This window comes from Maritimimonas sp. 2210JD6-3 (genome assembly GCF_056591795.1).
In genome coordinates, this window is sequence record NZ_JBWQOJ010000003.1 from 115,343 (window position 1) to 165,194 (window position 49,852).

Genomic DNA, 49,852 nt, shown 5'->3' on the forward strand with positions numbered 1-49,852 from the left:
ATTACAAAGTACCGAGAATGGGCTTTGTAAACAAAATGGACCGTCAGGGTTCAAACTTTTTAGCCGTATGTCAACAAGTAAAAGATATGTTAGGTTCTAATGCGGTTCCTATTGTATTGAATATTGGTGATGAAGATAATTTTAAAGGAATTGTTGACTTGGTAAAAAACCGTGCTATTGTATGGCATGATGAAACACAAGGAGCTACGTTTGATGTAGTTGAAATTCCTGAAGATTTAAAAGAAGAAGCTGCTGAGTTAAGAGGTAAGTTGATAGAAGAAGTTGCTGCATATGACGAGAACTTACTAGAAAAATATATGGAAGATGAAGACTCTATCACTGAGGATGAAATTCATGCTGCGCTTCGTGCGGCGGTAATGGATATGTCTATTATCCCAATGATTTGTGGATCTGCTTTCAAAAATAAAGGTGTACAATTTTTATTAGATGCAGTATGTCGTTATTTACCTTCTCCTTTAGATAAAGAGGCGATTGTAGGTACTGATCCTGATACTGGTAATGAGATTTCTCGTAAGCCAGACGTTAAGGAACCATTCTCTGCGTTAGCATTTAAAATTGCTACAGATCCTTTTGTAGGTCGCTTAGCATTCTTTAGAGCATATTCAGGTAGGTTAGATGCGGGTTCTTATATTTTGAACAATAGATCGGGTAAAAAAGAACGTATTTCGCGTATTTACCAAATGCACTCAAATAAACAGAATGCAATTGATTATATTGAAGCAGGAGATATAGGTGCTGCTGTAGGATTTAAAGACATTAAGACGGGTGATACCATGTCTGATGAAAAGAATCCTATCATTTTAGAATCAATGGATTTTCCAGATCCGGTAATTGGTATCGCTGTAGAGCCTAAAACGAAGGCAGATGTTGATAAATTAGGTATGGCTTTAGGGAAATTAGCTGAGGAAGATCCAACATTTACGGTAAAAACTGATGAGGCTTCTGGTCAGACTATTATTTCTGGAATGGGTGAGCTTCACTTAGATATTATCGTTGATCGTTTAAAGCGTGAATTTAAAGTTGAGGTGAATCAAGGTCAACCACAAGTTGAGTACAAAGAAGCAATTACTCAAGCTGCTGATCATAGAGAGACTTATAAAAAGCAATCGGGTGGTCGTGGTAAATTTGCGGATATTGTATTTACAATGGAGCCTGCTGAAGAAGGTAAATCTGGTTTAGAATTTATTAATGTTATCAAAGGTGGTAACATTCCTAAAGAATATATTCCTTCTGTAGAAAAAGGATTTAGAACAGCAATGCAAAATGGTCCTTTAGCAGGATTTGAAATGGATTCGATGAAAGTTACCTTAAAAGATGGTTCTTTCCATGCTGTCGATTCAGATTCATTATCATTTGAACTTGCTGCTAAGTTAGGATACAAGGCTGCTGCGAAAGCTGCTCGTGCTGTATTGATGGAGCCAATTATGAAGTTGGAGGTGTTGACACCAGAAGAAAACATGGGTGATATCGTTGGTGACTTAAACAGACGTAGAGGTCAGGTGAATGATATGTCAGATAGAGCAGGTTCTAAAGTTGTGAGAGCTGAAGTACCTTTATCAGAAATGTTTGGTTATGTAACATCGTTACGTACCTTATCGTCTGGTAGAGCAACTTCTACAATGGAGTTTTCCCACTATGCTGAAACACCTGCTAATATTGCAGAAGAAGTAATCAAAAATGTTCAAGGATAAATTATCTACTAAATAGTTTAAACGATGAGTCAAAAAATTAGAATAAAATTAAAGTCTTACGATTATAACTTGGTAGATAAATCTGCTGAGAAAATTGTAAAAACAGTAAAAAGTACAGGTGCTGTTATTAATGGTCCAATTCCATTACCAACACACAAAAAAATATTTACTGTACTACGTTCACCACATGTAAACAAGAAATCTAGAGAGCAATTTCAATTAAGCTCTTACAAGAGATTATTGGATATCTATTCTTCTTCATCAAAAACGATTGATGCGTTGATGAAATTAGAGTTGCCGAGTGGTGTAGAGGTAGAGATTAAGGTTTAATGTCATTCCTGCGGAGGCAGGAATCTCGTGAAAAGAAACGAAAGTTTCAATAGATTCTCGTTTTACGAGAAGTAAACATGTCCCGAGCAGTTGTCAAGGGAAAAACGGTTAGAAAATAAGATTCAGGGATGAATATATTTTCTTCCCTGAATTTTTTTAAATAAGTAAAGTAAGTATAATAATCGATTTGAGTTTAACTCGAATCATAAATTAAATCAAAATGTCTGGGTTAATAGGAAAGAAAATCGGCATGACAAGCATTTTTGACGAGAATGGAAAGAACATTCCATGTACCGTTATAGAGGCTGGTCCGTGTGTCGTTACCCAAGTCAGAACCACAGCGGTTGATGGGTATGATGCTCTTCAACTAGGTTTCGATGACAAAAAGGCAAAAAGCTCTAATAAAGCTTTAGATGGTCACTTTAAAAAAGCAGGTGCATCAGCCAAGAAAAAAGTCGTTGAGTTTCAAGGTTTTGATGAGGAGTACAAGTTAGGTGATTCAATAACAGTTGAACACTTTGAAGAAGGTGAATTTGTTGATGTGGCTGGTACATCTAAAGGTAAAGGTTTCCAAGGTGTTGTAAAACGTCATGGGTTTGCTGGTGTTGGTCAAGCAACACATGGTCAACATAACCGTTTAAGAGCTCCTGGTTCTATTGGTGCTGCATCGTATCCTGCAAGAGTATTTAAGGGTATGAAAATGGCAGGTAGAATGGGTGGTGAGAAAGTAAAAGTTCAAAATTTAAGAGTATTAAAAGTGGTTCCAGAAAAGAATCTTTTAGTTGTAAAAGGCGCTATTCCTGGTCATAAAAACTCTTATGTAATCATTCAGAAATAATGAAGGTAGCTGTAGTAGATATCAACGGGAAAAAAACTGGAAGAAACGTTGAGCTTTCAGATGCTATTTTTGCAATCGAACCTAATAAACATGCTGTTTATTTAGACGTAAAACAATACTTGGCAAATCAACGTCAAGGAACACATAAAGCAAAAGAAAGAGCAGAAATTACGGGAAGTACTCGTAAGATTAAAAAGCAAAAAGGAACTGGTACAGCTCGTGCGGGTAGTATCAAGTCTGGTGTGTTTAGAGGTGGTGGACGTATTTTTGGTCCTAGACCAAGAAATTATGGTTTTAAATTGAATAAAAATTTAAAACGATTAGCGCGTCAATCAGCACTCTCTATTAAAGCTAAAGAAGAGAATATCGTTGTTGTTGAGGACTTTAATTTTGATACTCCTAAGACTAAAAATTTCATTAATGTTTTGAAAGCTTTAGAGTTGGAAAACAAAAAATCTTTGTTTGTGTTGGATGGGTCAAATAAAAACGTATATTTGTCATCGCGCAATTTAAAAAGATCTAACGTTGTAACTGCTTCAAAATTAAACACTTACAATGTTTTAAATGCAAATAAAATTGTATTGTCTGAAGCTTGTGTAGAAGAAGTAGAATCTAATTTTAGCAAATAATAGCAACATGAGAGTTTTAGTAAAACCTATTATTACAGAAAAAGCAACCGATGCCAGTGAGTTATTTAATCGCTATGGTTTCGTGGTTGACATGAAAGCTAATAAGATAGAAATTAAAGAAGCTGTTGAACAAGCTTATGGAGTTTCGGTTAACAAAGTAAGAACGATGAACTATCCTGTAAAGCGTACTACTAAGTACACTAAAAAAGGATTAGTTTCTGGTATGAAAGGAGCTTACAAAAAAGCAATCGTTGAGTTAGCTGAAGGAGATAATATAGATTTTTATAGCAATATCTAAGAAGAAAAAAAGATGTCATTAAGAAAATTAAAACCAATAACCCCCGGGCAGCGTTTTAGAGTAGTAAATGATTTTGACACCGTTACTACTGATAAGCCGGAGAAAAGTTTACTTGCTCCGAAGAAAAGGTCTGGTGGTAGAAATAGTCAAGGTAGAATGACCATGCGCTACTTAGGTGGTGGGCATAAAAAGAAATACCGTATTATCGATTTTAAAAGAGATAAAACGGGTATTCCAGCTACTGTAAAGACTATTGAGTATGATCCTAACAGAACTGCATTTATCGCTTTATTGAATTATGCGGATGGAGAAAAAAGATATGTAATTGCTCAAGGCGGATTGAAGGTAGGTCAAACAGTAGTTTCTGGGGAGAAAGTTGCTCCAGAAGTTGGTAATGCTATGCCTTTAAGTGATATACCTTTAGGTACTGTAATTTCTTGTATAGAATTACGCCCAGGACAAGGTGCTGTGATGGCGCGTTCTGCGGGTTCTTTTGCTCAGTTAATGGCAAGAGATGGTAAGTATGCAACAGTAAAGTTGCCTTCTGGTGAAACGAGATTAATTTTAGTTACTTGTAAAGCTACTATAGGTGTGGTTTCGAATTCAGATCATCAGCTATTAGTATCTGGTAAAGCAGGTAGAAACAGATGGTTGGGTAGAAGACCGCGTACAAGACCAGTAGTGATGAACCCAGTAGATCATCCAATGGGTGGTGGTGAAGGTAAATCTTCAGGTGGTCATCCACGTTCTAGAAATGGTATACCTGCAAAGGGATACAAAACACGTTCTAAGACGAAAGCAAGTAATAAATATATTATAGAACGTAGAAAAAAATAAGAAACTATGGCACGTTCATTAAAAAAAGGACCTTATGTTTTCCATAAACTGGAAAAGAAAGTACAAGTAAATGTTGAGTCTAACAAAAAATCTGTAATCAAGACATGGTCAAGAGCCAGTATGATTACTCCAGATTTTGTTGGTCAAACTATCGGTGTTCATAACGGGCGTCAATTTGTACCAGTATATGTTACAGAAAACATGGTAGGTCATAAGTTAGGAGAATTTTCACCAACACGTTCGTTTAGAGGACATGCAGGTGCAAAAAATAAAGGTAAAAAATAGTAGGAATCATGGGAGTTCGTAAAAAATTAAGAGCTGAGCAACGTAAAGAAGCACGCAAGAATCAATTCTTAGCGAAGCTTAACGGTTGCCCTACGTCACCGAGAAAAATGCGTTTAGTTGCAGATCAAATTAGAGGTGTTGAAATTGAGAAAGCATTAGCGATCTTAAAGTTCAGCCCTAAAGAAGCAGCGCGCAATTTAGAAAAGCTTACATTATCAGCTATAAATAACTGGCAGCAAAAAAATGAAGATGCAGATATTGAAGATGCAGGTTTATTTGTTAAAGAAATTTATGTTGATAGTGCAAGTATGTTAAAAAGATTAAGACCAGCACCGCAAGGTAGAGCGCATAGAATTCGTAAGCGTTCAAACCACGTAACAATGGTTTTAGGAACTAAAAATCAAAGCAATTCGTAAAATAGTATGGGACAGAAAACTAATCCAATAGGAAATCGTTTAGGCATCATCAGAGGATGGGAATCTAACTGGTATGGAGGAAAGAACTATGGCGATAAAATTGCTGAAGATGATAAAATAAGAAAGTACGTACGTGCTAGATTACAAAAAGCAAGTGTTTCTAGAGTAATTATTGAGCGCACTCTAAAGCTTATAACCGTTACTATCACTACTGCTAGACCGGGTATTATTATTGGTAAAGGTGGTCAAGAGGTAGATAAGTTAAAAGAAGAGCTTAAAAAAATTACTGGAAAAGAAGTACAGATTAATATTTTTGAAATTAAGCGTCCTGAACTAGACGCCTTTTTAGTGGCATCTTCTATTGCTCGTCAAATTGAAAATAGAATTTCTTACAGACGCGCAATAAAGATGGCTATTGCTGCTGCAATGCGTATGAACGCTGAAGGTATTAAAGTTCAAATTTCTGGTCGTTTGAATGGTGCTGAAATGGCACGTTCAGAAGGGTATAAAGAAGGTAGAATCCCTCTATCTACTTTTAGAGCTGATATTGATTATGCACTTGTTGAATCTCATACTACTTATGGCCGTATTGGTGTAAAAGTATGGATTATGAAAGGTGAGGTATATGGTAAAAGAGAATTGTCTCCGTTAGTTGGTTTATCTAAGAAACAAGGTGGTAAATCATCAGGCAATAAAGGAGGAAGAAGACCTCAAAGAAGAAAATAGATTTTTTAAAAATTTAGAAGATGTTACAACCAAAAAGAGTTAAATATCGTAAGGTTCAGAAGGGTAAGGGTAATATGAAAGGTAACTCTCAAAGAGGACACCTACTTTCTAACGGAATGTTTGGTATCAAATCTCTTGAGCAAGATTTAATTACTTCTCGCCAGATAGAAGCCGCTCGTATTGCTGCAACTCGTTATATGAAAAGACAAGGTTCGTTATGGATTAAAATTTTTCCAGACAAGCCTATTACCAAAAAGCCATTAGAAGTACGTATGGGTAAAGGTAAAGGTGCTCCAGAATATTTCGTAGCTGTTGTTAAGCCAGGTAGAATTATGTTTGAAGTTGGTGGTGTGCCAATGGACGTAGCTAAAGAGGCATTACGTTTAGCAGCACAAAAATTACCTGTGAAAACTAAGTTTATAGTTGCAAGAGATTTTGATCACAACGCTTAAAAAGTAAGAAGATGAAACAATCAGAAATTAAAGAATTATCTGTAGCTGAGTTAGAAGAAAAGTTAGGCGCTTTGAAAAAAAACTATACTGATCTTAAAATGGCACATACGATTTCGCCTTTAGAATCTCCAATTCAATTGAGAGAATTAAGAAGAACAGTTGCAAGAATTGCTACAGAATTAACAAAAAGAGAATTACAATAACTGTAATCCGCGATTTACAAGATGGAAAAAAGAAATCTTAGAAAAGAACGTATAGGTGTAGTTGCCAGTAACAGAATGGATAAGTCTATTGTTGTTAGTGATACAACAAGAGTAAAACACCCAATGTATGGAAAGTTCGTATTGAGAACAAAGAAATATGTTGCACACGACGAGAAAAATGACTGCAATATTGGTGATACTGTTAGAATAATGGAAACACGTCCGTTAAGTAAAACCAAACGTTGGAGATTAGTAGAAATCTTAGAAAGAGCTAAATAATTATGTTACAACAAGAATCAAGATTAAAAGTAGCAGATAACACAGGGGCAAAAGAAGTTCTTGTGATCCGTGTACTTGGTGGAACAAAAAAACGGTACGCTTCAATTGGTGATAAAATTGTAGTTACTGTAAAAGATGCAACACCTAACGGAACTGTAAAAAAAGGACAAGTATCTAGAGCTGTTGTAGTACGTACAAAGAAAGAAATACGTCGTAAAGATGGCTCTTATATAAGATTTGATGATAACGCATGTGTATTATTAAATCCTACCGAAGAAATGCGCGGTACGCGTGTTTTTGGTCCTGTAGCGAGAGAACTTCGTGAAAAACAATTCATGAAAATTGTATCATTAGCACCAGAAGTGCTTTAATTTTTAATAAGATGACAAAGCTAAAGATTAAAACAGGAGATACAGTAAAGGTTATCGCTGGAGATAATAAAGGACAACAAGGTAAAATTGTGAAGATTCTTAAAGATAAGAATAGAGCAGTTGTAGAAGGAGTAAATATGGTGTCTAAACACACGAAACCTAGTGCTCAAAATCCGCAAGGAGGAATTTCTAAATTTGAAGCACCTATACATATTTCTAATTTGGCATTAGTTGAAGGTGGTAACACTACTAGAGTTGGATTTAGAATGGAAGATGGTAAAAAAGTTAGGTTTTCTAAAAAAACAGATAAAGCTATTTAGTTATGGGATACGTGCCAAGACTTAAAGAAGAGTACAATAGCAGAATAAAAGCTGCTTTAACTGAGGAATTCGGTTACAAAAATATAATGCAAGTACCTAAGCTAGAGAAAATAGTTATCAGTAAAGGAGTAGGTGCTGCAGTTGCAGATAAAAAGTTAATCGATTACGCTGTTGATGAATTAACAAAAATAACTGGTCAGAAAGCAGTTTCTACACTATCTAAAAAAGATGTTGCTTCTTTTAAATTACGTAAAGGAATGCCAATAGGTGCAAAAGTTACGTTACGTGGCGAAAGAATGTATGAGTTCTTAGATAGATTAGTAACAGCTTCATTACCACGTGTAAGAGATTTTAGAGGAATCAAAGCTACTGGTTTTGACGGTAGAGGTAATTATAACTTAGGAGTTACAGAACAGATTATTTTCCCTGAGATCGACATTGACAAAGTAAATAAAATCAACGGTATGGATATTACTTTTGTTACTTCGGCGAATACCGATAAAGAAGCAAAATCATTATTACACGAATTAGGTTTACCATTTAAAAAGAATTAAGAGATGGCTAAAGAATCAATGAAGGCTCGCGAGAGAAAAAGAGCAAAATTAGTTGCAAAATATGCTGAAAAACGTAAAGCTTTAAAAGAAGCTGGTGATTATGAAGCATTGCAAAAATTACCAAAAAATGCATCTCCAGTTCGTATGCACAATCGTTGTAAATTAACAGGAAGACCTAAAGGTTATATGCGTCAATTTGGTATTTCACGTGTAACATTTCGTGAAATGGCAAATCAGGGATTAATCCCTGGTGTTAAAAAGGCGAGTTGGTAAGAATTTATGAATTGGTTTCAGGTTTAGTAATCACGGTTTTTTCCGTAGGTAAATAGAGATTGCTAAAAACCAAAACCGCAAATTATTATATATGTATACAGATCCTATCGCAGATTATCTAACTAGAATTAGAAATGCTGCAAGCGCAGGACATAGAGTGGTTGAAATACCAGCTTCTAATTTAAAGAAAGAAATGACTAAGATCTTATTCGATCAAGGCTATATCTTAAGTTATAAGTTTGAAGAGAATAAGGTACAAGACGCTATTAAAATTGCTTTGAAGTACGATAAAGTAACAAAGCAACCTGTAATGAGAAAAATTGAACGTGTAAGTAAGCCAGGTTTACGTAAGTACGTTAGTTCTTCTGAAATGCCAAGAGTATTAAATGGTCTTGGTGTTGCTATTGTTTCTACATCAAAAGGTGTGATGACAAATAAAAAGGCACGTCAGGAAAACGTGGGTGGTGAAGTTTTATGTTACGTTTATTAAAAAGTAGAAAGAGATGTCAAGAATAGGAAATGCTCCAATTTCAATTCCAGAAGGTGTTACAATCGATGTTAAAGATGGTATTTTAACAGCTAAAGGAAAATTAGGAGAATTATCTCAAGAGATAAAAGATATTAACATAAAAAATGAAGATGGCACGTTAACTTTAGAGCGCCCATCAGAAAGTAAAGATCATAAAGCGAAGCACGGTTTATATAGATCTTTGATTTTTAACATGATTGAAGGCGTTTCAAAAGGTTGGACTAAAGAGTTAGAATTAGTTGGTGTAGGTTACAGAGCGAGCAATCAGGGTCAAAAGTTAGATTTGGCTTTAGGTTTCTCTCATAACATCGTATTAGATTTAGCTCCAGAAGTAAAAGTAGAAACGATTTCAGAAAAAGGTAAAAACCCTATAGTTAAACTTACTTCTTACGATAAGCAATTGGTAGGACAAGTAGCGGCTAAGATCCGTTCATTCCGTAAGCCAGAACCTTACAAAGGAAAAGGAATTAGGTTTGTAGGAGAACAAATTAGAAGAAAAGCAGGTAAATCTGCATAATAACTAGATATTATGGCATTATCAAAGCTTGAAAGAAGACAAAGAATAAAACACAGAATTAGAAAAGTTGTGTCTGGTACAGAAGCGAGACCAAGATTATCTGTGTTTAGAAGTAATAAAGGAATCGATGCGCAATTAATCGATGATGTAAACGGTAAAACATTGTTAGCTGTTTCTTCAAGAGAAAAAGGAATCGATACGAAAGGAACAAAAATAGAAGTTGCTGCTAACGTAGGTAAAGCATTAGCTGAAAAAGCTACTAAAGCAGGTATTGAAACCGTTGCTTTTGATAGAAACGGATATTTATATCATGGTAGAGTGAAGGCATTAGCCGACGGGGCAAGAGAAGCAGGTTTAAAATTTTAATCAAAGATTATGTATCAAAAATACGGAAACGTTGAAAGAGTAAAGCCTAGTGGTTTAGAATTAAAAGATCACTTAGTAGGCGTACAAAGAGTTACAAAAGTTACAAAAGGAGGTAGAGCATTTGGTTTTTCTGCTATTGTTGTAGTTGGTAACGAAAATGGCGTAGTAGGTCATGGTCTTGGTAAATCTAAAGATGTTGCTTCTGCTATCGCAAAAGCAATTGAAGATGCAAAAAAGAACTTAATAAGAATTCCTATTATTAACCAAACATTACCACATGAGCAAAAAGGTAAATTTGGTGGTGCTAAAGTATTCTTAAAGCCTGCATCAAGTGGTACCGGAGTTATTGCTGGTGGTGCGGTACGTGCGGTATTAGAATCTGTAGGTGTACATGATGTATTATCAAAATCTCAAGGATCTTCAAACCCTCATAATGTTGTAAAAGCGACTTTTGATGCTTTATTACAATTACGTGATGCGAATACAATAGCAAAACAGAGAGGAATTTCTTTAGAGAAAGTATTTAACGGATAAATAGAGCGATTACGATGAAAAAAATTAAAGTAAAACAAACTCGCAGCCAAATAAATCGTCCTCAAGATCAAAAGAGAACGTTGGTAGCTCTAGGTTTACGCAAGTTAAATCAAGTAGTAGAGCATGACGCTACACCTGCAATTGTAGGAATGGTAAATAAAGTTAAACATTTAGTTTCTGTAGAAGAAGCTTAATATTATAAAGTTATGGAATTAAATAACTTACAACCTGCAAAAGGTTCGGTTAAAACCCAAGGTAAGAGAATTGGTCGAGGTCAAGGATCTGGAAAAGGTGGTACCGCCACTAGAGGTCACAAAGGTGCTAAATCTCGTTCTGGTTATTCTAAGAAAATAGGTTTTGAAGGCGGTCAAATGCCATTACAGCGCCGTGTGCCTAAGTTTGGTTTTACAAACATAAATCGTAAGGAGTATGTTGGAATCAACTTAGATAAATTACAAGAAATGGTAGATAATGGTAGAATTAAAGATACTGTTACTTTAGATGTTCTTATAGAAAATAGATTAGCTGGTAAAAATGACCTAGTAAAAATATTAGGTAGAGGAGAGTTAAAAGCTAAATTAAATATTACAGTTCACAAATTCACTGCTACTGCTAAAACTGCAATAGAGAAAGCAGGTGGTGAAGCTATTGCACTTTAATACTTTTAAATAGTAAATGAAAAATTTTATAAGTACCATACAAGATATTTGGAGAATAGAAGAACTTCGAAATAAGATCATTCTTACACTAGGTTTAATGGTAGTGTATCGCTTAGCGGCACAAGTACCATTACCAGGTATAGATCCTACGCAACTTTCAGGTCTTCAAAATAATACTCAAGATAACAATATCTTAGGTTTACTAAATGCTTTTACAGGAGGTGCTTTTGCACAGGCTTCTATTATGGCGTTGGGTATTATGCCTTATATCTCGGCTTCAATTGTAGTACAGTTAATGGGAATTGCAGTTCCTTATTTACAAAAACTACAAAAAGAAGGAGCCAGTGGTCAGAAAAAAATAACGCAAATCACACGTTGGTTAACGGTTGGAATTTTGTTAATACAAGCACCAACCTATATTATTAGTTTACCATCATTGGGTATTCCTGAAAGTGCTTTTTTATTAGGTAATGGTCCAATGTTCTGGATTTCATCAGTCTTATTGCTTACTACAGGTAGTATATTTGCTATGTGGTTAGGTGAGCGTATTACTGATAAAGGTATTGGTAATGGTATCTCATTGTTAATTATGATTGGTATTATTGCGACGTTTCCTTCAATGTTCATGCAAGAACTTACTTCTAGAATTACTGCCGGTACAGGTGGAGTATTAATGGTATTTATTGAAGTTATCGTTTGGTTGGTAGTTATTTTAGCATGTGTATTCTTAGTTACCGCTGTTCGTAGAATAGCTGTACAATATGCAAGAAGAACAGTAGCTGGTAATGCAGGAAATATTGCAGGCGCAAGACAGTATATACCTTTAAAAGTAAATGCTGCAGGTGTTATGCCAATTATTTTTGCACAGGCATTGATGTTTGTACCTAGTTTACTAGCGCAATCTGGAAATGATACCTTAAAAGCAATAGGAACTGAATTTACAGATATGTTTGGTTTATGGTATAATGTATTGTTTGCTGTACTAATTATTATTTTTAGTTATTTCTATACAGCTATTACAGTACCTACCAATAAAATGGCAGATGATTTAAAGCGTAGTGGTGGTTTTTTACCAGGTATTCGTCCTGGTAAAGAGACGGCAGATTATTTAGATACTATTTTATCACGTATAACATTACCCGGATCTATATTCTTAGCATTATTAGCCATTTTACCGGCAATTATTGTGAAGGCAGGTGTACAACCAGGTTGGGCAATGTTCTATGGCGGAACGTCATTGTTGATTATGGTTGGAGTTGCAATCGATACCATTCAACAGATAAATTCATACTTATTAAATCGTCATTATGATGGTTTAATGAAAACAGGAACCAAAAGAAAATCAGTAGCATAACTATGGCAAAGCAACAAGCAATAGAGCAAGACGGAACTATTAGTGAAGCATTATCAAATGCTATGTTTCGTGTAGAACTAGAAAACGGTCATATAGTTACTGCACATATCTCAGGTAAAATGCGTATGCATTATATTAAATTATTACCTGGTGATAAGGTAAAATTAGAAATGAGTCCTTACGATTTAACGAAGGCTCGCATAACCTATAGATACTAACGATTTTTAATCGACAAAAAAGAAAACGATGAAAGTTAGAGCATCAGTAAAAAAGAGAAGTGCCGACTGCAAAATAGTACGCAGAAAAGGCAGATTATATGTAATCAACAAAAAGAATCCTAGATTTAAACAAAGACAAGGATAAAGTAGATGTTAGTAATTAGACGCTAGTAGTTAGACAGAGAAAAATTAAATTTTTTCAAGCAAAAAATAACACTAACCACTAATAACTAACCACTAATAACTAAGAATATGGCAAGAATAGCAGGAATTGACATACCTAAACAAAAAAGAGGAGTAATTTCATTAACATACATCTACGGTGTTGGTAGAAGTAGAGCGAAAGAGATTTTAGCAAATGCTAAAGTTGATGAAAGTACTAAAGTTCAAGATTGGTCTGATGATGAGATCGGAAGAATTCGTGAGCAAGTAGGTTCTTATACAATTGAAGGTGAATTACGTTCTGAAACACAATTAAACATTAAGCGATTAATGGATATTGGTTGTTACAGAGGTATCCGTCATAGAGTAGGTTTACCATTAAGAGGGCAACGTACTAAGAACAACTCAAGAACAAGAAAAGGTAAAAGAAAAACGGTTGCTAATAAGAAAAAAGCAACTAAATAATTAATAAGACATTAGTCAATTAGTGTTTAGCAGTTAGATGAATCTGTTTGAAATAGCAATGTTTAGGATTCTAACAACTAAAAACTAACAACTAGAAACTATAAAATATGGCAAAGTCAAGTTCAAAAAAACGTAAAGTTATAGTTGATGCGATCGGTGAGGCACACATTACGGCTTCATTTAACAACATCATTATTTCTTTAACAAACAAAAAAGGAGATGTAATTTCTTGGTCATCTGCAGGTAAACAAGGGTTTAGAGGTTCTAAAAAGAATACACCTTATGCCGCACAAATGGCTGCAGAAGATTGTGCCGCTGTTGCTTTAGAAGCAGGTTTACGTAAAGTAAAAGTGTATGTAAAAGGGCCAGGTAATGGTAGAGAATCTGCAATTCGAACCATTCATAATGCAGGTATTGAAGTAACTGAGATTATCGATGTAACTCCAATTCCACATAATGGATGTCGTCCTCCAAAAAGAAGAAGAGTATAATTTTATGCTGAACTTGTTTCAGTATCTCATTAACTTAGACGAGATGATACTGTTTAACAAATCAGCTTTTTATTTAATAATTAAAAAGAGAAAGGATACAGATTATCGAAGGAGGAAGCCTTAATTCATAATCCCTTTCATAAATCAATAGAAATGGCAAGATATACAGGACCAAAAACTAAAATTGCTCGTAAATTTGGCGAAGCAATTTTCGGAGATGATAAGTCTTTTGAGAAAAGAAATTATCCTCCAGGACAGCATGGAAATAACAAGCGTAGAGGAAAAAAATCTGAATATGCTGTTCAGCTTCAAGAAAAGCAAAAAGCGAAATATACGTACGGTATTTTAGAGCGTCAATTCAGAAACTTATTTGAAAAAGCATCTCGTAGTAAAGGCATTACAGGTGAAATCTTATTACAATTATGTGAGTCTCGTTTAGATAATGTGGTTTATAGAATGGGTATTTCTCCATCTAGAAGAGGAGCTCGTCAGTTAGTATCTCACCGTCACATTACTGTAAATGGTGAACTTGTTAACATACCTTCTTATCAATTGAAAGCAGGAGATGTGATAGGTGTAAGAGAAAAATCAAAATCGTTGACTGCAATTGAAAGTTCTTTAGCAAATAGCAGCAATGTTTATGAATGGTTGAATTGGAATGGTGATAAAAAGGAAGGAACTTTTGTTACCGTACCAGAAAGAATTCAGATACCAGAAAACATTAATGAACAGTTCATTGTAGAATTGTACTCTAAATAATAAATTAATCATATTGGTATTTAGCCAAAGGGTTTATTTGTACTTCTTCATACTTATAAACCGCGCAACTAAATAGCAATCAAAACGAAGAAAAAATATGGCAATTTTAAATTTTCAAAAACCAGATAAAGTAATCATGATCGAATCTACTGATTTTGAAGGTAGATTTGAATTCAGACCTTTAGAACCAGGTTATGGTTTAACAGTAGGTAATGCTTTACGTAGAGTATTATTATCTTCATTAGAAGGGTATGCGATTACTTCAATAAGAATAGAAGGTGTAGAGCATGAGTTTTCTACAATCAAAGGTGTCGTAGAAGACGTTACTGAAATTATCTTAAATTTAAAACAAGTACGTTTTAAACAACAAATAGAAGAGTCAGATAATGAGACTGTTGCAATATCTATTAATAGTCAAGAGCAAGTTACCGCAGGTGATTTCCAAAATTTTATTTCAGGTTTCCAAGTTTTAAATCCAGAATTAGTGATTTGTAATATGGAAAAATCTGTGAAGATAGATATGGAACTTACCATTGAGAAAGGTAGAGGGTTTGTTTTATCTGAAGATAATAAAAAAGCAAATGCACCTTTAGGAACTATTTTCACAGATGCTATTTACACACCAATAAAGAATGTAAAATATGCTGTTGAAAATTATCGTGTTGAGCAAAAAACTGACTACGAAAAGTTAATTTTTGACATCATTACTGATGGTTCTATAAACCCAAAAGATGCCTTAACGGAAGCCGCTAAAATATTAATTCACCACTTCATGTTATTCTCTGATGAGCGTATTACCCTTGAAGCTGATGAAATAGCACAAACAGAGTCTTATGATGAAGAATCACTTCACATGCGACAATTGTTAAAAACAAGATTGATCGATATGGATCTTTCTGTTAGAGCATTAAACTGTTTAAAAGCAGCAGAAGTTGATACTTTAGGTGACCTAGTATCATTTAATAAAAATGACTTAATGAAGTTTAGAAACTTTGGTAAAAAATCATTAACTGAATTAGATGAGTTAGTAGCTAACAAAGGATTGACTTTCGGAATGGATTTAAGTAAGTATAAATTAGATAAAGAATAATTAGAAACAAGATACAAGACAAAAGGAAAAACGACTACTAATTTAAGAGTCTAAAATCTAATGTCTAGCGTCTAATATCTATAAAAAGATGAGACACGGAAAGAAATTTAATCATTTAAGTAGAAAAACTGCACATAGAAAAGCGATGTTGGCCAATATGGCGTGTTCTTTAATAGAACATAAACGTATTAATACTACTGTTGCTAAAGCAAAAGCGGTACGTCAGTTTGTTGAGCCTTTAATTACAAAATCTAAAGAGGATACTACACATAATCGTAGAATCGTATTTAGTTATTTGAGACAAAAAGAGGCAGTTACTGAGTTGTTCAGAGAAGTTGCAACTAAAGTAGCAGATAGACCAGGTGGCTATGTGCGTATTATTAAACTAGGAAATAGATTAGGTGATAATGCAGATATGGCCTTGGTTGAATTAGTAGATTATAACGAACTTTATAATCCTAAAGGGAAGAAGAAAAAATCTACACGTAGAAGAAGAGGTGGTAAGAAAACTGAAACAGCTGTTGCAACTCCTCCAGTAGAGACAAAAGCTTCACAAGAAGAAGAATAAATGTTGATAAAACAATAAATAAAAAGGATAAACTTGATTTTAGTTTATCCTTTTTTTTATACTATTTTTGAAAAATACTTTTTTAAAATGCAGTACAAACCAAGAAAAAAAGCAATCATCTTATTAGCTGATGGAACTATTTTCGAAGGAAAGTCTATCGGAATAGAGGGTACCACTACCGGAGAAATATGTTTTAATACAGGTATGACAGGATACCAAGAAATTTTTACTGATCCATCTTATTTTGGTCAGATCATGGTGGCAACAAATGCACATATTGGCAATTATGGTGTTAAAGATGAAGAAATTGAGTCTAACGGAATTAAAATTTCAGGTTTAATTGTTCGTAATTTTAGCTTCACACATTCTCGACCTAATGCTGATGGATCTTTAGAAGCATGGTTTGAAAAACACCAACTTGTTGCGGTTTCAGATGTAGATACACGTGCTTTAGTAAGTTATATTCGTGAAAATGGTGCTATGAATGCTATTATATCAACAGAGATAGAAGATATAGAAAAGCTACAAGACCAACTGTCAAAAGTGCCTAGTATGAACGGCTTAGAGCTGGCATCTAAAGTATCAACGAAAGAATCTTACTTTTTTGGTGAAGAAAATGCGTCAGTAAAAATTGCAGCTTTAGACTTGGGGATAAAGAGAAACATACTTCGTAATCTCGCAAAAAGAGATGCCTATATAAAAGTGTTTCCTTACAACACGTCTTTTAAAGAAATGAAAGCTTGGAATCCTGATGGGTATTTTTTATCAAATGGCCCTGGAGACCCAGAACCTTTAGAAAACGCTCAAGCCGTTGCTAGAGAGATTATAGAAAAAGATTTACCCGTGTTTGGCATTTGTTTAGGGCATCAAGTTATTGCCTTGTCGCAAGGTATTTCTACCTATAAAATGCATAATGGTCATCGAGGTATCAATCATCCTGTAAAGAATCTAATTACTGGTAAAGGTGAAATTACTTCGCAAAATCATGGTTTTGCAATTAATAGAGAAGAAACAGAGGCAAATACTGATGTAGAGATTACACATGTGCATTTAAATGATGATACAGTGGCTGGTATTCGTATAAAAAATAAAAATTGTTTTTCTGTACAGTATCATCCTGAAGCAAGCCCTGGACCACATGATGCTGAATATCTATTCGATCAGTTTATAGAAAATGTTAAGAAGACTAAGGCTATAACTATTTAAGATTATTTCTTTTTTGTTCTATTTTAGAATTTCCATTAAACTATAGGTTATAACACTTCGTCTATACTTAATGGTATTTTATCGATACCATTATAGCAGAACTTAGATTTTACATAGTTTTACATCGTGATATAATCACACTTTTTCTTTTTCATAGCAATTTTCCCACTCTATTGAGTGGGTTTTTTTATATCTTACAATAATTGAAATCGTTTTCGCAATTTAGAAGTATTGAAACGAAAAATAACTGAGACATTTTGTAGTTTAGCAAATAGAAAAATAGCTTAATTTCTATTAACGAAAAAATCAATATATGAGCATAATTATTGACATTCACGCAAGACAGATTTTCGATTCTAGAGGAAATCCTACGGTAGAAGTAGATGTAACTACAGAAAATGGTGTTTTGGGACGTGCTGCTGTTCCCTCGGGAGCATCTACTGGTGAACACGAAGCAGTAGAGTTAAGAGATGGAGGTGGTGACTATATGGGTAAAGGAGTTTTAAAAGCAATTGATAATGTAAATTCAATTATTGCTCAAGAACTTTTAGGAACTCTAGTCTTTGATCAAAATGCGATCGATCAAAAAATGATAGATATAGATGGTACTCCAAACAAATCTAAGTTGGGTGCGAATGCTATTTTAGGAGTTTCATTAGCATGTGCTAAAGCTGCAGCCAATGAGTTAGGAATGCCTTTGTATCGATATGTTGGCGGTGTATCTGCTAATACATTACCAGTACCGATGATGAATATTATTAATGGAGGTTCACATTCTGATGCACCAATAGCCTTTCAAGAGTTTATGATAATGCCAATTAAGGCAGTTAGTTTTTCGCATGCCATGAAAATGGGCTCTGAAATTTTTCATAACTTAAAAAAAGTATTACACGATAGAAATTTATCAACTGCAGTTGGCGACGAAGGAGGCTTTGCACCAACACTTGACGGTACAGAAGATGCGCTTGATACAATTGCAAAAGCTGTTAAAAATGCAGGTTATAAATTAGGAGATGAGATAATGATCGCTTTAGATTGTGCTTCCGCGGAGTTTTATGTGGATGGAAAATACGACTACACCAAATTCGAAGGAGCAAAAGGAAAAATACGTACAAGTGAAGAGCAGGCACAGTATTTAGCAGAGTTAAGCGAAAAATATCCAATTATATCTATAGAAGATGGTATGGATGAGAATGACTGGGATGGCTGGAAATCATTAACAGAAAAAGTTGGTGATAAAGTTCAATTAGTAGGCGATGATTTGTTTGTAACAAATGTTGAAAGACTTTCACGAGGTATTGAAAATGGTATAGCAAATTCAATCCTTATTAAAGTAAATCAAATAGGAACATTAACAGAAACTATTGCTGCTGTTAACATGGCACATAATGCAGGGTACACTTCAGTAATGAGTCATCGTTCAGGGGAAACTGAAGATAACACCATAGCTGATTTAGCCGTTGCATTAAATACAGGACAAATTAAAACAGGATCTGCTTCACGATCAGATAGAATGGCAAAATATAACCAGTTGCTACGTATCGAAGAAGAATTAGCAGGCGTGGCTTATTATCCTCAAGAAAAAGCTTTTAAAGTTTCTAAATAAGTTTTTCAAAATGAAGAAACGAAGGGCAATTACTACAGTAATTGTCCTTTTTTTATGATTTTATAAAAATTATAGCTGTACAAAACAATACTCCTTTTTTTTCGCTTTAAAAATCGGGTATAAATTTGTAAATTCGCATACCCTCTAAAAGTTTAAAAATCAAAATAAAAAATATATGTCAGATAAAGCTATCTTAGAAATTAATGGTTCAAGATATGAATTTCCGGTAATAAAAGGAACAGAAGATGAATTAGCTATCGATATTAAAACACTTCGCGGAGCTACAGGTGGAATAATTACTGTCGATCCAGGTTTTAAGAATACAGGTTCTTGTGAAAGTGCGATTACTTTTTTAGATGGTGAAAAAGGAATATTACGTTATCGAGGTTATGCTATAGAAGATTTAGCAGAAAAAGCTGATTTCTTAGAAGTTGCCTATGCGTTAATATTCGGCGAATTACCTAACCAAGAAGAATTAGAAAAATTTCACACTGATATTAAATCGAAATCTGTTTTAGATGAAGATTTAAAAAAGATATTAGAAAGTTTTCCAAGGTCAGCGCATCCGATGGGTGTTTTGTCTTCATTGACAAGTGCATTAACAGCATTTAACCCTACTTCTGTAGATGTATCATCACCAGAAGCCATGTATAATGCGATTGTTAAGTTATTAGGTAAGTTACCTGTGTTAGTTGCTTGGACGATGCGCAGACGTTTAGGTTTACCTTTTGAGTATTCTGATAATTCATTGGGCTATGTCGAAAATATCTTAAAGATGATGTTCAAACAACCTAATGAAGAATATATACAGAACCCAATTTTGGTAAATGCTTTGGATAAATTATTAATTTTACATGCCGACCATGAACAAAATTGTTCTACCTCTACAGTGCGTATTACAGGCTCTTCACATGCAGGACTTTTCGCCTCAATTTCAGCAGGTATTTCTGCCTTATGGGGACCGTTACACGGAGGTGCAAACCAGGCAGTACTAGAAATGTTAGAAGCCATTAAAGAAGATGGTGGAGGTACGAAAAAATATATGGCAAAAGCCAAAGACAAAGAAGATCCTTTTCGTTTAATGGGCTTTGGTCATAGAGTTTATAAGAATTTTGATCCGCGTGCACGTATTATCAAAAAGGCAGCTGATGAAGTTTTAGGAGATCTTGGTGTAGAAGACCCTATTTTAGATATTGCTAAAGGATTAGAACAAGAAGCTTTAAATGATGAGTATTTCGTTAAACGAAAGTTATATCCTAATGTAGATTTTTATTCAGGTATCATTTACAGAGCGATGGGTATTCCAGTAGAAATGTTTACGGTTATGTTCGCTTTAGGACGTTTACCAGGATGGATATCGCAATGGAGGGAAATGCGTTTGCGAAAAGAACCAATAGGACGCCCGAGACAAGTTTATATTGGTGAAAATCATAGGCCTTTTGTTGATCTTGATAAAAGATAAAATTTAAGAACTTAATTGTAAGCTTCATATTCTTATATGAAGCTTTTTTACTATATGTTACAACTCAATATTCAAAACGAAACATCAAGATTAAGAGCGGTTATTTTAGGCACAGCTAATAGTAATGGCCCTGCACCTACTTTTGAAGAAGCTTACGATCCAAAATCTCGGGAGCATATTTTGGCGGGTACCTATCCTAAAGTAGAAGATATGGTACCTGAAATGGAAGCAGTTGCCGAAGTTTTTAAGAAATATAATGTAGAAGTATTTCGACCAGAAACTATAGAAAACTATAATCAGATCTTTGCACGAGATATCGCTTTTGTTATTGAAGATAAACTTATCAAGTCAAATATTCTACCAGATCGTGATCAAGAGATTGATGCAATTCAATATGTTATTGATCAAATTGACCCAAAGAAGGTAATCACGTTACCGTCAGCATGTCATGTTGAAGGCGGTGATGTAATGCCTTGGAATGACTATATCTTTGTCGGAACATATACCAGAGAAGATTACCCAGATTATATTACCGCTAGAACCAATAAGGAAGCTGTAAAGGCTTTGCAAGAATTATTTCCAAAGAAAACTGTTAAATCTTTTGAATTGCGTAAGTCGAATACCGATGCTAAGAACAATGCTTTACATCTAGATTGTTGTTTTCAGCCTATAGGTACAAATAAAGCCATATTGCATAAAAATGGATTTCTTGTTGAGAAAGAATATGAGTGGCTTGTAAATTTCTTTGGTGAAGAAAATATCTTTGAAATCACTAAAGATGAAATGTATCATATGAATAGTAACATTTTTTCTATTTCACCAGAAGTGATTATATCAGAACAAAACTTTACACGCTTAAATACATGGTTGCGCCAACAAGGTTTTACCATTGAAGAAGTACCTTATGCTGAGATTGCTAAGCAGGAAGGGTTACTACGTTGTTCTACTATGCCATTGATACGTGATTAAGTCTAAATTTAAAGGGATTAGTATTCCATGTTTTATTGCATTCGTTTGGCGATCGTTTTATTTCCCTTCGAATATAAAATCATTCCGATAACCCTATTTTCCTCATAGGTAAATTCAATTTGCTCCTCTTCTGTTTTTAAGAAAAATTTATTTGAATCATAAGGTAAGAGTTCATACTCGGCATTCATAGGATTAATTAAATAGAGTCTATTCTCTTTTTTCTTAATAGTAAGTTTGAATACTGTTCCTTCAATTTGATATGTTGCTTCAAACTTATTCAAATTAGTTTCAGCTAGCTCAATTTCATTGTATTCTTTGGATGCAAATGACGGTAAAGGAGGCAAATCCCTTTTGCCTTCCATAAGTTTAGACGCAAACTGAGCAAGCGATACTACTTGATGGTACGATTTGGCATTTGCCATTATATAAACTCCTGTTTTTAAATCAAGGTTTATTATGAAACTGTTTGAATATGCATCTTGACCATTATGAAAAAGGTACGTACAATTATTTTTCTTTTCAACCCCTATACCTAAACCATAATACTCATGACCGAAACTTGTTTCATGAAATTGACTCATTGATTTAGGTTTTAATAGTTGATTCCCTTTATATATTCCATCATTAAGATGTGCAATTAAAAATCTTGACATTTGAGAAGGAGTCATATATGTGAGACCGCCCGCTGGATACGGAAATGAGTATTGCTGTTCTGTTGGTAATGCCATGTTATAAACCAATCTATAAGGAAATGCCATTTCTTCAACGGTTTCTGGTGTTGGTTGAACAAAATTTATATTCTCGAGATCTAATGGTTTTAAAATATTCTCTTTTACATAATCTTCATACCTCATTTTTGTTTGATTCTCTACTACTAACGCTGCAATTACAAATCCATCATTACAATATTCATGAAGCATTTCAGGTGCTCTTATTGGTTTTAGGTTGCTCGCGATCTCTTCTAAGGTTTCTCGATGATCTTTACCCCAAAGAGGAACAAAAACTGCTGATGAAGGTATGCCAGACTGATGTGATAATAAGTGTCTTAAGGTTATGGGTTTACTATTCTCCGAAAATGAAGGCACCGGATTTTTGAGATAATCATTTACTGGCTTGTCCAAATCTACAATTCCTTTTTCTACCAATTGCATAACTGCCATAGCCATAAATGGCTTAACGTTTGAACCTGTAGAGTAAGTGGTAGCCGTTGTTACTGGAGTTTTAGTTTTTACATTAGCGTATCCAAAAGCTTCTGCCCAAATAATGCTATCATTTTCTATTAAAGCAATTGATATTGACGGAATTCCAGTTTCTTTAATCATTTTTGTTATCTCTTGCGTCAAGGCATTTTTGATATACGTTAATTTATCTATTTCCTTAGTTTCTTGCCTCTTACTACAAGAGATAACTTGGAGACAGAATAAACTTGAAATAACTATTATGCTTACTATTTTTTGACTCATGAATTTCATAATAAATATTGGTTTTAAAAGATGGTCGCAAAATTGGTAAAACAGTTAGGTTATCACGTGCTATTTGATTTTAAGTTGTATCAAAAAAAGAATTTGATACCTACTGGTATATTTTGATTGAGATATCTTAGTAAAATAGAGTTGATTATAATAGAGTAGAATCTTTAATGATTTTGTTCAATATAAATAGATGGAGAAACATGATACTTTTTTTTAAAAACCCTGTTAAAAGTAGGTTTAGAATTAAAGCCAGATTTTTCGGCTAAGGCTAGAAGTGTATACCTTTTATGCTCTGAGTTCTCGATTAAGGACATAAAATGATTAAGGCGCAATGAATTTAGGTAGTCATTAAAATTACTATCGTTATGTTCTTTTATTGTAGCCGATAAAGTTTTTGAATCAACTTGGTAAAAAGAAGCTAATTTTTCCAAAGTCAAATTTTTATTCAAATACTTTCGATCTTTTTCTATCTCGATTAGAAGTTTTTTACTTGTAGGTTTTGTTACAGATGTATTTCTTTTGGATCGATTTCTATACTTTGTATATGTGATGATTAAAAAGAATGAGATCATATAAATAATGATTCCAATGGCAATTATCCTGAATAAAAAATGAAATTCATATAAGCCGTTAGATTTTATAAGTATGGCTAGGAGTTGGACTACTCTTGTTAAAAAAATTAGGCCAAAAGCAATTACAAAAAGGTACAAAAACGTAAGGTTGTTCGTTTGTTGTTTTTCTTTACGCTTTCGTTGTCTAAAAGCCGATAACATCCAAAAGAAAGAGATACAATCAACAGCAATAAAAGATGAATCTTCAATGCTTTTTGGCAAAGAAATCATCCTATTGAAATTGCAGTGAGCCATAAAAATTCAGTGATGCCAGGAATTAAAAAGTAATGCTGCCGTTCTTTATGCTGAATGAATGTTTTATCATATCCAATAATAAGGATCCCAACGGTTAAAAGTTTAAAATATAAGAGCTTTTCTAAAAATAAATTTAATTCTATTTGGTCACCAAAGACATAAAAAAATTCCCTTAAGATAGACAATGAAAAGAGGAAAACAGCTAGAGATGCCATTTTCAGAAAAGTATCAGATTTTACTTTCAAGAAAATGAATAAACTTACAATTAGGCCATTAAAAAATCCTAAAAGCATGAATATGTATAGTACCAAGCTATATTGCATTTTTATTTATGACTAAAGAATGAATTAAAAATGGATCTTAAAGTTATAATATTTTAAATTTTTTTTGAGGAATTTATAAGAATTAGCTTCAAGAAACGAAATACTTTTACTTTTTATGAATAAGAAAAATAAGAAATGAGAATTTATAGAATTTTATTTTTTTTCATAAAGCCAATTAATTTCATTTGAAAAACATGTAATTTTAGGCGCAATTTTAAAATGAACATGCAACAAACTACAAATACCATCTTAATGATTCGTCCTATAAATTTTAGGATGAATGAACAAACAGCGGTGAACAATTATTACCAAAAAGTACTTGATAATTTATTACCCGAAACAGTTAATATTAAAGCTCAGGAAGAGTTCGATGATTATGTTGATAAACTTAAGAGTATAGGTGTACATGTTGTTGTAGTAAGTGATACCAAAGAGCATGATACACCCGATTCTATTTTTCCGAATAATTGGGTGTCATTCCATGAAAATGGTACTGTAGGTCTGTATCCTATGTTTGCAGAAAATAGAAGGCATGAGCGCAGAGATGATATTTTAGATGAATTAGAAGAACAAGGTTTTATAATTGAACATATTGTAGATTATACTTCAGCAGAAAAACAAAATGTATTCTTAGAAGGTACTGGTAGTCTATTACTCGACCGCGTAAATAATATTGCTTACTGTGCGTTATCTCCTAGAGCAGATGAAGATTTATTTATAGAATTTTGTGAAGATTTTGAATATACTCCGGTAATCTTTACGGCGAATCAAACAGTAAATGGGCAGCGTAAGGCAATTTACCATACCAATGTGATGATGTGTTTGGCGGAAAATTTCGCAGTAATTTGTTTAGAATGTATTGATGATAAGAAAGAACGAAAGAATGTAATTCATCATTTAAAAGACTCGGGTAAGGAAATTATTGCAATTTCTGAAGAACAGGTAAATAATTTTGCTGGTAATATGCTACAGGTAAAAGGAACAGATGAAAAACGATATCTTATTATGAGTCAAGCTGCTTATGATAGTTTGACCGTTGTGCAAATTAATGCGATTGAAAAGCATTGTGCAATTATGTCTAGCTCCTTAGATATTATTGAAGCTTGTGGTGGAGGTAGTGCTCGTTGTATGATGGCTGAGGTATTTTTACCTAAAGCATAAAAAAACCGCACTATCATTGATACTACGGTTTTCGGTTGGCTTGTTGATTAATTAGTAAGCTATAAATAGCTCTAGGTTAGGGTTAGTTTCTAATTTTTTACCAAGCACATGGGTTTGTTGAACCGCATGATATTAGCAATAAAGCCATAGCAATTACAAAAAATATGGTTAATAGATTTCGTTTCATGACTTCTAGGTTTAGGTTAGAAAATCTTTTTAATCAGTTGTTTACAATGAACTTCTGAATCAATAACGCCAAAGGTTACTAATTTATTTTGTATATCGTTAATTAATTTTTTAGAGATGGTTTTTTTTCTATTCCATTTCGTAATAGAGATCCATTCTTTTATATCCTCTAAACGCTGCTCATAACGATCGGCAAATAGTTGATCTAATCCAGCTATTTCTAAAGGATCTTTAAATAATTTGAGTTGTTTATTAATTACGTTAATCACAGTTTTCACAGCATCTTCTTTATTCTCTAATACTTCATCTCGTATTGCAATTACAAAACATGGCCAAGGTGTAGTAATAGTATCAATTCTTCTAAAAGTACCATTATCAACAAGTGGTTTTGTAGTAAAGTGTTCCCACATAAAATAATCAGCGGTACCTTCCGTCAAAGCTTTAATACCACCATCAAGATTTTTAACAACTTCGTATTTTAAATTATTAATATTAAAACCTTGATTATAAGCATTTACTATTGCCATTAATTGTGAGCCTGAGCCATATCTGCTAATAGCAATGCGAGCATTTTCTAGATCTTTGATTGTTTTGAATTTAGATTTGGCACCTACATGAATACCCCACAATAAAGGAGATTCTACATAGACTTTAATTATCTTACTAGGATTGCCATTAATAATATCTTTAATAATACCTTCGGTTAGTAAAATGGCCATATCAATTGAACCTTCACGCAAGGCTTTACACATAGCACCAGTACCTCCATGGAAGGTTTCCCATTGAAGATTTACTTTCTTTTTCTCAAATTTTTTATGTTCTATGGCGAGATGCCAGGGCAGGTTAAAATGTTCGGGTACACCACCAATTTTAAGTTGCTTCATACTAAGCAGTAAGTTTATCTAAAGTATATTGAATTAATTTTTCGACAATTTCGCTAGGGTCCTTACTGAATGTTCCGTTAGCACGATTTGCTAAAATTGCATTCATAGACATTGCATTATGACCTAGTAATTTTGAAAGCCCATAAATACCCGCAGTTTCCATTTCTAAGTTGGTAATTTTGATTCCTTGATGCAAAAAGTCACTCATTTTCACATTCAGGTAATTATCTTTTACAGGAAGTCGTATAACTCTGCTTTGAGGACCGTAAAAGCCATTGAGTGTAGCGGTACATCCTGTGAAAATATTTTCACCAGACAATTTTTTCTGTAATACTGAGCTTCCTTTAACAACATAGGGTATCCCTCGCTTCTTATTCCAATCAGTTTGCTCGATGAACGCCTCTTCTAAGCTTTTTTCTAAAATATGATCACAATCATACGCTTGTAACATGCAGTCTAAGCCAATAGCGTATTCAGAAAGTAAAAAACTATCAACAGGTATTTCTTTTTGAATGCTTCCTGAAGTGCCTATGCGAACTATATCTAACGAAGTTTTATTTTCTTTAATGGTACGAGTTTGAAAATCAACATTTACCAAAGCATCTAATTCATTAAAAACTATGTCTATGTTATCGGTACCAATACCTGTAGAAAGTACAGTAATTCGTTTTCCTCTGTAAGTGCCTGTTTCCGTTTTAAATTCTCGTTTATGAATAGAGTATTCTACATTGTCAAAGTGTTTCGTAATTTTAGATACTCGTTCAGGATCACCCACTGTTATGACAGTCTGAGCTACTTGCTCAGGTTTTAAATTGAGATGATAAATACTGCCATCTGGATTTAAAATTAACTCTGATTCAGCTAAGACTCTTTTCATAAATGATATTCGTCTTTAATTTTTTGAATAAGATTTTTCTCTTTAGCCTTTTTGTAAGAAGGTTTTTGATCTATATTCTTGCAAAAAATAATTCCATAACGATCTTTAGAGGTGTCAAAATATAAAGTATCGCTGAGCTGCGGAATGGCAATTATAGGTTTTTCACAAATAGAAATTTTTATGTTCTTGTTTTGAGAATAATTAATAACTACCTTGTTGGTAAGTGCTTCAAAAAAACCGTCTAAATCTAGTAGGTTTTGATCTTGCGTTTCTTCTAATAAAATGCCAAAGTCGTTTTCGGTTGGGCGAAATAATATAACTTCGTTTTCATTAGCAAAAAAAATCTCATCTTTTTTAACAGGTAAAACTATTTCATCTTTTAGGTAAAAAACTTTGGAGGTTTTTGTTTCTGTTACATCTCGAGTGAGTCTTCTCTCTTCTTTTTCGTCAGTATCTAAAGTCTTTTTATCCTCATTTTTAGTGCTACATGACAAGAAAAGCATGCACAACAAAGCCAGCGATAGCATCTTAGTACATTTTATCATCCACCTACACGTTTTATCTTAAATCCTTTTTCTTTTAAAATTATCATAATCTTATCGCGATAATCTCCTTGTATAATTATCTTATCATCTTTGAAACTGCCACCAACACTTAGCTTAGTTTTTAATTCTTTTGCTAATTTTTTAAAATCGCTATCAGCACCCGTATAACCTTCTAAAATGGTAATTGGTTTTCCTTTGCGTTTCTCATATTTACAGATAATAGGATCATCTTGCATCCAAATATCATTTTTTATTTCCTTCTTTTCTTCCTTTTCGGGAATATGATCAGGAAATAAATTTTTGAGTTGATCTTGTAAATCCATTTATTTTTTTATCAATCCTAATTCTACCAATCGCTCATTTAAAAATTCTCCAGCAGTAATATCATCATATAATTTAGGATGTTCTGCATCAATACAATTATCAAGACAATTTAATGGCATTTCGCTTATAGGATGCATAAAGAAAGGAATTGAATAACGCGAAGTGCCCCACATTTCTTTTGGTGGATTTACAACTCTATGTATCGTTGATTTTAAACGATTATTAGAATGTCTAGATAACATATCACCTACATTTATAACAAGTTCGTCTGGTTCTGCAATAGCATCTAACCATTCTCCTTTATGATTTTGTACTTGAAGCCCTCGGCCTTGGGCACCCATCAATAAGGTAATTAAATTTATATCTCCGTGGGCGGCCGCTCTTACTGCATTCTTCGGTTCAGAAGTAATAGGAGGGTAGTGAATAGGGCGTAAAATACTATTACCATTTTTAGCATATTTGTCGAAATAGTTTTCGTCTAAATCTAAAAACAGCGCTAAGGCACGTAATACATATACACCTGTTTTTTCAAGCATTTTGTAGGTTTCTTTTCCTACAGTATTAAACTCTGGCAATTCTTCTACCGATACATTAGCTGGATATTCTGCCTCTAACTTAGGATCATTTTCTACATACTGCCCAAAATGCCAGAATTCTTTAAGGTCTCCTTCTTTTTTTCCTTTAGCACTTTCTTTACCAAAAGAAACATAACCTCGTTGTCCGCCAATACCTTCTATTTCATATTTACGTTTTGTATCAACAGGTAAAGCGAAAAATTTTCGTATTTCGCTATATAAATTATCAACTAACTCATCACTTAAAAAGTGTCCTTTGAGTGCTACGAATCCAATTTCTTCATAGGCCTTTCCAATCTCATTTACAAATTTTTGCTTTCTACTAGGATCGTCCGATAAGAAATCAGAGAGATCTACACTTGGTATATTTTTCATGATGTGATTTATTTTTCAAGAATATAAAATTAACGAAAAAAACTTATTTAGCCTTTTTGTAGAGCGGAATTAAATAAGAGAGTGTATAGTTAAACCCAAAGCCAGAATTATTTAAGAACACACGGTTAAAGCCAGGAACAAATAAATTTTTGAAATTATCAGGTTCTTTCGTAGTAATCATTTTTTTTCCGCTAAAGCTAAATCCTAAATAAAGATTATTAAGTAGTTCTGCTTTTACTCCGACTACAATCTCTGCCCAGTGTGCATTCAAACCCGTAAAATCTCTCGGTACTTCAAGAGGCTGTTGAGGTACGTTTGGATTTGCATTAATTTCACCACTATTAAGTGTGTGCGAAAAAGTACTAAAACCATACCGTAAACCTACATAGATCAAATTTTCCATATCAAGCCAATTTTCATAAGCATTGTAATCAACACCCGCTTTGATGTATTGACCATCTGTGGTAAAATTTAAAAAATCGAGATCAGTAGTATTATTAATGGTGCCTAATTCTGCAGCTATATAGTATTTTCTACTAATCCGATAATCAGCAACCAGTTCTATGCCTTTACGATCTCCATTTATAATATTTGCTGTAGGATTAAACAAATCTACCCCAATACGCAATCCGTATTTGTTTTTAATGACAGTACTGTCTTGCGCAGTATTGTTTTGCTGAGCTAAAACAATAGAACAACAGCAAAAGAGAAAAATACTAATGAAATATTTTAACATGTGCTGAAGTTTCATCGGTTATAGCTAATGGAGTTTCTATTTGAAGGTCTTGAATCCAGTTTTGAGTCTTTTGTACGGTAACATTATTGAATATGGTTTTAAAGCCACAAGACCGACCTACAATTTTTTCTTGACGATTATATGCTATTGTGAGTGTATCTATTATTGTGTCATTGTTAATTCTTTTTGCTAGCGTTAACCGTGTTACATTATTATCTATTCTTAAAGGAAATGCTAAAGAATCGCCACTTACAGTAACGGTATTGAATTCAGGATCTAAATCAAGTATTTTATACTCTAATCCATTGATAGACTTTATAGCTTCTCGATCTTCTGCATCATAGAAACGAATAATTAAATCTGGAGTAACCGGATCAATACAGATATCATCGCGTTCACAACCTGTAATAGTAAAAATAATAATGATGATAATTAATAAAGTTCTTTTCATTGGCTACAAATTAACGCAATTCTAATAAAACAACATTTTCTACATGATGTGTTTGCGGAAACATATCTACGGCTTGGGTTTTTGTGATATCATATTTTTCCTTCAATATGGCTAAATCACGAGCTTGGGTTGCTGAATTGCAACTTACATATACAATTTTAGGAGCTTCTAACTGTAACAATTGCACTACCACTTTTTTATGCATACCATCTCGTGGGGGATCAGTTATTACTACATCGGGTTTTCCATGTTTTGTAATAAAGTCTTCATCAAACACTTTAGCCATATCGCCTACATAGAATTCGGTGTTTTTAATTTTATTACGCTCGGCGTTTTCTTTGGCAGCAGTAATGGCATCAGGAACGGCCTCAACACCAATAACTTTCTTTGCTTTTTTCGCAACAAATTGAGCAATGGTACCTGTACCCGTATACAAATCATACACTATTTCATTTCCTGAAAGAGATGCAAAATCGCGTGCTATCTTATAAAGCTCGTAAGCTTGTTCAGAATTGGTTTGATAAAAAGATTTAGCGTTTATTTCAAAACGTAAGCCTTCCATTTCTTCAAAAATATGATCTTTCCCATAATGGCAAATAACTTCTTGATCATAGATAGTATCATTTCCTTTAGAATTGATCACATATAATAATGAAGTAATTTCTGGAAATTTTTCTACTAAATAATCTAATAAAGCGATACGATTTGCAACTTGCTCTTCAAAAAATTGTACCAAGACCATAAGATCGCCTGTAGTAGAAGTACGAATCATTAATGTTCTTAAAAAACCTGTTTGATTTCTGCTGTTAAAGAATTCAAGACCATTTTTTATAGCAAATTCTTTACTTGCCAAACGAATTGCATTACTAGGGTCAGCTTGTAGGTGACATTTTTTTATGTCTAGAATTTTATCCCACATGCCTGGTATATGAAAGCCCAAGGCATTTTTATCACCTAAGTCTTCACTAGAAACAATCTCTTCTTGTGTTAGCCAACGGCTATCACTAAATGAAAATTCCATTTTGTTACGATAAAAATAGTGCTTTTTTGATTCTAAAATAGGAGTGACTTCAGGTAATTCTAAATGTCCTAATCGTGTTAAATTATTAGTTACCTCTTTCTGCTTGTAATATAACTGATCTTCATATTTCATATGCTGCCACTTACACCCACCACAAACACCGAAATGTTCACAAACAGGATCGGTACGTTTATCTGAAAGCTTATGAAAATGTATGGCTTTACCTTCATAATATGCTTTCCTTTTTTTGAATGTTTGAATGTCAATGACATCGCCTGGGACTGCATTTGGCAAGAAAATTACCTTTCCATCTGTAGCTTTTGCTACAGCTTTACCTTTAGCTCCAGCATCTATGACTTCAACCTTTTCAAAAATTTTTCTCCTATTTTTTCTAGACATATGGCAAAAATAGCAATCTGTGATTATCTAAATGCTAATTTTTTGTTTAAAAAAAAGCTTCTTAGAATAAAGAAATTCTAAGAAGCTTTATACTAAGGATATTGAAAAGTTTTATTTGTTGTTAAACTTATTTAGTATTCTTTCCATTTGTTTTCCTGCGGCTTCTCTACCACCTAGGCCAAAAGACAATACTACCGTAAGTGCAACTGCACCTAATGTAATACCAAAAGCAAGATTTATAATATCATCGGCAATGCCCATTGTTCTAAGGCCTATTGCTAAAAATATAGCGATGATGGCTACTCTTACGATACTTCCAATAAACTTATTGTTTTCGCCTTTCATAAAATTATCTGAGACTACTTTAGCAATCCAATTTCCAATTGCCAAAATGAATAATCCAAACAAAATGTTTCCGCCTAAGTTAATAACGGTATTAATAATCTCAGATAATCGTGTGAATTCTAATTTATCTACTGCAGTTACAATACCAAACAGTAAAATGAATGCATATACCAAGTTGGCGATTAGTTTCTCAATATTTGTTTTACCTATTATTGAATCTAGATTAGCCTTTTGCATAAACTCATTTAGGTTAAAACTGTCTAAAAGATCTTTTACCAAACCACTTAAAAATCTACCACCTACTATAAATAGAATCATGATAATAGTAGCTACTAATATCTTTGGTATGGCTTCAAAGAAACTTTGTAACATATTAGTTGCTGGCATGGAAACAGCGCTTAAATTAAGAATATTTAATGCAGCGATTAAAAGTGGAATAAAAATAAATATGAAAACAACTTTCTTTAAAATTGTAACTAGATTAATGTTTTCTGGCATGTTCAATTTTGGAGCAAAATTCTGAATAGTTTCTCCAGAGAGTCCGACGAATTCAGAAATTATAGTGGCTAGCATATACCCAATATATGCAACAAGACCAGCACCTATAATATTAGGAATGAACCCTAAAAACCCGTCTAATAGCCCTTTAACTGGGTCTAGCACATTAGTCATGCCTAACTTTTCTAAAGCCAGCATAAAAACAAAGATCATTGTTAAAAAATAAATAAGCTTACCTGTAAAACGAGATAATTTGATTTTAGAAGAATTCATTCTTTCGTCGATCCCAGTTTTAGCAATTAGTTTTGTAGCAATTTTTTTTAATAGCCTAGCAATAAAAAAGCCAATTACTAAAAGTAAAATAACAACCAATAGATTGGGTAAATAATGTTCGAAAGTTCCTGATAATTTTTGTAATAAATTTGATATGTATTCCATAGCTTGAAAAATTTGATTAGTATTACTTATGACCCTATTCTTACTATAAAGTCACTTATGTGTTTTGAATCTTTCAAAATTTTCTGCGTCAATAAGACATATAGTAATGAAAAAGAACGATAGAATATTTGATGCTCATTTAATAGAAAGATGTAAAATGGTGATAAGAAATCGTATTCACTATTAGTAAAACAGTGGCATCAAAAATTTTGTAAACAAGCTTATTGGTATACTAAAGATGCTGATTTGGCTAAAGATATAGCTCAAGAAAGCTGGACTGTAATTTTTAAAAAAATACATATGTTAAAAGACCCTAGTAGTTTTGGAGGTTGGGCTTTAAGTATTGTCAATAGAAAAGCTGTTGATTCACTACGAAAAGCTGTAAAAAGTGATAAAAAATTAAAAAGACTATTACCAAGACCTAAAAATTAACGATGAGCGCTATAAAATTGATAAAACTATTAATTACGATAATTATACTGCTCATGCTCATTACTCTGAGGTTATTATAAAAATGATTCACGAATTACCAAAAGACCAGCAGATCGTATTGCGATTGTTTTATTTAGAAGAATACTCGGTTGCAGAAATTAGTGAACTATTAAAAATAGCGAAAGGTACCGTGAAATCTAGGCTTTTTTATGCTAGAGAAAAATTAAATTTAAAACAATATAAAGATGAAAAATCATGACAAAGAAATAGATCAGATTATTAAAGAGACATTAACTAAGGAAGAAGCCAAATTCTATGACACATTAGATGAGCAAAATTTATTAGGGCAACTTGGGGGATTATTTAAAACTAAAATAAGCTGGCTTATAGTAATGATGAATATAGTTAATATTGTTATGTTCGGCCTATCGATATATTGCGCCGTGCAATTTTTTAAAACCGACCTTACCAATGAACTTATAAAATGGGCAGGAGCTTTTTTTATCTGTTGGTCATTTATGGCTATGATTAAGCTTTTTGTATGGATGCAAATGGATAAAAATGCTTTACTAAGGGAATTGAAAAGGTTAGAATTACAAATTGCGGCTTTTGCAAGTAAACACAAAGAATAAAAAAAGCATCCGATAAAGGATGCTTTTCTGTAGTATTGATAGGATCTTTATTTTACAACAAACTTTCCTTTCATAATAGCATAATGCGCAGGAAACGAACATAAAAAATCATATTCTCCAGCTTCAGGTGCATCAAATTCAATGGTCACTTCTTCACCGCCACCAATCATTTTAGTCATAGCAACTATTTGGTCTTTCATGTCAGCAGGAATGTAATCAGTATCTTTTGCTGCATTCGCTTTTTGCCCGAATTCAGTCAATTTAGTTCCTTTTTTAAGAATTACTAGATTGTGCCCCATAAGATCTTTTGACATTTTCCCTACATGTTTTAAGGTAATTTTTACTTTTTGACCACCATTTACAACAATCTTCTTTGTATTGAAACGCATATTGTCATCTGCTTCAACAACGACGTCGTTGTTTGCTGGCTCTTCTTCCTTAACTTCTGGCTTTTTAACTTCTTCAGTTTTCGTTTCAGCCTCTTTTACTTCTTCCTTCTTTTTATCACTACAGCTTATCAAAATAAATGCTGTTAATACTACAAATAGAAATACTTTTTTCATGTTATTATGTATATAGTTTAATCGTTCTGCAAATTTACAAAATACTATACATGATAGCTAGTAATTCTAATCTTGAATTTTGTTTTCTAGTTATTTAAAAACATTCTAAATAATTTAAATTTTTAAGAATAAAAAATGATTAAATTTGCCTTCGGTTAAAGAGAAACAATGTTAGAAAGAATTCGTATAGTAAAGCAACGTTTTGATGAGGTATCTGATTTGATTATTCAGCCAGATATTATATCTGATCAAAAAAGATATGTAAAACTCAATAAAGAATATAAAGATTTAAAAGCTATTGTTGATAAAGGAGCAGTATATGAAAACTTACTCAACAATATCAATGAAGCTAACCAAATTATAGAAGAAGGTGCTGATGCTGAAATGATAGAAATGGCTCAAATGGAATTGGATGAAGCTAATGAAAAATTACCAGCATTAGAAGAAGAAATTAAATACATGTTGATTCCAAAAGATCCTGAAGATGCAAAAGATGTGATGATGGAAATCAGGGCGGGAACAGGTGGTGATGAGGCCAGTATTTTTGCTGGAGATTTGTACAGGATGTACACAAAGTATTGTTCTGATAAGGGTTGGAAGACCGAAGTAGTCGATTTGAATGAGGGAACTTCAGGTGGATTTAAAGAAATTATATTTAGTGTTTCTGGTGAAGATGTATATGGAGATTTGAAGTTTGAAGCGGGTGTGCATCGAGTACAACGCGTACCACAAACCGAAACGCAGGGTAGAGTGCATACTTCTGCCGCGACAGTGATGGTGTTGCCAGAAGCAGAAGAGTTTGATGTAGAGCTCGATATGAAAGATGTGAAAATTATTAGAACTACTTCTACAGGTCCTGGCGGACAGAGTGTGAACACAACGTATTCAGCAATTCAATTGAAACATATTCCTACGGGTATAGAGGCTAAATGTCAAGATCAAAAATCACAGCATAAAAACTTAGAAAAGGCCATTAAAGTACTTCGTTCTCGATTATATGAAGCGGAGTTAGCAAAGAAACAAGCTGAAGATGCAGCTCGAAGAAAAAGTATGGTTTCCAGTGGTGACCGTTCTGCTAAAATTAGAACCTATAATTACCCACAAGGTCGCGTAACAGAGCATAGAATTGGGCTTACGCTCTATGATTTAAGTAAAATTATAGATGGCGATATTCACAAGATTATCGAAGAGTTGAAGTTGGCAGAAAACGCTGAAAAATTAAAAGAATCGGGTGAAGTTTTATAGTTTATTTTCAATTTTATAAACAACGCATTTTTTTAAATCACTTTCATTAGAAATTTTTGGGTGTTCAAAATCACCAAAATAATGCATTCCTATTTTCTGCATAACGCGTTGAGATCTTTTATTTAATTTGGGTGCAATAGCATATACTTTTTTAAGATTAAGGTTGTTAAAGGCATATGCTATACATGCTTTTGCTCCTTCAGTAGCGAAGCCATGTCCCCATACTTTTGGTGATAATCGCCAACCGATGTCTATAAAAGGACTAAAATCAGTTTTATAATCTTGATTCAGTAATCCTATAAAACCAATAAATTCTTTAGTGTCTAATCTATCGACTGCAAAATAACAATATCTATAGTCTTCAAAATGTGTTTGCATCCTTTTAATAAGCTGATGTGTTTGTTCTTTCGTTAAAGTATCAGGAAAGAATTCCATGACACGTGTATCTGCACATAGTTCTGAGAAGGGATCAAGGTCTTTGTCCGTCCAATTTCTAAGACCAAGTCTTTTAGTTTGTATGTTATAGTGTAACATCTAATCTAAATAGTGAAGCATTTCGATAAGATTCTTTTTAAATCCAGCTTTTTCATAGGCTTTAATTGCACTTGGGTTGTCATTATATACTTGTAATCTAGTCTCTGTAATGCCTTTTAATCGAAACCAAGCAAAAATAGTTTCTAAAATCATTTGGCTAATTCCGTTACCTCTATGCGATTCTTTAACGAACATAAAACCAACATAACCATGCTTTTTTTCTGAAAAATGAGGTTTATTATCTTTTACTAAACCATAACCAGAAGCTACAATCTCTTTATCTTCAGTTGCTACAAAAAGTTCGGAATTATCAGATTTGATGAATTCAGTAATATCATAATAAACTATTTTTTTATACTGCTCAAGTGAAGGATCCATAGACCGTTCAACAGCAATCAATTTTTGTAAAAAATCATTTAAAACATCAACATCTAATAATGTAGCTTTTCTAATAGAAATTGCCATTTTTATACTTATTTTTGATAAAGATAAATAATTTAAATCGCGTCTTGTTAAAATACTAACACAACTAAAGTATTCGTTTAAATTGAGAACTAGGCAACATAGATTTTGATCAAATAATTACTTTTACCACACCAACACTTGATGAACTTTAAAGGATTAAAAGAGAAAACAACTAGAAGTTTTTATAACAAAGAGTATAAAAAAATAAAAAAAAGAACTGTTGGTACACCAGAAAAAATTGGTAAGATAGGTGTTTTAGCAAGTTCTAGATTGTTTGGAGGATATGATATTTCTAGAAATTTAAGTCAGAAATTTGAGAAGCCAAGTCGCGATTTTGAGATTATTATTTTTGAAAATTTAAATGACGATTTTGTCTCGCAGCATTATAATACATTTACCGAAAAAGATTTTGGAATGTATGGTAAACTCAAGGCAGAAAATCTTAGAGATTTTGTAAATACCGAGTATGATCTTTTAATTAATTATTGTGCTTCTGATAGTGTACAAGGTAATTTGGTAGCACTATTATCAAAAGCTAAATTGAAAGTTAGTTATGCTAATGAAGAAGTAGCAGATATGTACCATTTTACAGTAGCAGTTGATAGCAATAAAGTAGATATTTTTAATGATGAACTAGCAAAATATTTAAAGATTTTGCAATTAATATAATAATGAAACAATTTATAGGAACTGGTGTGGCATTGGTGACACCTTTTAAACAAGACAAAAGTGTAGATTTTGATGCGCTTGAGCACTTAGTAAAACATCAAATTGCTAACGGAATTGAGTATTTGGTAGTTTCTGGTACAACAGGAGAACCTGCTACCCTTACTCCTGAAGAAAAATCGGCTGTCAGAGAAAAAGTAATCGAAGTAAATAATGGTGTGTTGCCTTTAGTTATAGGTATTGGAGGTAACAATACCCAAGCAATTATAGATGAGATTAAAGCAACAGATTTGTCTGCATTTGATGCGATTTTATCAGTTGCACCTTATTATAATAAGCCAACTCAAGAAGGATTTTATCAACATTTCAAAGCGATAGCTAAAGTGAGTCCAAAGCCTATCATAGTGTATAATGTACCTGGTAGAACAGCTAAAAATATGGAACCTAAAACAACATTGAGGTTGGCAAGTGATTTTGAGAATATTATAGCTGTAAAAGAAGCCGGTAATAATGTACATCAATACCTAGAATTATTGAAAAATAAGCCTGAAGAGTTTTTAGTGATTTCGGGAGACGATGATCTGGCTTTAGGAGTAACTTTAGCAGGAGGATCAGGAGTAATTTCGGTTATTGGTCAAGCAATGTCAAAAGATTTTTCTGAGATGATTCGATTAGGATTAGAAGGCAAGGCAAAAGAATCTTATGAATTACATTATAAAATGATGGATTTGATTGGGTACATTTTTGAAGAAAATAACCCTGCCGGAGTTAAGACAGTACTTAAAAAGTTGGGTATATGCGAAAACTATGTGCGACTACCTTTAGTCGAAGCAACGGCTTCTTCTAGAGAAAAAATTAGTAAATTTATAGATAATTATTAATCTAAATAAAATGAATAATGCTCAGTAAAAAAATAGAAAAAGCACTAATTGAACAAATAACTATTGAAGCAGAATCGTCTCAAGTGTATTTAGCGATGGCTAGTTGGGCTGAAACATTAGGTTTTGAAGGAGTTTCGCAATTTATGTATGCACATTCAGACGAAGAACGCATGCATATGTTGAAATTAGTGAAATATATTAATGAAAGAGGAGGGCATGCAACAATTTCTACACTAAAAGCACCTCCAGTTTCTTTCGGATCTTTCAAAGAAATGTTTCAGACACTTTTTGATCATGAGGTAATGGTTTCGAATGCTATAAATGAATTGGTACACATTACTTTACAAGAAAAAGACTATGCTACCCATAATTTCTTACAATGGTATGTAGCAGAGCAAATTGAAGAAGAAGCATTGGCAAGAACTATTCTAGATAAAATAAATCTTATTGGAAATGATAAGGGTGGTCTATACCTGTTTGATAATGATATAAAACAGCTAACGGTAACATCGTCTGTAGCCCCAGACACTCAAGGGGCTTAAATAATTAACAAATTTTTAGCGACACTTTTATTTGTTAAGTGATAAACCTATTTATTTTTGCCTTTTAACAAGCGAAAAAATAGTTTTATAATCCATTTTTATTAAGTAATTTTGCAGGATGCTAAAAATTGAGAAAATAGTAGTTGTATTGATTGTGATGTTCACGTTAGTATCGTGTAGTGAATATCAAAAGGTTTTAAATAATGGTAAAACCGATGAGCAATATAAAATGGCTACTAAATTATATGAAGACGGTAAGTACAATAAGGCAATCGCGCTTTTTGAAAAGGTAATACCTAGTTATGCTAGAAAACCTCAATTAGAGCGTATTCAGTTTATGGTAGCAATGTCTAATTATAATACTAAAAGTTATGAGTTAGCTTCGTATTACTTCAATCGTTTTATTGCTAATTATCCAAACAGCTCGAAAATTGAAGAAGCATCATTTTTAGTTGCTGAAAGTCAATATCTAGACACACCTAAGTTTAGTAGAGATCAAAAAGACACGCAAAAAGCGCTACAATCGTTACAAAATTTTATCGATAAGTACCCTAATAATACGAACGTTGAGTTAGCGAATAAGTATTATGATGATTTAACATTTAGGTTAGAAAAAAAATCATTTGAAATTGCGAAGCAATTCTACCGCATAGCGCCTTATACTAGCGATTACAATGCAGCAATTGTTGCTTTCGATAATTTTTTAATCGAGTACTTGGGCTCATCTTTAAAGGAAGATGCTATGTATTACAGATTTAAAGCTTCAAATGATTTGGCTATAAATAGCGTGCTATTAAAAAAGGAAAAACGATTGAATGATGCTATCGCGTCGTATGAGAAGTTCAAAAAGAATTTTCCGGAGTCAAAATATATAAAAGAACTTGAAAAGAATCTTAAAAATTTAAATAAAGAGCTTGCAAGTACTAAAAAAACATTACAAGAACTAAATATTACTAATACAGTTACAACAAATGGATTATAAAAATTCTGATGCTGCGCTTACTACAGTAACTTATGATAAAAATAAGATAGAAGCGCCCACAAATAATATTTATGAGTCGATAGCTATTATGGCGAAGAGAGCAACTCAAATTAATGAAGACTTAAAGAAAGAACTAATCGATAAGTTAGAAGAATTTGCTACTCATAATGATAGTTTAGAAGAGATTTTTGAAAATAAAGAACAGATTGAAGTTTCTCGTTTTTACGAAAAATTACCTAAGCCAACAGCTTTAGCTGTTAAAGAATGGCTAGAAGGTGAGATTTATTACAGAAATCCATCTGAAGAAAAATAATAAATGTCTGTTGTAAGCGGTAAAAATGTATTAGTAGGCATTACTGCCGGCATTGCTGCTTATAAGACAGCACATTTAGTTAGACTATTTATAAAAGCAGGAGCAAATGTACAAGTTGTAATGACTCCTGCTTCAAAAGACTTCATTACTCCACTTACCCTTTCTACCCTTTCTAAAAACCCAGTTCATTCTACTTTTTACGATAAAGAAGAAGAAAATGAGCTATGGAATAATCATGTAGAACTAGGGCTCTGGGCAGATTTTATGGTCATTGCTCCAGCAACGGCAAATACCTTATCGAAAATGGCAAATGGTAGTTGCGATAATTTGCTATTGGCAACCTATCTTTCAGCAAAGTGTAAAGTGTATTTTGCACCTGCTATGGATTTAGATATGTATAAGCACCCTTCTACAAAAACGAGTTTAGATAAACTACAAGGTTTTGGTAATGTAATGATACCCGCTGAAAGTGGAGAACTCGCAAGCGGATTAGTAGGAGAAGGGCGTATGGCCGAGCCAGAAAATATTCTAGCATTTGTAGAGCAAAATATCCGATCTGGCTTACCTTTATACAATAAAAAAGTGTTGATTACTGCCGGACCAACACATGAAGCTATAGATCCTGTGCGATTCATAGGTAATCATTCATCTGGTAAGATGGGATTTGAACTAGTAAAATATGCCGCTGAATTAGGCGCTGAAGTTATTCTAATTTGTGGTCCTACTGCACTTAAAATTGATAGTAGCACAGCTATTTTACGAATTGATGTACAAAGTGCTGAACAAATGTATAACGCTGTTCATGAATATTATACTTCAGTAGATGTTGCGATTGCAGCGGCTGCAGTTGCTGATTATAGACCTGCAAAAATAGCAGACAAGAAGATAAAGAAGAAAGATGATGATATGAAAATTGAGCTTGTAAAAACGAAAGATATTCTTGCATCAATGGGAGCACAAAAAAAGGATCAATTTTTAGTTGGTTTTGCACTTGAGACAAATAATGAAATCGAAAATGCTATATCTAAATTAAATCGAAAAAAGTTAGATTTAATCGTATTGAACTCTTTGCAAGATAAAGGAGCTGGATTCAAAAAAGATACGAATAAAGTAACTATAATTGATAGTAATGAACATGTGAAAGCTTTTGATTTAAAATCAAAAAAGGAAGTAGCTCAAGATATTTTTAAAGAAATAATTTCAAGAATAAATGCGTAGTTTTTTAATTATTATTTTATTGTTTCTCTCTTTTTCTGGGTTTAGCCAAGAGTTAAATTGTATAGTAACTGTCAATGCAGAACAGGTTCAAAGTTCTAATACACAAATATTCGAAAATTTAGAAACAGCCATAAGCGATTATGTAAATAACACGAAATGGACTTCTAAAAACTACAAACCGCATGAGAAGATCGATTGCGCAATTATCTTTAATATTTTAGAACAACCTTCATCGAATCAATTTAGAGGAAACATTCAAGTTCAAATGAGGAGACCCGTATTTGGCTCAACCTACAAAACGCCAACGTTCAATTTTAAAGATGACGATGTGTCTTTTGCGTATAGTGAATTCCAACCATTAATATTTAATGAGAATAGTTTTGATTCGAACTTAGTATCGTTACTTACTTTTTATGTATATACAATTTTAGGTATTGATGGAGATACTTTTGCCTTAAGAGGTGGTGAAGAATATCATAAAAAAGCTGAAAATGTAGTGAATCAAGCACAACAAGGAGGTTTTAAAGGTTGGAACAGAGTCGATGGCAATAACACAAGATATCAACTTAATGAAAATATATTATCGCCAGCTTTTCAAGGGTTTAGAACAGCAATGTATGAGTATCATATAAAAGGGCTAGATGCTATGAGTTCTAATAAAAAAGAAGCAAAAAATACGATTGCATCGGCTGTTTTAGAAATGAAAAAAGTATATGATAGAAGGGTGAATGCTTTTTTATTACGTGTCTTTATGGACACCAAATCAGATGAGATAGTTGATGTTTTTTCTGACGGCCCTAGGGTAAATACTGCTAACCTAAAAGAAACACTTCTTAGAATATATCCTTCCTATATAGAAAAGTGGGAAAAAATTAAAATTTAAAAAATTAACATAGCATAAAATGTGTTAAGTTTGATAAATTCTAATATACTTCTTAATTATACTTACTTAAATGCTACAACAACTTTCAATAAGAAATTTTGCATTGATTGATACCTTAAAGGTAACTTTTAAGAATGGATTTTCGACTATTACTGGAGAAACAGGTGCTGGAAAATCTATTATTTTAGGAGGTTTAGGTTTGATATTAGGTAAGAGAGCAGATTTATCAGTTTTAAAAGATGAATCTAAAAAATGTGTTGTTGAGGGTGAATTTAATATAACACATTATAACTTATTGTCTTTTTTTAGAAATAATGATATTGATTACGATGAAGTTACTATAATTAGGCGTGAAATAGCACCAAGCGGAAAATCTAGAGCGTTTGTAAACGATACTCCTGTAAAATTAAATGTACTTAATGGATTAGGAAATAAGCTTATAGATATACATTCACAACATCAAACGTTACAGCTATCAGACGTTACATATCAATTTAATATTATTGATGTATTAGCTAAAAATTCAAATATATTAAGTGAGTATAGTTTAAACTTAGAGAAATATAACACTTCTAAAAATGAGTTAGAACTATTACTTAAAGAACAACAAGAAGCGAATCTTCAATATGATTATAACTTGTTTTTGTTTAATGAATTGAATGATGCTAATCTTAAACCAGAAGAGCAAATTGAGTTAGAAGATACCCTAGAAAAACTCAATAATATTGAAGAGATAAAGCAAAATTTTCAAGAAGCAATTGCTTCTGCAAATAATGATGAGTTAGGCATTAAGACGTTATTGCATTCTTTTAAAGCAAATTTAACTAAACTCGCTTCCTTTAGTGAAGATTATAAAGAGTTATCCAGTAGAATAATAAGTTTAGATATTGAATTTACAGATATTGTTGATGAACTTGAAAGAGCTAATGAAAATATTACAGCAAGCCCAGACGAGATAACGTCTTATAGTGATAGACTACAGCTTATATATGATTTACAAAAAAAACATGGTGTTAGTTCAAATAAAGCGTTATTGCAAATCTGTGAAGATTTATCAGTTAAGGTACATAATGTAGAAAATGCGAACGAGATACTTGACGATAAAAAGAGTGAGCTAATTCAAATTGAAAAAAAACTAAATGTTCTTGCTAATGATTTACATAATAGACGCAAAAATACAATTCCAGATCTTATACAAAAACTAGAAGTATTATTGGCAGAATTATCTATGCCGAATACACGATTTGATATAAGGTTGATAAAGTCAGAAAAGTTCTTTAAAAATGGAAAAGATGAACTTCAATTTTTAGTTTCAGCGAACAAGGGCTCTAGTTTCGAACCGTTGAAAAAAGTTGCTTCTGGTGGTGAACTATCAAGAATTATGTTGGCTGTAAAATATTTGCTAGGCGAGCATACCAAGCTTCCTACTATTTTGTTTGATGAAATTGATACGGGAGTTTCAGGAGAAGTTTCGAATAGAATCGCATCAATTATGAAAAAAATGAGTGATAATATGCAAGTAATAGCAATTACGCACCTACCTCAAATAGCCTCAAAAGGAAATTGTCATTATAAAGTATTTAAAAAAGACATAGACAATACAACTGTAACTAATATTAAAGAGTTAAATAAAGAAGAGAGAGTTACTGAAATTGCAGAAATGCTTGGCGGAAAAGTAATAGTTGATTCTGCTATTAAGCATGCAAAACAATTGTTAGGATAATCATTATTATATATTTAATTTTGTGAGTACTAATTACAAAAAAGAGATACAATGTATAACTTACTAAAAGGAAAAAAAGGAATTATTTTCGGGGCACTCGATGAAAACTCTATAGCTTGGAAAACTGCTGTGCGTGCACATGAAGAAGGGGCAAAATTTGTGCTAACAAATGCACCTATCGCGATGCGTATGGGTACAATTAACAAATTAGCTGAGCAAACTGGTTCAGAAATCATTCCTGCCGATGCAACATCATTAGATGATCTAACCAATTTAGTTGAGAAATCAATGGAGATTCTTGGGGGTAAGTTAGATTTTGTTTTGCATTCTATAGGTATGTCAGTAAACGTTCGTAAAGGAAAACACTACACAGAGCAGAACTATGATTTTACAACAAAAGGTTGGGATGTTTCTGCTGTATCTTTCCATAAAGTGATGAATGTATTATATAAGCAAGATGCTATGAGTAAATGGGGCTCTATAGTAGCTTTGACCTATATGGCAGCTCAAAGGGTATTTCCTGATTATAATGATATGGCTGATAATAAGGCGTATCTTGAATCTATTGCTAGGAGTTTTGGTTACTTCTTCGGAAGAGATAAAAAAGTAAGAGTAAATACGATATCACAATCACCAACACCTACTACGGCAGGTCAAGGAGTAAAAGGATTTGATGGGTTTATAGCGTATGCAGAAAAGATGTCGCCTTTAGGTAATGCGAGTGCGCAAGATTGCGCCGATTATACAATTTCTTTGTTTTCTGATTTGACGAAAAAAGTAACATTGCAAAACTTGTTTCATGACGGAGGATTCTCTAATATGGGCGTGAGTCAATCAGTTATGGATTATTTTGTTGATGAAGAGTAAATAAATTATTGTTAATTAATCGTTTATAAAAAGATAAATGCTCGCTAGTTACGAATAATTTTTATTCTAATTTTACGTTAGTATAGTAAATACTAAGTAGTGTGTTTTATCTAAAAATTAAAAAGGGGGATTTTATGAAAAGAAAAACTATAATTCTATTAGTAGCACTTGTCGTTTTTTGTAGCGTATATGAGGTTAGTGCTTCTGTTAAAACAAAAATTGCACCACCTACGAATGATGAGTGTTCGAATGCAATTAATCTTACAGTAAATGATAATTATCTTTGTGGTGTTACTACTTCAGGTACGGTTTTAGAAGCTACAGCTTCGCCTGAAACATCTGGCTGTACAAATACATCAGATAAAGATGGCGACGATGTATGGTTTAAATTTGTAGCAACTGCCACTACACATAGAATAAGTTTATTAAATATTTCTGGCAGTTTTACGAACTTATTTCATGCAGTTTACGATGGAGGCGTTGCTGGAGATTGCAATGCATTATCTATTGTTACTTGTAGTGACCCAAATACAAGTGATCCCAATGGATTAGTTGTTGGGAATACATATTTCGTGAGGGTCTTCACCAATAGTACTGCTAATAATCATAATACTACGTTTGATATTTGTATCGGTACTGAACCTGTTGTACCTACTAATGATAGTTGTGACAATGCGGAAGTAATTGGTGCTATACCTTTTTCAGTGAATCTAGATGCTTCCACGGCTACAAATAATAGTGGTATTATTAATCCATCCGGTTGTGGTTCTATGAACGATGGTGTTTGGTATAAGTTTACGGGAGATGGTAATCAGTTAAATGTAACAGTTATTCCAACAGGTTGGAACGTTGAAATAGGTGTATATACAGGAACATGTGGTACTTTTACATGTGTAACCAATGCAGATACTGGTATTAGTGGTACGGCAGAAGGTGTTAGTTTTACTACTACTTTAGGTGAAGATTATTATATTAATGTGGGTAATGCCAGCGATAGCGCAGATGAACCTGAAGGTGTATTTGTGATGAATGTAACATCTACCGTTTTATCTATAGATGAATTGATTGCAAAAGGGTTTGTATATTACCCAAACCCTGTTGAAAGTAGTTTACAACTTGAAGCTAAAGAAGAGATAAGACATTTAGCCGTTTATAATGCTTTTGGTCAAGAATTAAAACTATTTTCGCCTTCTGATTTAAAAACATCAATTGATTTATCAAATTTACCTACAGGTGCATACTTTATTAGAGCCTATGTAGGTGATGGTGTGGGTGTTTTTAAGATCATTAAAGAATAATAACAAACTCTGTTTTCTAGATTTAGAAAATATAGAGTTGAGTTTTAGTATAAAATGAAAATCCCGAGCTATTAAGCTCGGGATTTTTTATAAGTAAGATTTATTTATGCTTATTTTACTTTTTCTACAATTGCTTTAAAAGCTTCAGGATTATTCATCGCTAAATCTGCAAGAACCTTTCTATTTAGTTCTATATTATTAGCTTTTATTTTACCCATAAACTGAGAATATGACATTCCATGTTGACGAGCACCAGCATTGATACGCTGAATCCATAAACTTCTAAAATTACGTTTGTTATTTTTTCTATCGCGGTAAGCATATAACATTGCTTTTTCAACCGCATTCTTCGCTACTGTATAAACGTTTTTTCTACGTCCGAAGTAGCCTTTTGCTTGTTTTAATATTTTTTTTCTACGAGCTCTTTTGGCTACAGAATTTACCGATCTAGGCATACTATTTATTTTTTTGTGTTAGGCAGATATATTTCAACCATTTTATGAGCACTAAACACAGGGTTAATAATTTACCAAAATAAGACGAAGCTTATTTTAATGTTAATTGTTTTAAAATATTCATTTCATCAGACTTGTGTACCACAGTGTCATGAGTCAATGCTAGCTTACGTTTTTTAGACTTCTTAGTTAAGATATGACTTTTAAACGCATGCTTTCTTTTGATTTTACCAGTACCCGTCATTTTAAAACGTTTCTTAGCACTAGATTTTGTTTTCATTTTAGGCATGTTCTTCCTGCTTTATATATTAATCTTACTTATTTTTATTATTTCTTTTTTGGAGCAATAAACATGGTCATTCGCTTTCCTTCTAATTTTGGCATTTGTTCTACCTTACCATATTCTTCAAGCTCTTGAGCTAATTTTAATAATAAAATCTCTCCCTGGTCTTTATATACGATAGAACGACCTTTAAAGAAAACATACGCTTTTAATTTTGCTCCATCACTTAAAAACTTAATCGCATGTTTTTTCTTAAACTGATAATCGTGATCATCGGTCTGCGGGCCAAATCGAATTTCTTTGATTACAACCTTTGTGGCTTTCGCTTTTAAAGCTTTTTCTCGCTTCTTTTGCTCATATAAAAACTTCTTATAATCAATTACTTTACAAACTGGAGGAGTAGCATTTGGAGAAATTTCAACAAGATCTAAACCTAACTCTTCAGCTATTTTTTTTGCTTGAGATAAGGTATAAACAGCAACATCAATATTGTCACCTACTAAACGCACTTCTTGCGCAGTAATCTTATCATTAATTTTATGCGGATCTTCTTTAATTACCCTCCAAGGTCTTCTGTTTCCTCTTCTTCTTATTGCTATGACTATAAAATTTTATGCTGTGAACAGCGGTTAAACTAAAATTGTTGTAATGTTTGATTTATTTCTTTATTGATTAAAGATACAAAATCTTCAATACTAAATGTTCCTAAATCTCCTTCCCCATGTTTTCTAACAGATACGCTATTCTCATTTTCTTCCTGCTCACCTAATATAATCATATAAGGTATCTTTTTCAATTCAGCGTCACGTATCTTTCTTCCTGTCTTTTCGTTCCTATTGTCAACGAGGGCGCGAATTTCGGAATTTTCTAGCAAATTTAAAACTTTTTGAGTATAATTTTCATATTTCTCACTGATTGGCAGTAAAATAACCTGATCTGGTGTTAACCAAAGCGGAAAATTACCTCCTGTATTTTCCAATAATATAGCTATAAATCTTTCCATAGAACCAAAGGGCGCCCTATGTATCATTACGGGTCTATGTAGTTCATTATCACTTCCTTTGTAAGTTAAATCAAAACGTTCAGGTAGGTTGTAATCCACCTGTATTGTACCTAACTGCCAACTTCTTCCTAATACATCTTTAACCATAAAATCTAGCTTAGGACCATAAAAAGCAGCTTCACCTTCTTCAATGACAAAATTTAAGCCCTTGTCTGTAGCTGCATTAATAATTGCCTGCTCAGCTTTTTCCCAATTAGTAAGATCTCCAATATATTTATCTGGATTTTTAGGATCTCTGATAGATACTTGTGCTGTAAAATTTTCGAAGCCTAACGATCCGAATACATAGAGAACAAGGTCTATTACATTTTTAAATTCTGCATCTAGTTGATCGGGTGTACAAAATAAATGCGCATCATCTTGTGTAAAACCTCTTACACGAGTAAGCCCGTGTAACTCGCCACTTTGTTCATATCTATATACAGTACCAAATTCCGCATACCGAATAGGAAGGTCTTTGTATGACCATTGCGAATGCTTGTAAATTTCACAATGATGTGGGCAATTCATAGGTTTCAATAAAAACTCTTCATCTTCCTTAGGAGTGTGAATAGGTTGAAAACTATCTTCCCCGTACTTAGCATAATGTCCTGAGGTAACATATAATTCTTTTTGACCAATATGCGGTGAGATCACCATCTGGTAACCTGCTTTTTTTTGTGCTTTTTTTAGAAAATTTTCCAAACGTTCACGCAAAGCGGCTCCCTTTGGCAACCATAATGGAAGCCCTTGACCTACTTTTTGAGAAAAAGTAAATAATTCTAATTCTTTACCAAGTTTTCTATGATCACGTTTTTTAGCTTCTTCTAATAATGCAAGATATTCTGTTAATTCTTTTTGTTTTGGGAAAGAAATCCCATAAATCCTAGTTAATTGTTTGTTGTTTTCATCACCTCGCCAATAGGCTCCAGCTACATTCATGATTTTTACAGCTTTTATAATACCAGTATTTGGTATATGTCCACCACGGCATAAATCTGTAAAATCTGCATGATCACAAAAAGTAATATCTCCATCTTCAAGGTTTTCAATCAGCTCAACCTTAAATTCATTATTTTGTTCCTTATAATACGATAGTGCATCAGCTTTAGTTACAGAGCGCATTTTAAATTCAAATTTCTGACGTGCAAAGGCAAGCATTTTGTCTTCAATCTTTTTGAAATCGTTTTCAGATAAAGAATCATCGCCAAAATCTACATCATAATAAAAACCTTTATCTATAGCGGGTCCTATAGTTAATTTTGCATGAGGATATAAGTCTAATATTACTTGCGCTAAAACATGAGCAGATGAATGCCAGAAAGCTTTTTTCCCTTCATCGTCTTTCCATGTATATAATGTTAAATCACCATCTTCGGTCAGTTTAGTTGAGGTTTCAACTATAATACCATTAAACTTTGCAGAAATAACATTTCTAGCTAATCCTTCACTGATACTTTTTGCTACATCCATAGGTGTGCTATGCTGTGCAAATTCTTTAACTGAGCCGTCTGGCAGTGTAATCTTTATCATTCCTATATTTAAAATGAGCGGCAAAGATATTTCAAATGAAAAATATGTACAATATATATAGTTATTATTTTGGTTTCCTGAAAAATGTACTATTTAATAGATTAATTTCTATCCTCATCTTTAATAGAATGTATTAGAACGAAGATGTAGATTTCTGCTAAAAACAAAATTTAAATAGATAAAACTCATAATAATTAGCTGTTGATTAGCAGGTTATATTTTACTTTAAAAAAAATCAAAAAAAAGTTGATTAAAAGCTTGTCTAAATAATAAAATACATTCTATATTTGCACCCGCTTTCAAGAAGGCGTGTTCATTTAAATAAATGTATGCTTTAGCTG

General features: G+C 33.0%; 66 protein-coding genes and 1 pseudogene (1 of these 67 only partly in view). 49 read left to right on the top strand and 18 right to left on the bottom strand.

What is annotated here, in order from left to right; all coding sequences use genetic code 11:
- From fusA to AC1EUY_RS03060, 34 genes are all read left to right on the top strand, one after another.
- On the top strand, nt 1-1,712 hold the 3' portion of the coding sequence (fusA, locus tag AC1EUY_RS02895; protein WP_480193992.1) for an elongation factor G. The gene continues 406 nt to the left of window position 1, outside the view; only the last 1,712 of its 2,118 coding nucleotides appear in the window; its start codon lies off the left edge, out of view; it ends in the stop codon at nt 1,710-1,712.
- Between the two features lie 24 nt (nt 1,713-1,736).
- Nucleotides 1,737-2,042 (top strand): 30S ribosomal protein S10, encoded by a 306-nt coding sequence (gene rpsJ / locus AC1EUY_RS02900; protein WP_480193993.1) that lies wholly within the window; start codon nt 1,737-1,739, stop codon nt 2,040-2,042.
- Nucleotides 2,043-2,262: 220 nt separating this feature from the next.
- Nucleotides 2,263-2,880, top strand: coding sequence for a 50S ribosomal protein L3 (rplC, locus tag AC1EUY_RS02905; protein WP_480193994.1), 618 nt, complete (start codon nt 2,263-2,265; stop codon nt 2,878-2,880).
- Entirely contained in the window at nt 2,880-3,509 is a 630-nt protein-coding gene (gene rplD / locus AC1EUY_RS02910; RefSeq protein ID WP_480193995.1) for a 50S ribosomal protein L4, read from the top strand. Before rplC ends, rplD begins: the two co-directional genes overlap by 1 nt.
- A gap of 7 nt (nt 3,510-3,516) precedes the next feature.
- Complete coding sequence (gene rplW, locus AC1EUY_RS02915) at nt 3,517-3,807, top strand: 50S ribosomal protein L23 (RefSeq protein WP_480193996.1); 291 nt, start codon at nt 3,517-3,519, stop codon at nt 3,805-3,807.
- 12 nt (nt 3,808-3,819) lie between these two features.
- Nucleotides 3,820-4,644, top strand: a complete 825-nt coding sequence (rplB, locus tag AC1EUY_RS02920) for a 50S ribosomal protein L2 (protein WP_480193997.1) — start codon at nt 3,820-3,822, stop codon at nt 4,642-4,644.
- 6 nt (nt 4,645-4,650) lie between these two features.
- Nucleotides 4,651-4,929: a 30S ribosomal protein S19 gene (rpsS, locus tag AC1EUY_RS02925; RefSeq protein WP_480193998.1), complete on the top strand. Its 279-nt coding sequence runs from the start codon at nt 4,651-4,653 to the stop codon at nt 4,927-4,929.
- A gap of 8 nt (nt 4,930-4,937) precedes the next feature.
- Nucleotides 4,938-5,345: a 50S ribosomal protein L22 gene (gene rplV / locus AC1EUY_RS02930; protein WP_480193999.1), complete on the top strand. Its 408-nt coding sequence runs from the start codon at nt 4,938-4,940 to the stop codon at nt 5,343-5,345.
- Nucleotides 5,346-5,351: 6 nt separating this feature from the next.
- Nucleotides 5,352-6,071: a 30S ribosomal protein S3 gene (gene rpsC, locus AC1EUY_RS02935; RefSeq protein ID WP_480194000.1), complete on the top strand. Its 720-nt coding sequence runs from the start codon at nt 5,352-5,354 to the stop codon at nt 6,069-6,071.
- Between the two features lie 20 nt (nt 6,072-6,091).
- Nucleotides 6,092-6,523 carry a 50S ribosomal protein L16 gene (gene rplP, locus AC1EUY_RS02940; RefSeq protein ID WP_480194001.1) on the top strand — a complete coding sequence of 144 codons (432 nt, stop codon included), beginning with the start codon at nt 6,092-6,094 and terminating at the stop codon, nt 6,521-6,523.
- Between the two features lie 11 nt (nt 6,524-6,534).
- On the top strand, nt 6,535-6,726 hold the full coding sequence (gene rpmC / locus AC1EUY_RS02945; protein WP_480194002.1) for a 50S ribosomal protein L29: 192 nt from the start codon (nt 6,535-6,537) through the stop codon (nt 6,724-6,726).
- Between the two features lie 21 nt (nt 6,727-6,747).
- Nucleotides 6,748-7,005: a 30S ribosomal protein S17 gene (rpsQ, locus tag AC1EUY_RS02950; RefSeq protein WP_480194003.1), complete on the top strand. Its 258-nt coding sequence runs from the start codon at nt 6,748-6,750 to the stop codon at nt 7,003-7,005.
- 2 nt (nt 7,006-7,007) lie between these two features.
- The gene (rplN, locus tag AC1EUY_RS02955) at nt 7,008-7,376 is read left to right on the top strand and encodes a 50S ribosomal protein L14 (protein ID WP_480194004.1); all 369 of its coding nucleotides are present in this window, start codon (nt 7,008-7,010) and stop codon (nt 7,374-7,376) included.
- 11 nt (nt 7,377-7,387) lie between these two features.
- A complete protein-coding gene (rplX, locus tag AC1EUY_RS02960; protein ID WP_480194005.1) occupies nt 7,388-7,696 on the top strand; it encodes a 50S ribosomal protein L24 in 309 nt (102 codons plus the stop codon).
- A gap of 2 nt (nt 7,697-7,698) precedes the next feature.
- Nucleotides 7,699-8,250: a 50S ribosomal protein L5 gene (gene rplE / locus AC1EUY_RS02965; RefSeq protein WP_480194006.1), complete on the top strand. Its 552-nt coding sequence runs from the start codon at nt 7,699-7,701 to the stop codon at nt 8,248-8,250.
- Nucleotides 8,251-8,253: 3 nt separating this feature from the next.
- The gene (gene rpsN / locus AC1EUY_RS02970) at nt 8,254-8,523 is read left to right on the top strand and encodes a 30S ribosomal protein S14 (RefSeq protein ID WP_480194007.1); all 270 of its coding nucleotides are present in this window, start codon (nt 8,254-8,256) and stop codon (nt 8,521-8,523) included.
- 91 nt (nt 8,524-8,614) lie between these two features.
- Nucleotides 8,615-9,013 carry a 30S ribosomal protein S8 gene (rpsH, locus tag AC1EUY_RS02975; protein ID WP_480194008.1) on the top strand — a complete coding sequence of 133 codons (399 nt, stop codon included), beginning with the start codon at nt 8,615-8,617 and terminating at the stop codon, nt 9,011-9,013.
- Between the two features lie 13 nt (nt 9,014-9,026).
- Nucleotides 9,027-9,569 (top strand): 50S ribosomal protein L6, encoded by a 543-nt coding sequence (rplF, locus tag AC1EUY_RS02980; protein ID WP_480194009.1) that lies wholly within the window; start codon nt 9,027-9,029, stop codon nt 9,567-9,569.
- A 12-nt stretch (nt 9,570-9,581) separates the two neighbouring features.
- Nucleotides 9,582-9,935: a 50S ribosomal protein L18 gene (gene rplR, locus AC1EUY_RS02985; protein ID WP_480194010.1), complete on the top strand. Its 354-nt coding sequence runs from the start codon at nt 9,582-9,584 to the stop codon at nt 9,933-9,935.
- A 9-nt stretch (nt 9,936-9,944) separates the two neighbouring features.
- On the top strand, nt 9,945-10,469 hold the full coding sequence (rpsE, locus tag AC1EUY_RS02990; protein ID WP_480194011.1) for a 30S ribosomal protein S5: 525 nt from the start codon (nt 9,945-9,947) through the stop codon (nt 10,467-10,469).
- Nucleotides 10,470-10,483: 14 nt separating this feature from the next.
- Nucleotides 10,484-10,663, top strand: coding sequence for a 50S ribosomal protein L30 (gene rpmD / locus AC1EUY_RS02995; protein ID WP_480194012.1), 180 nt, complete (start codon nt 10,484-10,486; stop codon nt 10,661-10,663).
- Between the two features lie 12 nt (nt 10,664-10,675).
- Nucleotides 10,676-11,128: a 50S ribosomal protein L15 gene (rplO, locus tag AC1EUY_RS03000; RefSeq protein WP_480194013.1), complete on the top strand. Its 453-nt coding sequence runs from the start codon at nt 10,676-10,678 to the stop codon at nt 11,126-11,128.
- A gap of 16 nt (nt 11,129-11,144) precedes the next feature.
- Entirely contained in the window at nt 11,145-12,482 is a 1,338-nt protein-coding gene (gene secY, locus AC1EUY_RS03005; RefSeq protein ID WP_480194014.1) for a preprotein translocase subunit SecY, read from the top strand.
- A 2-nt stretch (nt 12,483-12,484) separates the two neighbouring features.
- Nucleotides 12,485-12,700 carry a translation initiation factor IF-1 gene (gene infA, locus AC1EUY_RS03010; RefSeq protein ID WP_480194015.1) on the top strand — a complete coding sequence of 72 codons (216 nt, stop codon included), beginning with the start codon at nt 12,485-12,487 and terminating at the stop codon, nt 12,698-12,700.
- A 28-nt stretch (nt 12,701-12,728) separates the two neighbouring features.
- Entirely contained in the window at nt 12,729-12,845 is a 117-nt protein-coding gene (gene ykgO, locus AC1EUY_RS03015) for a type B 50S ribosomal protein L36 (RefSeq protein ID WP_013305171.1), read from the top strand.
- Nucleotides 12,846-12,952: 107 nt separating this feature from the next.
- Nucleotides 12,953-13,327 carry a 30S ribosomal protein S13 gene (gene rpsM, locus AC1EUY_RS03020; protein ID WP_480194016.1) on the top strand — a complete coding sequence of 125 codons (375 nt, stop codon included), beginning with the start codon at nt 12,953-12,955 and terminating at the stop codon, nt 13,325-13,327.
- Between the two features lie 107 nt (nt 13,328-13,434).
- Nucleotides 13,435-13,818, top strand: coding sequence for a 30S ribosomal protein S11 (gene rpsK / locus AC1EUY_RS03025; protein ID WP_480194017.1), 384 nt, complete (start codon nt 13,435-13,437; stop codon nt 13,816-13,818).
- A gap of 153 nt (nt 13,819-13,971) precedes the next feature.
- Nucleotides 13,972-14,577 carry a 30S ribosomal protein S4 gene (gene rpsD / locus AC1EUY_RS03030; protein WP_480194018.1) on the top strand — a complete coding sequence of 202 codons (606 nt, stop codon included), beginning with the start codon at nt 13,972-13,974 and terminating at the stop codon, nt 14,575-14,577.
- A 97-nt stretch (nt 14,578-14,674) separates the two neighbouring features.
- The gene (locus AC1EUY_RS03035; RefSeq protein WP_480194019.1) at nt 14,675-15,667 is read left to right on the top strand and encodes a DNA-directed RNA polymerase subunit alpha; all 993 of its coding nucleotides are present in this window, start codon (nt 14,675-14,677) and stop codon (nt 15,665-15,667) included.
- A gap of 88 nt (nt 15,668-15,755) precedes the next feature.
- Nucleotides 15,756-16,235 carry a 50S ribosomal protein L17 gene (gene rplQ, locus AC1EUY_RS03040; protein WP_480194020.1) on the top strand — a complete coding sequence of 160 codons (480 nt, stop codon included), beginning with the start codon at nt 15,756-15,758 and terminating at the stop codon, nt 16,233-16,235.
- Nucleotides 16,236-16,322: 87 nt separating this feature from the next.
- Nucleotides 16,323-17,441 carry a glutamine-hydrolyzing carbamoyl-phosphate synthase small subunit gene (gene carA / locus AC1EUY_RS03045; RefSeq protein WP_480194021.1) on the top strand — a complete coding sequence of 373 codons (1,119 nt, stop codon included), beginning with the start codon at nt 16,323-16,325 and terminating at the stop codon, nt 17,439-17,441.
- A 313-nt stretch (nt 17,442-17,754) separates the two neighbouring features.
- Nucleotides 17,755-19,047 (top strand): phosphopyruvate hydratase, encoded by a 1,293-nt coding sequence (eno, locus tag AC1EUY_RS03050; RefSeq protein WP_480194022.1) that lies wholly within the window; start codon nt 17,755-17,757, stop codon nt 19,045-19,047.
- A 175-nt stretch (nt 19,048-19,222) separates the two neighbouring features.
- Entirely contained in the window at nt 19,223-20,509 is a 1,287-nt protein-coding gene (locus AC1EUY_RS03055; protein WP_480194023.1) for a citrate synthase, read from the top strand.
- 54 nt (nt 20,510-20,563) lie between these two features.
- Nucleotides 20,564-21,478, top strand: coding sequence for a dimethylarginine dimethylaminohydrolase family protein (locus AC1EUY_RS03060; RefSeq protein WP_480194059.1), 915 nt, complete (start codon nt 20,564-20,566; stop codon nt 21,476-21,478).
- A 32-nt stretch (nt 21,479-21,510) separates the two neighbouring features.
- Here AC1EUY_RS03060 and AC1EUY_RS03065 read toward each other — a convergent pair whose 3' ends face one another.
- Nucleotides 21,511-22,941, bottom strand: coding sequence for a serine hydrolase domain-containing protein (locus AC1EUY_RS03065; RefSeq protein ID WP_480194024.1), 1,431 nt, complete (start codon nt 22,939-22,941; stop codon nt 21,511-21,513).
- 173 nt (nt 22,942-23,114) lie between these two features.
- The gene (locus tag AC1EUY_RS03070) at nt 23,115-23,792 is read right to left on the bottom strand and encodes a helix-turn-helix domain-containing protein (protein WP_480194025.1); all 678 of its coding nucleotides are present in this window, start codon (nt 23,790-23,792) and stop codon (nt 23,115-23,117) included.
- Between the two features lie 572 nt (nt 23,793-24,364).
- On the opposite strand from AC1EUY_RS03070, the gene ctlX reads away from it, so the two are divergent.
- Complete coding sequence (gene ctlX / locus AC1EUY_RS03075) at nt 24,365-25,300, top strand: citrulline utilization hydrolase CtlX (protein WP_480194026.1); 936 nt, start codon at nt 24,365-24,367, stop codon at nt 25,298-25,300.
- A gap of 203 nt (nt 25,301-25,503) precedes the next feature.
- On the opposite strand, the gene AC1EUY_RS03080 is transcribed toward ctlX, so the two are convergent.
- The 9 genes from AC1EUY_RS03080 to AC1EUY_RS03120 form a co-directional block, all read right to left on the bottom strand.
- Complete coding sequence (locus tag AC1EUY_RS03080; RefSeq protein WP_480194027.1) at nt 25,504-26,370, bottom strand: substrate-binding domain-containing protein; 867 nt, start codon at nt 26,368-26,370, stop codon at nt 25,504-25,506.
- A 1-nt stretch (nt 26,371) separates the two neighbouring features.
- On the bottom strand, nt 26,372-27,247 hold the full coding sequence (locus AC1EUY_RS03085) for a nucleoside phosphorylase (protein WP_480194028.1): 876 nt from the start codon (nt 27,245-27,247) through the stop codon (nt 26,372-26,374).
- Nucleotides 27,244-27,792: a hypothetical protein gene (locus AC1EUY_RS03090; RefSeq protein ID WP_480194029.1), complete on the bottom strand. Its 549-nt coding sequence runs from the start codon at nt 27,790-27,792 to the stop codon at nt 27,244-27,246. Before AC1EUY_RS03090 ends, AC1EUY_RS03085 begins: the two co-directional genes overlap by 4 nt.
- Nucleotides 27,789-28,115, bottom strand: a complete 327-nt coding sequence (locus AC1EUY_RS03095; protein ID WP_480194030.1) for a translation initiation factor — start codon at nt 28,113-28,115, stop codon at nt 27,789-27,791. The genes AC1EUY_RS03090 and AC1EUY_RS03095 overlap by 4 nt, the downstream gene beginning before the upstream one ends.
- Nucleotides 28,116-29,066: an isopenicillin N synthase family dioxygenase gene (locus AC1EUY_RS03100; RefSeq protein ID WP_480194031.1), complete on the bottom strand. Its 951-nt coding sequence runs from the start codon at nt 29,064-29,066 to the stop codon at nt 28,116-28,118. It lies immediately after the preceding gene.
- Between the two features lie 43 nt (nt 29,067-29,109).
- Complete coding sequence (locus tag AC1EUY_RS03105) at nt 29,110-29,802, bottom strand: DUF6048 family protein (RefSeq protein WP_480194032.1); 693 nt, start codon at nt 29,800-29,802, stop codon at nt 29,110-29,112.
- Complete coding sequence (locus tag AC1EUY_RS03110; RefSeq protein WP_480194033.1) at nt 29,783-30,253, bottom strand: DUF6452 family protein; 471 nt, start codon at nt 30,251-30,253, stop codon at nt 29,783-29,785. The genes AC1EUY_RS03105 and AC1EUY_RS03110 overlap by 20 nt, the downstream gene beginning before the upstream one ends.
- A gap of 10 nt (nt 30,254-30,263) precedes the next feature.
- Nucleotides 30,264-31,673: a 23S rRNA (uracil(1939)-C(5))-methyltransferase RlmD gene (rlmD, locus tag AC1EUY_RS03115; RefSeq protein WP_480194034.1), complete on the bottom strand. Its 1,410-nt coding sequence runs from the start codon at nt 31,671-31,673 to the stop codon at nt 30,264-30,266.
- 111 nt (nt 31,674-31,784) lie between these two features.
- The gene (locus AC1EUY_RS03120) at nt 31,785-32,954 is read right to left on the bottom strand and encodes a mechanosensitive ion channel (protein ID WP_480194035.1); all 1,170 of its coding nucleotides are present in this window, start codon (nt 32,952-32,954) and stop codon (nt 31,785-31,787) included.
- Nucleotides 32,955-33,197: 243 nt separating this feature from the next.
- Here AC1EUY_RS03120 and AC1EUY_RS03125 point away from each other — a divergent pair.
- From AC1EUY_RS03125 to AC1EUY_RS03135, 3 genes and pseudogenes are all read left to right on the top strand, one after another.
- Nucleotides 33,198-33,386: pseudogene (locus tag AC1EUY_RS03125) on the top strand (RNA polymerase sigma factor); the annotation flags it as partial.
- A gap of 82 nt (nt 33,387-33,468) precedes the next feature.
- Nucleotides 33,469-33,645: an RNA polymerase sigma factor gene (locus tag AC1EUY_RS03130; protein ID WP_480194036.1), complete on the top strand. Its 177-nt coding sequence runs from the start codon at nt 33,469-33,471 to the stop codon at nt 33,643-33,645.
- Nucleotides 33,632-34,018, top strand: coding sequence for a DUF6768 family protein (locus AC1EUY_RS03135; RefSeq protein WP_480194037.1), 387 nt, complete (start codon nt 33,632-33,634; stop codon nt 34,016-34,018). The genes AC1EUY_RS03130 and AC1EUY_RS03135 overlap by 14 nt, the downstream gene beginning before the upstream one ends.
- Before the next feature lie 47 nt (nt 34,019-34,065).
- Here AC1EUY_RS03135 and azu read toward each other — a convergent pair whose 3' ends face one another.
- Entirely contained in the window at nt 34,066-34,581 is a 516-nt protein-coding gene (azu, locus tag AC1EUY_RS03140) for an azurin (RefSeq protein WP_480194038.1), read from the bottom strand.
- A gap of 168 nt (nt 34,582-34,749) precedes the next feature.
- On the opposite strand from azu, the gene prfA reads away from it, so the two are divergent.
- Nucleotides 34,750-35,826 (top strand): peptide chain release factor 1, encoded by a 1,077-nt coding sequence (gene prfA / locus AC1EUY_RS03145; RefSeq protein ID WP_480194039.1) that lies wholly within the window; start codon nt 34,750-34,752, stop codon nt 35,824-35,826.
- Here the strand turns inward: prfA and AC1EUY_RS03150 are convergent.
- Both AC1EUY_RS03150 and AC1EUY_RS03155 read right to left on the bottom strand, forming a co-directional pair.
- The gene (locus AC1EUY_RS03150; RefSeq protein WP_480194040.1) at nt 35,821-36,360 is read right to left on the bottom strand and encodes a GNAT family N-acetyltransferase; all 540 of its coding nucleotides are present in this window, start codon (nt 36,358-36,360) and stop codon (nt 35,821-35,823) included. The two genes, prfA and AC1EUY_RS03150, sit on opposite strands and share 6 nt — an antisense overlap.
- Nucleotides 36,361-36,825 carry a GNAT family N-acetyltransferase gene (locus AC1EUY_RS03155; protein WP_480194041.1) on the bottom strand — a complete coding sequence of 155 codons (465 nt, stop codon included), beginning with the start codon at nt 36,823-36,825 and terminating at the stop codon, nt 36,361-36,363. It abuts the gene before it with no gap.
- 141 nt (nt 36,826-36,966) lie between these two features.
- Between AC1EUY_RS03155 and AC1EUY_RS03160 the strand changes: the two genes are divergently transcribed.
- The 10 genes from AC1EUY_RS03160 to AC1EUY_RS03205 all read left to right on the top strand — a co-directional run bounded on the left by AC1EUY_RS03160 (nt 36,967) and on the right by AC1EUY_RS03205 (nt 46,198).
- Complete coding sequence (locus AC1EUY_RS03160) at nt 36,967-37,494, top strand: DUF6913 domain-containing protein (RefSeq protein WP_480194042.1); 528 nt, start codon at nt 36,967-36,969, stop codon at nt 37,492-37,494.
- Between the two features lie 2 nt (nt 37,495-37,496).
- The gene (gene dapA, locus AC1EUY_RS03165) at nt 37,497-38,372 is read left to right on the top strand and encodes a 4-hydroxy-tetrahydrodipicolinate synthase (protein ID WP_480194043.1); all 876 of its coding nucleotides are present in this window, start codon (nt 37,497-37,499) and stop codon (nt 38,370-38,372) included.
- Nucleotides 38,373-38,389: 17 nt separating this feature from the next.
- Nucleotides 38,390-38,914, top strand: coding sequence for a ferritin (locus AC1EUY_RS03170; protein WP_480194044.1), 525 nt, complete (start codon nt 38,390-38,392; stop codon nt 38,912-38,914).
- A gap of 118 nt (nt 38,915-39,032) precedes the next feature.
- Complete coding sequence (locus AC1EUY_RS03175; RefSeq protein ID WP_480194045.1) at nt 39,033-39,896, top strand: outer membrane protein assembly factor BamD; 864 nt, start codon at nt 39,033-39,035, stop codon at nt 39,894-39,896.
- Nucleotides 39,886-40,209, top strand: coding sequence for a DNA-directed RNA polymerase subunit omega (locus AC1EUY_RS03180; RefSeq protein ID WP_480194046.1), 324 nt, complete (start codon nt 39,886-39,888; stop codon nt 40,207-40,209). Before AC1EUY_RS03175 ends, AC1EUY_RS03180 begins: the two co-directional genes overlap by 11 nt.
- 3 nt (nt 40,210-40,212) lie before the next feature.
- Nucleotides 40,213-41,427 (top strand): bifunctional phosphopantothenoylcysteine decarboxylase/phosphopantothenate--cysteine ligase CoaBC, encoded by a 1,215-nt coding sequence (coaBC, locus tag AC1EUY_RS03185; protein ID WP_480194047.1) that lies wholly within the window; start codon nt 40,213-40,215, stop codon nt 41,425-41,427.
- A complete protein-coding gene (gene porD / locus AC1EUY_RS03190; RefSeq protein WP_480194048.1) occupies nt 41,420-42,310 on the top strand; it encodes a type IX secretion system protein PorD in 891 nt (296 codons plus the stop codon). Before coaBC ends, porD begins: the two co-directional genes overlap by 8 nt.
- 70 nt (nt 42,311-42,380) lie before the next feature.
- Entirely contained in the window at nt 42,381-44,033 is a 1,653-nt protein-coding gene (gene recN / locus AC1EUY_RS03195) for a DNA repair protein RecN (protein WP_480194049.1), read from the top strand.
- 51 nt (nt 44,034-44,084) lie between these two features.
- Entirely contained in the window at nt 44,085-44,900 is an 816-nt protein-coding gene (locus AC1EUY_RS03200) for an enoyl-ACP reductase FabI (RefSeq protein ID WP_480194050.1), read from the top strand.
- A 134-nt stretch (nt 44,901-45,034) separates the two neighbouring features.
- Entirely contained in the window at nt 45,035-46,198 is a 1,164-nt protein-coding gene (locus tag AC1EUY_RS03205) for a T9SS type A sorting domain-containing protein (protein ID WP_480194051.1), read from the top strand.
- Nucleotides 46,199-46,308: 110 nt separating this feature from the next.
- Here the strand turns inward: AC1EUY_RS03205 and rplT are convergent, their stop codons facing one another.
- The 4 genes from rplT to thrS form a co-directional block, all read right to left on the bottom strand.
- Nucleotides 46,309-46,653 carry a 50S ribosomal protein L20 gene (gene rplT / locus AC1EUY_RS03210; RefSeq protein WP_480194052.1) on the bottom strand — a complete coding sequence of 115 codons (345 nt, stop codon included), beginning with the start codon at nt 46,651-46,653 and terminating at the stop codon, nt 46,309-46,311.
- A gap of 91 nt (nt 46,654-46,744) precedes the next feature.
- Nucleotides 46,745-46,942 (bottom strand): 50S ribosomal protein L35, encoded by a 198-nt coding sequence (gene rpmI, locus AC1EUY_RS03215; RefSeq protein ID WP_480194053.1) that lies wholly within the window; start codon nt 46,940-46,942, stop codon nt 46,745-46,747.
- A gap of 38 nt (nt 46,943-46,980) precedes the next feature.
- Nucleotides 46,981-47,493 (bottom strand): translation initiation factor IF-3, encoded by a 513-nt coding sequence (infC, locus tag AC1EUY_RS03220; protein WP_480194060.1) that lies wholly within the window; start codon nt 47,491-47,493, stop codon nt 46,981-46,983.
- Nucleotides 47,494-47,570: 77 nt separating this feature from the next.
- Nucleotides 47,571-49,511 carry a threonine--tRNA ligase gene (thrS, locus tag AC1EUY_RS03225; RefSeq protein ID WP_480194054.1) on the bottom strand — a complete coding sequence of 647 codons (1,941 nt, stop codon included), beginning with the start codon at nt 49,509-49,511 and terminating at the stop codon, nt 47,571-47,573.
- Nucleotides 49,512-49,852: the final 341 nt, after the last annotated feature.

Coding starts and splice junctions, on each gene's coding strand:
- rpsJ (WP_480193993.1), top strand. CDS start 1,737: ATGAGTCAAAAAATTAGAATAAAATTAAAGTCTTACGATTATAACTTG.
- rplC (WP_480193994.1), top strand. CDS start 2,263: ATGTCTGGGTTAATAGGAAAGAAAATCGGCATGACAAGCATTTTTGAC.
- rplD (WP_480193995.1), top strand. CDS start 2,880: ATGAAGGTAGCTGTAGTAGATATCAACGGGAAAAAAACTGGAAGAAAC.
- rplW (WP_480193996.1), top strand. CDS start 3,517: ATGAGAGTTTTAGTAAAACCTATTATTACAGAAAAAGCAACCGATGCC.
- rplB (WP_480193997.1), top strand. CDS start 3,820: ATGTCATTAAGAAAATTAAAACCAATAACCCCCGGGCAGCGTTTTAGA.
- rpsS (WP_480193998.1), top strand. CDS start 4,651: ATGGCACGTTCATTAAAAAAAGGACCTTATGTTTTCCATAAACTGGAA.
- rplV (WP_480193999.1), top strand. CDS start 4,938: ATGGGAGTTCGTAAAAAATTAAGAGCTGAGCAACGTAAAGAAGCACGC.
- rpsC (WP_480194000.1), top strand. CDS start 5,352: ATGGGACAGAAAACTAATCCAATAGGAAATCGTTTAGGCATCATCAGA.
- rplP (WP_480194001.1), top strand. CDS start 6,092: ATGTTACAACCAAAAAGAGTTAAATATCGTAAGGTTCAGAAGGGTAAG.
- rpmC (WP_480194002.1), top strand. CDS start 6,535: ATGAAACAATCAGAAATTAAAGAATTATCTGTAGCTGAGTTAGAAGAA.
- rpsQ (WP_480194003.1), top strand. CDS start 6,748: ATGGAAAAAAGAAATCTTAGAAAAGAACGTATAGGTGTAGTTGCCAGT.
- rplN (WP_480194004.1), top strand. CDS start 7,008: ATGTTACAACAAGAATCAAGATTAAAAGTAGCAGATAACACAGGGGCA.
- rplX (WP_480194005.1), top strand. CDS start 7,388: ATGACAAAGCTAAAGATTAAAACAGGAGATACAGTAAAGGTTATCGCT.
- rplE (WP_480194006.1), top strand. CDS start 7,699: ATGGGATACGTGCCAAGACTTAAAGAAGAGTACAATAGCAGAATAAAA.
- rpsN (WP_480194007.1), top strand. CDS start 8,254: ATGGCTAAAGAATCAATGAAGGCTCGCGAGAGAAAAAGAGCAAAATTA.
- rpsH (WP_480194008.1), top strand. CDS start 8,615: ATGTATACAGATCCTATCGCAGATTATCTAACTAGAATTAGAAATGCT.
- rplF (WP_480194009.1), top strand. CDS start 9,027: ATGTCAAGAATAGGAAATGCTCCAATTTCAATTCCAGAAGGTGTTACA.
- rplR (WP_480194010.1), top strand. CDS start 9,582: ATGGCATTATCAAAGCTTGAAAGAAGACAAAGAATAAAACACAGAATT.
- rpsE (WP_480194011.1), top strand. CDS start 9,945: ATGTATCAAAAATACGGAAACGTTGAAAGAGTAAAGCCTAGTGGTTTA.
- rpmD (WP_480194012.1), top strand. CDS start 10,484: ATGAAAAAAATTAAAGTAAAACAAACTCGCAGCCAAATAAATCGTCCT.
- rplO (WP_480194013.1), top strand. CDS start 10,676: ATGGAATTAAATAACTTACAACCTGCAAAAGGTTCGGTTAAAACCCAA.
- secY (WP_480194014.1), top strand. CDS start 11,145: ATGAAAAATTTTATAAGTACCATACAAGATATTTGGAGAATAGAAGAA.
- infA (WP_480194015.1), top strand. CDS start 12,485: ATGGCAAAGCAACAAGCAATAGAGCAAGACGGAACTATTAGTGAAGCA.
- ykgO (WP_013305171.1), top strand. CDS start 12,729: ATGAAAGTTAGAGCATCAGTAAAAAAGAGAAGTGCCGACTGCAAAATA.
- rpsM (WP_480194016.1), top strand. CDS start 12,953: ATGGCAAGAATAGCAGGAATTGACATACCTAAACAAAAAAGAGGAGTA.
- rpsK (WP_480194017.1), top strand. CDS start 13,435: ATGGCAAAGTCAAGTTCAAAAAAACGTAAAGTTATAGTTGATGCGATC.
- rpsD (WP_480194018.1), top strand. CDS start 13,972: ATGGCAAGATATACAGGACCAAAAACTAAAATTGCTCGTAAATTTGGC.
- AC1EUY_RS03035 (WP_480194019.1), top strand. CDS start 14,675: ATGGCAATTTTAAATTTTCAAAAACCAGATAAAGTAATCATGATCGAA.
- rplQ (WP_480194020.1), top strand. CDS start 15,756: ATGAGACACGGAAAGAAATTTAATCATTTAAGTAGAAAAACTGCACAT.
- carA (WP_480194021.1), top strand. CDS start 16,323: ATGCAGTACAAACCAAGAAAAAAAGCAATCATCTTATTAGCTGATGGA.
- eno (WP_480194022.1), top strand. CDS start 17,755: ATGAGCATAATTATTGACATTCACGCAAGACAGATTTTCGATTCTAGA.
- AC1EUY_RS03055 (WP_480194023.1), top strand. CDS start 19,223: ATGTCAGATAAAGCTATCTTAGAAATTAATGGTTCAAGATATGAATTT.
- AC1EUY_RS03060 (WP_480194059.1), top strand. CDS start 20,564: ATGTTACAACTCAATATTCAAAACGAAACATCAAGATTAAGAGCGGTT.
- AC1EUY_RS03065 (WP_480194024.1), bottom strand. CDS start 22,941: ATGAGTCAAAAAATAGTAAGCATAATAGTTATTTCAAGTTTATTCTGT.
- AC1EUY_RS03070 (WP_480194025.1), bottom strand. CDS start 23,792: ATGATTTCTTTGCCAAAAAGCATTGAAGATTCATCTTTTATTGCTGTT.
- ctlX (WP_480194026.1), top strand. CDS start 24,365: ATGCAACAAACTACAAATACCATCTTAATGATTCGTCCTATAAATTTT.
- AC1EUY_RS03080 (WP_480194027.1), bottom strand. CDS start 26,370: ATGAAGCAACTTAAAATTGGTGGTGTACCCGAACATTTTAACCTGCCC.
- AC1EUY_RS03085 (WP_480194028.1), bottom strand. CDS start 27,247: ATGAAAAGAGTCTTAGCTGAATCAGAGTTAATTTTAAATCCAGATGGC.
- AC1EUY_RS03090 (WP_480194029.1), bottom strand. CDS start 27,792: ATGATAAAATGTACTAAGATGCTATCGCTGGCTTTGTTGTGCATGCTT.
- AC1EUY_RS03095 (WP_480194030.1), bottom strand. CDS start 28,115: ATGGATTTACAAGATCAACTCAAAAATTTATTTCCTGATCATATTCCC.
- AC1EUY_RS03100 (WP_480194031.1), bottom strand. CDS start 29,066: ATGAAAAATATACCAAGTGTAGATCTCTCTGATTTCTTATCGGACGAT.
- AC1EUY_RS03105 (WP_480194032.1), bottom strand. CDS start 29,802: ATGTTAAAATATTTCATTAGTATTTTTCTCTTTTGCTGTTGTTCTATT.
- AC1EUY_RS03110 (WP_480194033.1), bottom strand. CDS start 30,253: ATGAAAAGAACTTTATTAATTATCATCATTATTATTTTTACTATTACA.
- rlmD (WP_480194034.1), bottom strand. CDS start 31,673: ATGTCTAGAAAAAATAGGAGAAAAATTTTTGAAAAGGTTGAAGTCATA.
- AC1EUY_RS03120 (WP_480194035.1), bottom strand. CDS start 32,954: ATGGAATACATATCAAATTTATTACAAAAATTATCAGGAACTTTCGAA.
- AC1EUY_RS03130 (WP_480194036.1), top strand. CDS start 33,469: ATGATTCACGAATTACCAAAAGACCAGCAGATCGTATTGCGATTGTTT.
- AC1EUY_RS03135 (WP_480194037.1), top strand. CDS start 33,632: ATGAAAAATCATGACAAAGAAATAGATCAGATTATTAAAGAGACATTA.
- azu (WP_480194038.1), bottom strand. CDS start 34,581: ATGAAAAAAGTATTTCTATTTGTAGTATTAACAGCATTTATTTTGATA.
- prfA (WP_480194039.1), top strand. CDS start 34,750: ATGTTAGAAAGAATTCGTATAGTAAAGCAACGTTTTGATGAGGTATCT.
- AC1EUY_RS03150 (WP_480194040.1), bottom strand. CDS start 36,360: ATGTTACACTATAACATACAAACTAAAAGACTTGGTCTTAGAAATTGG.
- AC1EUY_RS03155 (WP_480194041.1), bottom strand. CDS start 36,825: ATGGCAATTTCTATTAGAAAAGCTACATTATTAGATGTTGATGTTTTA.
- AC1EUY_RS03160 (WP_480194042.1), top strand. CDS start 36,967: ATGAACTTTAAAGGATTAAAAGAGAAAACAACTAGAAGTTTTTATAAC.
- dapA (WP_480194043.1), top strand. CDS start 37,497: ATGAAACAATTTATAGGAACTGGTGTGGCATTGGTGACACCTTTTAAA.
- AC1EUY_RS03170 (WP_480194044.1), top strand. CDS start 38,390: ATGCTCAGTAAAAAAATAGAAAAAGCACTAATTGAACAAATAACTATT.
- AC1EUY_RS03175 (WP_480194045.1), top strand. CDS start 39,033: ATGCTAAAAATTGAGAAAATAGTAGTTGTATTGATTGTGATGTTCACG.
- AC1EUY_RS03180 (WP_480194046.1), top strand. CDS start 39,886: ATGGATTATAAAAATTCTGATGCTGCGCTTACTACAGTAACTTATGAT.
- coaBC (WP_480194047.1), top strand. CDS start 40,213: ATGTCTGTTGTAAGCGGTAAAAATGTATTAGTAGGCATTACTGCCGGC.
- porD (WP_480194048.1), top strand. CDS start 41,420: ATGCGTAGTTTTTTAATTATTATTTTATTGTTTCTCTCTTTTTCTGGG.
- recN (WP_480194049.1), top strand. CDS start 42,381: ATGCTACAACAACTTTCAATAAGAAATTTTGCATTGATTGATACCTTA.
- AC1EUY_RS03200 (WP_480194050.1), top strand. CDS start 44,085: ATGTATAACTTACTAAAAGGAAAAAAAGGAATTATTTTCGGGGCACTC.
- AC1EUY_RS03205 (WP_480194051.1), top strand. CDS start 45,035: ATGAAAAGAAAAACTATAATTCTATTAGTAGCACTTGTCGTTTTTTGT.
- rplT (WP_480194052.1), bottom strand. CDS start 46,653: ATGCCTAGATCGGTAAATTCTGTAGCCAAAAGAGCTCGTAGAAAAAAA.
- rpmI (WP_480194053.1), bottom strand. CDS start 46,942: ATGCCTAAAATGAAAACAAAATCTAGTGCTAAGAAACGTTTTAAAATG.
- thrS (WP_480194054.1), bottom strand. CDS start 49,511: ATGATAAAGATTACACTGCCAGACGGCTCAGTTAAAGAATTTGCACAG.